A 57,074-nucleotide genomic window follows, 5' to 3' on the forward strand; every position below is an offset into this window, starting at 1 on the left:
CGCTGGATATCGGCGCGGAAACGGGCCGCCAGTTCGGGCACCGCGGCAAAGCCCTGTGCGCCGCCGGTGTAATTGGGCGGCGGGGCGTTGATCAGGATCAGCTGCAAGCCGTTGGCGACACAGGCGCGCAGCGTCTCTTTGGCGGCCAGATCATAGGGGAAAAGCACCTCTACGGCGGTAAACCCCGCCTTTGCGGCGGCGGCAAAACGGTCAAGATAGGGCAGCTCGGGCCACAACAGAGTAAGGTTCGCGGCTGGCTTCATGAAGGATCATCCGGTTCGGGCCGCTATCGTCGCGCTGTGGCAGGCAGGATCAATCGGGCAGTTCGTCCGAGGGGATAATACCAAAGAAGCTGCCGCCCGACCATACGCCGAACCAGCCTTCGTGATGCACGCCAAGCTCGACCAGTCGGTAAAAGCTTTTGCGGTCGATCAGCGCCTCCAGGTTGCGGCGGACACGGACGTAGGGCGCGGGTTCACCATCTTCTGGGTCGCGCTCAACTCGGATAGGCAGTTCGGGGCCTGCGACGGCGATGTCTTCCAGGTTTGTCTGGAAGGTCAGCTTCTGGTCGGTGCCACTGCCTTCGGCCTCGAAATCGATGGCGACAAAGGGGGCGTCCTCGACCTTGATGCCGACCTTTTCAACCGGCGTCACAAGGAAATAATCATCTTCTTCGCGGATCAGAATCGATGCGAACAGCTTTACCAGCCCGATGCGTCCGATGGGGGTGCCTTGGTAGAACCACGTGCCGTCGCGTTTGATCTCCATGTCCAGATCGCCGCAAAACGGGGGGTTCCACTTTTCAACCGGCGGCAATCCGCGTGTTTTGGCGGCGGAAACAGACGCGGCAAGGCTTTCTGCTGTCGGGGTCACGGTTTTTTGTCCACTCATTGCTTTTGCCATTTCCTGTTCACACGATACACTTACATCTAACTGATATAACCCCGAGGACGCAAAAGTCATGACCCAAGCCCGCGATATGGTAGCAGAAATCGAGACGCTTGGCGAAAAGCTGGCCGAGGCGAAGGCGTCGATCAACCGGCGTTTCATCGGGCAGCAACGGGTCGTTGATCTGACGCTGACAGCGCTGCTCTGCGGGGGCCACGGGCTGCTGATCGGTCTGCCGGGTCTGGGCAAGACGCGGCTGGTCGAAACGCTGAGCACGGTAATGGGGCTGGATGGCAATCGGGTCCAGTTCACGCCCGATTTGATGCCTGCCGATATTCTGGGGTCAGAGGTGCTGGACACCGCCGCCGATGGCACCCGCGCGTTCCGCTTTGTCGAGGGGCCGATCTTTTGCCAGTTGCTGATGGCGGACGAGATCAACCGCGCCTCGCCGCGCACCCAGTCGGCTTTGCTGCAGGCGATGCAGGAAAAGACCGTGACCGTCGCCGGACAGGACCGCGCCTTGGGGCATCCGTTTCACGTACTCGCCACCCAGAACCCCATTGAGCAGGAAGGCACCTACCCGCTGCCCGAGGCCCAGCTTGACCGCTTTTTGGTGCAGATCGACGTGGCCTACCCCGACCGGGAGACAGAGCGGGATATTCTGCTGGCCACCACAGGGGATGCCGATGCGCAGGCCACAGCCGTCTTTACCACGGCAGAGCTGCTGGCCGCGCAAACGCTGCTGCGGCAGATGCCTGTGGGTGAATCGGTGGTCGAGCTGATCCTTGATCTGGTCCGCGCCTTCCGCCCTGACGGGCCTGATGCCAGCCCGCAAGTGCGCGATACCGTGGCGTGGGGCCCCGGCCCACGCGCCGCGCAAGCGTTGATGCTGACGGTGCGGGCGCGCGCTTTGTTGCAGGGGCGTCTGGCACCGTCCGCGGAGGATGTCATCGATATGGCCCGTCCTGTGTTGCTGCACCGTATGGCGCTGAACTTCGCGGCGCGCGCTCGTGGCGACAGCCTATCCGCGCTGATTGACACAACCGCTGCCAGCCTGATCGGGAAAAAGGCCGCGGCGTGAACAGCCCCGACACCCTTCGCATCCGATCAGAGGAGCAAGCCGCGCGTTTGCCCGCGCTGCTGGCCCGTGCAGAGCATCTGGCCGGTGCAGTCCTGCTGGGGGCCCATGGGCGTCGACGCGCAGGGGTGGGGGATGATTTCTGGCAATACCGTCCGGCACAGGCCGGGGATAGCCGTCGCAGCATCGATCACCGGCGTTCGGCAATGGGGGACCATGAGTTCGTGCGCGAACGCGAATGGCAGATCGCGCAGTCGGTCATGCTTTGGGTCGATCAGGGGGCGTCCATGCGCTTTGCCTCGACGGCTGCGTTGGAACAGAAGGGCGACCGCGCGCGGCTGATCGGGTTGGCGCTGGCGATCCTGCTGCAACGGGGCGGTGAACGGGTCGGGCTGACCGGCAGCGCCCTGCCCCCGCGATCCGGCAGGCCGCAGTTCCTGCGCCTTGCCGAAGCCCTGTGTCAGGACGACGCCGCCGACTACGCCCCGCCGGAACATCGCGCCATGATCCCCCATGCACGGGCTGTGTTCATCTCTGACTTCATGGGTGATCTTGCGGGGGTGACCACCGCGCTGACCAAAGCGGCGGACCGCGGGGTGCGCGGCGTGTTATATCATGTGCTGGACCCCTCGGAGGAGGCCTTCCCCTTCACCGGCCGCACCATCTTTGAAAGCGTCGGCGGCACGCTGCGCCACGAGACCTTGAAAGCGAACGACCTGAAAGACCGCTATCTGGAACGGCTCGCCGCGCGCAAGGCAGAGCTGCGGCATCTTTGTGCCCTGACCGGCTGGCAGTACGGGCTGCACCACACCGACAGCACCGCACAATCGGCGCTTTTGTGGCTCTATGCGGCGCTGGATACGCGCAGCGGGGGGGCAGCATGACCGTTCTAGGGGGCATCGGCTTTACCGCGCCGTGGATGCTGTTGGCGCTTCTGGCGCTGCCGATCCTGTGGCTGATCCTGCGCGCGGTGCCACCTGCGCCGATCCGACGCCGCTTTCCCGGCGTGGCGCTGCTGCTTGGGCTGAGCGATGATGAAAGCGTGTCGGACCGCACGCCGTGGTGGTTGCTGCTGCTGCGCATGCTGGCGGTGGCCGCGTTGATCATCGGGCTGGCCGGACCGATCCTGAACCCGCAAGAGGAACAGACCCAAGGTACCGGCCCGCTGCTGATCGTGCTCGACGGGTCGTGGGCGGGAGCCACACGTTGGCCGCAGCAAACCGAAGCGCTAGAGGCGCAGTTGACCCGTGCGGCACGCGCTGGACGCACTGTCGGTTTTCTGACCCTTACCCGACCAGAAGCACCCGCCTTTCAATCCGCTGACGCATGGCGCAGCCGCCTGGCCGGGTTTGATCCCGCCCCTTGGCAGCCCGCCCCCGCCGACATTGACCGCGCGATAGAGATCGCGGACACGCTTGGCGGTTTCGATACCCTGTGGTTCAGCGACGGGCTAGCCTATGCCGGGCGCGACGCGATGCTTGATGCGCTTCAGGGCAAGGGCAGCGTCGAGGTCTATCAGACTGGTGCAGACGTACTGGCACTGGCCCCCGCGACCTATGAGGACGGGGCGATTACCCTGACCGCCAAGCGCGCCCTCGCTGGTGCCGAGCGGTCGGTGACCATCACTGCGCAGGGCCGTGATCCCGCGGGCAATATCCGCGTCCTCGCCAGCGTTCCGGCCACATTCGAAGCAGAATCAACGCAGGCCAGCGCGGCCCTGTCCCTGCCCGCAGAGCTGCGCGCGCGGATCACGCGTTTCGACATCGCGGGCCAACGCTCCGCCGGGGCGACGACGCTGGTGGATGATGCGTTGCGGCGGCGCGAGGTTGGGCTGATCGCCGGACGCGAAAGCCGCGAAGGGCTGGAGCTGCTGTCCCCCCTGCACTACATCGAACAGGCATTGGCCCCCGCCGCCGATCTGATTGAGGGGGGGATTGGCGATGTGCTGCCCGCAAACCCAGATGTGATCGTGCTGGCCGATATCGCGACCCTATCGGAGGCAGAGCAGGCCCCCTTGATCGACTGGATCGAAGCCGGTGGCATGTTGGTGCGTTTCGCCGGTCCACGCATCGCTGCCAGCGACATCAGCCGAGATACCGAAGACCCGCTGATGCCTGTGCGCCTGCGTGCCGGTGGCCGCAGTGTCGGCGGCGCAATGAGCTGGGGCGCCCCGAAAACGCTGGACAGCTTCCGCGAATCCTCTCCGTTTTACGGGTTGGAGATACCGCAGGATGTGACCGTCTCGGCCCAGGTCGTCGCGCAGCCCGACCCGACACTGGCAGAGCGTGTGATCGCGTCGCTAAGCGATGGCACCCCGCTGGTCACCCGCAAGCAGGTGGGACAGGGGCAGATCGTATTGTTTCACGTGACAGCCACGGCCGAGTGGTCGACGTTGCCACTGTCGGGGCTGTTTGTGCAGATGATGGAACGGTTAGCGATTTCTTCATCTTCCGCCGGTATCGAGGCTTCGGACCTACAAGGCACGACGTGGACGCCCGTGCGCGTGATGGACGGGTTTGGCACATTATCTGACGCGGGTACGCTGCCCGGTGTGGACGGGGCTGATCTGATGGCCGCGCCTGCGGGCCCAGACCTGCAACCGGGGGTCTATGCCTCTGGCGATCGGCGCATTGCGCGCAATGTGGTGGTTGCAGATACCACATTGACCCCCGCGGCATGGCCAGCGGATGTGCCAGTACGTGGGCTTGATGTGGCCGATGAACAGCCGCTTGCTGGTTGGCTGTTGTCCCTGTCGATCCTACTGTTGCTCGCTGATGTCATCGCGTCGCTGTCCCTGTCCGGGCGGCTGCTCAGGCACAGCAATGCCGCAGGGCTGATCCTTGCGGCGCTGATCTATGCACCGACGCAGGCCGACGCGCAGGCGGACGACAGCTTTGCCCTGAATGCCACGGCGGAGATGACGCTGGCCTATGTGATCACCAGCAACGCGTCGGTTGACGAGATGTCGGATGCCGGATTGCGCGGGTTGTCGGATACGCTTTATTTCCGCACCTCGGTCGAACCTGCCAACCCCATCGGTGTGGATCTGGAGCGGGATGAGCTTGCCTTCTTCCCTATGCTTTACTGGCCCATCACCCCCGATCAGCCCCGCCCTTCGGATACGGCCTATCGCAAGCTGAACGACTATCTGCGCTCCGGCGGGATGATCCTGTTCGACACACGTGATGCGAATATCGCGGGCTTCGGGGCCGCCAGTCCCAATGGGCGCAAGCTACAAGACCTCGCCGCGCCGCTGGACATTCCCCCGCTTGAACCCTTGCCAGCGGATCACGTGCTGACCCGCACGTTCTATCTGCTGCAGGACTTCCCCGGACGGCACAGCGGACGCGATCTGTGGGTAGAGGCATCGCCCCCCGATGCCGAACAGGTAGAGGGGATGCCGTTCCGCAATCTGAATGACGGGGTGAGCCCGGTTGTCATCGGTGGCAATGACTGGGCTGCGGCCTGGGCGGTGTCGTCGAACGGCGCGCCGATGGTGCCCATCGGGCGCGGTTTCGCTGGGGAACGTCAGCGCGAGCTGGCCTACCGCTTCGGCGTCAATCTGGTCATGCATGTGCTGACCGGCAACTATAAATCCGATCAGGTGCATGTGCCTGCGCTGCTGGACAGGTTGGGCCAATGACATCAACCATCATCTTCGACCCGCTGATCCCGCTGCCGATGTTATGGGGCGTTGCCGCACTGGCGCTGGTGGCCGTTGCCTTGGCGGTGCTGCGTGGGTTGCAAGGCTGGGCGCTGCGGGGGGCGGCGATGCTCGTCGTTCTGGCGGCGCTTTCTGGCCCCTCCGTGCAGCAGGAAGACCGCGCGCCGCTCACCGATATCGTCGTGATGCTGGAAGACGAAAGCGCCAGCCAATCCCTCGCAGACCGGCCCGCACAAACCGCCGCCGCTGCAGAGACGTTGGCGGCTCAGATCACCGCGCGCGAGAATACGGAACTGCGCCGCGTGACCGTGCCCGATGGGGAGGGCGATAGCGGCACGCAGCTGATGACCGCCCTGTCAGAGGTGCTTGCCGAAGAGCCGCGCGCCCGGATCGCAGGCATCCTTGCGCTCAGCGACGGGCGCATTCACGACGCCGACCTGCCAGTCGATCTGCCCGCACCGATGCATCTGTTGATGACCGGAAAGCAAAGCGATTGGGATCGCCGCCTGTCCGTCCGCAACGCCCCTGCCTTTGCCATCATCGGCGAACCCGTGACCCTGACCCTGCGCATCGACGACCTTGGGGCCGCCCCGGAAAAAGACGCGCTGGCCCCGCTTGAAATCTCGGTCGATGGGGAGCCGCCGCAGACCTTCCGCGTCCCCGTGGGGCAAGATCTGGAACTTCCCGTCACCCTGCCCCACGGCGGGCGCAATGTGATCCGGTTCTCGCTGCCCGAGGCCGAAGGAGAGCTGACCGACCGCAACAATGCCGCGCTGATCCAGATCAACGGGGTGCGCGACCGCCTGCGGGTGCTTCTCGTCAGCGGGGAGCCGCATCAGGGCGGGCGTACGTGGCGCAATTTGCTGAAATCCGACAGCTCTGTCGATCTGGTGCATTTCACAATCCTGCGACCGCCGGAAAAACAGGATGGCGTGCCGGTGGACGAACTTTCGCTGATCGCCTTTCCCACCCGCGAGTTGTTCATGGAAAAGATCGAGGATTTCGATCTGATCATCTTTGACCGCTACAAACGCCGCGGCATCCTGCCGTCGCTATATCTTGAAAACGTCGCGAATTATGTGCGCGGCGGGGGTGCTGTGCTGGTCGCTGCCGGGGCGGATTTCGCGAGCGCCGACAGCATCTACCGCTCCCCCCTCGGAGAGGTCTTGCCCGCCACGCCGACCGCGCGGGTGATCGAACAGCCCTACCGCCCGCTGGTGTCCGAGCTGGGGCACCGCCATCCGGTGACCAGCGGCTTGCCCGAACAGGAAACATGGGGACGCTGGCTGCGGCAGATCGACGTGGCCGACCCCTTGGGCCATGTGGTGATGACCGGCGAAGATGACCGGCCGCTGCTGATCCTGAACCGTGTGGAAGAAGGGCGCGTTGCGCTCATGGCGTCTGATCATGCGTGGCTGTGGAACCGTGGCTATGAAGGTGGCGGCCCGCAACTAGAGCTGTTGCGACGGTTGGCCCACTGGATGATGAAAGAACCCGAGCTTGAGGAAGAGGCCCTGACCGCCACAGCCGAAGGCCAGACCATGCGCATCACCCGTCGCACGCTGGGGGACGACATCCCGCCTGTCACCCTGACCAACCCCGATGGCAGCACGGCAGAGATCACGCTTTCGCCAGCAGCGCCGGGTGTGTTCGAAGGGGTTTACGAAGGCCCCGAGATTGGTCTTTACCGGCTGGAAAATGGCGACCAAAGCGCGGTGATCGGTTTGGGCCCCGCCGCCCCGCGGGAATTTGTGGAAACGATTGCCAGCGACGAAACCCTCGCCCCCGTGCTTGCACCCCTGCGCGGTGGTGTCGCGCGGATCGAAGACGGCCTGCCCCGCCTCCGCGACATACGTGTCGGGCGCCCTGCAGCCGGACGTGGATGGATCGGGCTGACCCCTCGCAACGCCTATGAAACACGTGACGTGCGACAGATGCCGATCCTGCCCGCGTGGCTCGTCCTGTTGCTGGGCAGTGCCCTGATCCTTGCAGCATGGCTGCGCGAAGGGCGGCGTTAACCTTAAAAACAACGCCACCGCCCGATAAATCACGCACCGCTTAAGCAGTTGTTCACCCCAAGCCCCCCATGATCCCCCCGATAGGAGGGATTCGGAGCTTTGGATGAAACCAGCTGACCAGCTTGCCCATGAACAACGCCGCCGCGCAGAGGTGGAAGCGCTGCTTGAACAAACCCAGGCAGAGCTTTGTGCCGCTTACCGCAAGCTGGATGACCACGCGCAAAATGTCTCTGTCGAGATTTCTGAAACACGGGCGGAGGTTGAAAACATCCGCGGCGAAAACAAACGGGTGATGTCCGATCTATGTGCCGCGCGGGAACAGATCGAACTAACCCAACGCCGGCTGTGGCATTCGGTCGAAACCATCCACGACGGCTTTGCCTTTTTCAACAAAGACAATGAAATGATCATGGCCAATCGGTCTTATCTGGCCGTGTTCGACGGTATTGATGCCATCTGTCCGGGTGTCAGCTATTCTACCATCCTTCGCGTGCTCACCGATGAAGGGATCGTAAACATCGGGCGCCGCACGCCAGAGGAATGGCGCGCCAAGATGCTTCTGCGATCGCAGCAAAAGGCCCCGGCACCCATCATCATAAAGCTCTGGAATGGCGCATATATCAAGATTGTCGATCAAAGGGGAAAAGGCGGCGATATCGTATCACTCGCCCGCGACATTACCGAAACCGTGGAATACCAACGCAAGCTTGTCGATGCCCGCGCCACGGCCGAGGCAGCCAACAGCGCGAAATCCCTTTTCCTTGCCAAGATGAGCCACGAGATCCGCACACCGATGAACGGGATCGTAGGCATGACGGAGGTGCTTGGCGATACCGCGCTGACCCAAGACCAACGCCTATATGTCGACACCATAAAGACCTCTGGCGAAGCGTTGCTGGTCATCATCAACGACGTTCTTGATTTCTCGCGCATCGAGGCAAACCGACTGAGCATCCACCCCGCCCCCTTTGATCTGGAACGTGTCTTCCAAGAGGTACTGCTGCTTTTACAGCCCCTTGCGGTGCAAAAGGGGCTGGACCTCGCGCTGGATTACGACCTGTTCCTGCCGCGCAAGCTGGTCGGCGATGCAGGGCGCATTAGGCAAGTGCTTACCAACCTGGTGGGAAATGCTGTTAAGTTTACGCAAAACGGGCATATCCTGATCCGCGCCACGGGGCTGCCCGACGCGGGCTCTGGCAACGTACTGATCAAAATCTCTATCGAGGATACGGGCATCGGCATCGCGCCGGACATGATTGAACATATCATGGGGGAATTCACCCAAGCCAGCAGTGACCCCAGCCCCAATGCAGAGGGGACGGGACTGGGGCTCGCCATCTGCCAACGTCTGGTACAACTGATGGGGGGCGAGATTTGGGTCACGTCAGAGCATGGGGTTGGGTCGTGCTTCGGCTTCGAACTGCCCCTGAAGGCCCAAGAAGACAGTGCCGCGCCGCCGCTTAAGCCACCCCCATTCCTGCGCCATGTCCTGATTGTCGAAAGGGAAACGATCTGCCGATCGATCTTGCAGCGCAATCTGGAACATATCGGTGTGCGCGTGACTTCCTGTGGCACCGGTGAAGCAGGGCTGGCCGCACTGGACAGTAGCGTCGATCTGCTGCTTGTAGACGACACGTTGCCCGATATGGACGGGATCGAATTTGCCCGCGCGGTGCGCGTCACCGCCCCCGCGACCCAGGTAATCCTGTACAGTCAGACACCCGACAAAATCCGCGATAGTATGGATGATACGAGCGTGCGCCGGATCATGAAGAACCCGATCAGCGTCACCGAGCTACTGGCCGAGGTGTCAACGATGCAGCCGGTGCCTGTTGGTACCCGTCCGATGCGGGTCTTGGCGGCCGAGGACAATAAGACCAATCGTCTGGTACTTCGAAAGATGCTGCAACGGCTGAACATCGACCTGCAACTTGCCACTAACGGGCAAGAGGCAGTTGCGCTGTTTGAAACCTTCCGGCCCGATCTGGTGTTCATGGACATTTCTATGCCCAAGATGAATGGAAAAGACGCCGCCGCCGCCATTCGCGCGCTGGAAGGCGGGGCAAGCAGTTGCCCGATTGTCGCGCTGACAGCGCATGCCATTCAGGACGAAAAGGAAAGAATACTCGCCGCCGGGCTGGATCATTTCCTCACCAAACCCTTGCGCAAGGCGGAGCTTGTGGCGCTCCTTAACCGTTACTGCCCCAACGCGGCTTTCCCGCTGGAGGGTCAGCTGGTGGGATAGGGCCTTACAAATACAGGTTTTTCCGGCGTCGACAGCTCTTTCTGCCATGCGTACCCGCCGATATCGAAATCCTTGATCGCCTCGGCGTCGGTAAGCCGGTTCTGCACCACGAAACGCGCCATCGCGCCGCGGGCTTTCTTTGCGTAAAAGCTTACAATCTTGGGCCCTTTGCCGTCCGATTTATCTTCCATGAACTGTGGTGTCACAACCGTCGGCACCAACGCCTTAAGGTCGACCGCGCCGAAGTATTCCTGACTGGCACAATTCATCAACGCCTTGCTGTTCGTCTGTTCCGCCTGTTCGTTCAACGCTTCGGACAGACGCGCGCCCCAATAGTCGTACAGCGATTTGCCCTGCGGCGTTTTCAATCGGCTGCCCATCTCAAGCCGGTAGGCCTGAATGGCATCCAAGGGACGCAGCACACCATAAAGTCCCGACAGAATGCGCAGGTGATCTTGGGCATAGTCCAGTTCATCAGGGTCCAGGCTGGTCGCTTCCAGCCCCTGATAGGTGTCACCAGCAAAGGCAAAGGCAGCGGGGCGCACAACATCGGGGGACGGATTTTCCTCGAACGCGGCGAAACGGTCGCGGTTCAGCTTGGCCAGTTTCTCGCTCAGGTGCATCAATGATTGCAGATCACCAACGCTCAGCCCGCGGGCCACCTTGACCAAGGCGACTGCATCTTCCTGCAGGTCGGGCGTCGTCATAGCGATGTCGCGCGGGGTCCAGTCCATTTTCTTGGCGGGAGAGATAACGGTCAGCATGGATTTTCCTTTTTTGGTCGCAGCAAGAGCTAGCCCGCTTGTTGCAATACGTCCAGAAATGCGGGGCCAAACCTTTCGGTGCGTTTCTCGCCCAAAATGCGTTCGATGGCATCAAGGTTCGGCGCGTGCAGCTGCGCCACTTTTGCCAGCAGCGAGGTCGAGCAGCTCAACGGTTTTTCGCCGCCATCCGCCCCACGAGACAAGGTGGTTTGCACTTCGCGGAGTTGATCGAACACCGATCCTGCCGCGCGCCCCGCCAGCTTGCGCCGCGTCGGGTGCATCTCGGCGGCGGCCCCGTTGATCACCTCTAGAAACGCATCGCCAAAATTCTCGAGCTTTTTGGCCCCCACCCCGCCGATACGGGCCATAGCGTCCAGTGTATCCGGGCGTTGCTCGGCCATCTCGATCAGGGTGCGGTCGTTAAAGATGATATAGGCGGGCACTTTGGCGGCTTCTGCAAGCCCGCGTCGTTTCGCCTTGAGCGCAGAGAGCAGCGGCGCATCCTCGTCGCTGACCATCGCCTTGACCGCAGGACGGCGCTGCGATGCGGCGGCGCGGATACTGTCCCGACGCAGAGAGATCGACGCCTCACCGCGCAGAATTGGCAATGCGGCATCGGTCATGCGCAGCGCACCGTGACGTGCGGCATCGGGGCGCACCAGATCGTGCCCCATCATTTGCCGGAACACCGCCTGCCATTCGCGTTTGTCATATTCCTTGCCCACGCCATAGGTCGGTAAATCGCTGTGCCCGCGTTCACGGATTTTATCGGTTTCATTGCCCAACAGGATATCGATCAGATGACCTGCGCCAAACCATTCCTCGGTGCGCAGCATCGCCGACAGCGCCTTGCGCACGGCGGTGGTCCCGTCAAACACATCGACAGGTGTATCGCAAAGGTCGCAATTGCCACAGGTGACATCGGTTTCATCAAAGTATTTCAACAGGTTCGCACGGCGACACGCCAATGCTTCGGCCAGCCCCAGCAGCGCGTTCAGCCGTGCATGATCAGCGGCGCGCCGTTCGGGCGGGGCGAGCCCTTCGTCGATCTGGCTGCGGCGCAAACGGATATCATCAGGGCCGAACAACGTCAGCGTCTCGGCCGGCGCACCATCGCGACCCGCCCGCCCGATTTCTTGATAGTAGGCTTCGATGGATTTCGGCAGATCGGCGTGGGCCACCCAGCGGATATCCGGCTTGTCGATGCCCATGCCAAAGGCCACTGTCGCCACCACAATCAGCCCGTCTTCCTGCTGGAAACGGCGTTCGGCGGTGCGGCGGTCGTCCGCCTCCATCCCGCCATGATAATGCAGTGCCAGATGTCCGTCGTCGCGCAACGCTTTGGCCAGCCCTTCGGTCTTGGCCCGCGTTCCGCAATAGACGATGCCCGACTGCCCCCTACGCCCTGACGCAAAGTTCAGTATCTGCGCGCGCGGCCCGTTTTTGGCCGCAAAAGCCAGATGGATATTGGGCCGGTCGAACCCGCGCAGGAAGGCGCGCGGGGGGACACCGTCGAATAGTTTCTGAACGATCTCGGCTTGGGTTTCCGTGTCCGCCGTTGCGGTGAACGCGGCCAGCGGAACGTCAAGCGTACGACGCAATTCGCCGATGCGCAGGTAATCGGGGCGGAAATCATGGCCCCACTGACTGACGCAATGCGCCTCGTCCACGGCGATCAGCGATACGCCAACCCGTTTGAGCATGCCCGTAACCGACCCCGCAGCGAGCCGTTCGGGGGCCATATAGAGCAGCTTGAGCGTTCCGGCCTCAAGCCCTTCCCACACGGCATCGGTTTCCTCTGGCGTGTTTCCAGAGGTCAGCGCCCCCGCCCCGACGCCAAGCTCTTGCAGCGCGCGGACCTGATCGCGCATCAGGGCAATCAACGGCGATATCACCACCGTCACCCCGTCGCGCAAAAGTGCAGGCATTTGGAAACAAAGAGATTTACCACCACCCGTGGGCATGATGGCCAATGTGTTTTCGCCGGCGGTAACGGCCTCTACGATCTCTTGCTGGCCGGGGCGGAACCCGTCAAATCCAAAGACATCACGAAGTAGCGTGGCAGCGCCTGACATGAAAAACCCAACTGTATCTAACCTGCAGTTTGCAGAATCTCATAGTCGCGGGCGGGGAACAATCCCTGCCCGTGCGTCCAGCGGGGTCTTTGCCCCAGCAGCCACCCGATCAGTAGAACAGCGCGGCGTTGTTGATCAGCAGGATACGCAGAACGGCAACGGCGATCAGAACGACCAGCGGTGCCAGATCAAGCCCGCCCATTTGCGGCAGAAAGCTGCGGACCCGCCCATAAACAGGCTCCAACAAGCGATTCAGCCCATCCCAAACTTGCGCCACCAAAGGTTGACGAAGATTTAAAACCTGAAAATTAATCAGCCAGCTCATGATGACATGCGCGATGATGATGAACCAAACGATGTTCAGCAGAAGCATCAGGATCTGAAACAGGGATGTCATAAGGGGGCCTTTCGTTGCACAGCGCGAAAGTAGGTGCGCTGACATCAAAGAACAAGAGCGGCAGCGCCTTGGCACCGCCGCTCTTGGTAAAATCGCATCACATCACGCTTGCATCGCGTTGATGACGACAGAAAAATCCAGACTATCGACCTGAAGCATGGACCAATCGGCGAAATGCCGGGTCTCGATCGGCTTTTCATCGAGGATTTTGAAGCCGCTGTGACGACTGTCTTTCTGGATGTTTTCGATCAACTGGCGGATGGCGGCTTCTTCGCCCTCAAGCACCTGACAAAAGTTGCGTCCGTTGTAGGCCAAGGCACCGGTGACACCGTGTTTTTCATTCTCGCGCACAGCGACGGTAAATATGTCGGCAACATCCGCCTTAGAGACCGAAGGAACTGCGGTGCTGAAGTACAAAAGCCGGATCATCGACATACGGAGCCTCGTAAAATTATCCAAAACATTCTTAACGTTGGCACCCTGTGTAGGCAAAAAGGATTTGAAAAGCGACCCTTTTGAGATGTCTTATGACATACTGATGGGCAGTTCACGCTAGCGTTGCGCCCAACACCGCTCTTGCGCCGCGTAGGGCTGCTGCACTACCGTCCCTCAAAACAGGAGAAAGCAGTCATGGCAGCCACGTCAGCGCGCAAGAAAATCTGGGGCTGGTACTTCTTTGACTGGGCCAGCCAACCCTATAACACGCTTCTTCTGACGTTTATTTTCGGCCCCTATTTCGCGCAAACAGCAACGGCAAATCTGGTGGATAGCGGCATGGCGCTGGATGCCGCCAAGGCGCAGGCACAGGCCTATTGGGGCTACGGGCTGACGGTTGCGGGGATCATGATCGCGATACTGGCCCCGACCCTTGGGGCGGTGGCTGATTCATCGGGTAAACGGATGCCGTGGATCTGGCTGTTTTCGGGGCTTTATGTGGTGGGATCAGCCGCGCTGTGGTGGACCGCGCCGCAAGATTTCTCGGTCCTGTGGGCGCTCTTCTTCTTTGGCATTGGCCTGATCGGGATGGAATTCGCGACAATTTTCACCAACTCCTATCTGCCAGAGCTGCATCCCGACCCGGGAGAGCGCGGGCGGCTGTCGGGGTCAGGCTGGGCCTTTGGCTATGTCGGCGGTGTTGTGGCGCTGATCGTGATGATCGCGTTGTTTCAGGCGGGCAGCAATGGGCGCACGATGGCGGGGCTGAGCCCGCTTTTGGGGCTGGACCCCGCGACCAAAGCCGATACGCGCATCGTCGGGCCGCTGACCGCGATCTGGTACGCGGTCTTCATGATCCCCTTCTTTCTGTATGTGCGCGATACGCCGGTGACCGGCGCGGCGCGGTACCGCGTGGGGCAAGGGCTTTCTGATCTTTGGGTCACGCTGAAGAACCTGCCGCGCCACCCGTCGCTGCTGGCCTATTTGGGGTCATCCATGTTTTACCGCGATGCGCTTAACGGAATGTACACATTCGGCGGGATATACGCGCTTGGCGTATTGAACTGGAGCATTATTGATATCGGCGTCTTCGGGATACTTGCCGCGATCTCAGGCGCGGTGTTCTGCTGGGTGGGCGGGCGTGTGGATCGTGCGATCGGGCCGATGCCTGTGATCGTAACATGCTGTCTGATCCTGATTGCAACGGCCGTGCTGATCATCTCGCTGACGCCCAACTCGATTATGGGCATCACGCTGGCCGAAGGATCCTCCGCGCCCGACATCGCCTTTTACATCGCTGGTGCGTTGATCGGGGCGGCGGGCGGGGCGCTACAGGCATCGTCGCGCAATATGCTGACCCGTCAGGGCAACCCCGACCGCATGACAGAGGCGTTTGGCCTTTACGCGCTGTCAGGCAAAGCGACCTCGTTTCTGGCCCCTGCCCTGATCGCCATCGCAAGCGACGTATCCGGCAGCCAACGGATCGGGATCGCCCCTGTCGTAGGGCTGTTCATCATCGGCCTGGTTCTGTTAGTCTGGGTGAAACCGAACGGAGATTTCGCGAAATGATCCTGACACGAATCCTCACATGTACCGCGCTGGCCCTCACGCTGGCGGCTTGCGGCGGGTCACCGTCCAAGCCGAATGCGGAAGCGTCCAAAATCCTGCCGACCATCGGGTCGTCGGGGGGCGCGCGCAGCAACATTCAGGCCAAGAAGCTTTTTGGCGCGAAAGCCGACGGGTCACGGCAGTCTTCCGCCGCTTACGGCAGCTATTCAAAGGGCTGTGTCGCGGGGGCACAACAACTGGCGGAAACGGGGCCGACCTGGCAAGCGATGCGCCTGTCGCGCAACCGCAACTGGGGCCACCCAGAGATGATCGATTACATCAAAACGCTCAGCGCGAAGGCCGCGCAGCAACCCGGATGGGAAGGGCTGTATGTCGGCGATATCAGCCAGCCCCGTGGCGGCCCGATGCTGACAGGGCACGCCAGCCACCAGATGGGTCTGGACGCCGATTTCTGGATGCTTCCGCCCAAGTCGCTGTCTCTCAGCCGGGCAGAGCGTGAAAGTATTTCCTCTATCTCCATGCGTCGGGCCAGCGGTGCCTATGTGAACAGCAGCTGGACCCCGCAGCACCATCAGGTGCTCAAGGCCGCGGCATCTGACCCCCGCGTGGCGCGCATCTTTGTTTTCCCCGGGGCCAAGGTGCAGATGTGTGCAGATGAAAAGGGCGACCGCAGCTGGCTGCGCAAAATCCGTCCTTGGTACGGGCACCACTATCATTTCCACGTTCGGCTAAGCTGCCCCAAAGGGGCGACCGGCTGCGTCAACCAGGATCCGCCCCCTGCGGGCGACGGCTGCGCCGATGCGCGTCAGTGGCAGGCGAATATCCTGAACCCGCCCCCCCCAAACCCCAATGCGCCCAAGCGCAAGCCAAAGCGCGAACTGCTGCTTGCTGACCTGCCAGCGCAATGCCAATCCGTGCTGGATTCGAACTAAGTTTGCTACAGATCCTTTTTGCCCTCGGCTTTGCCTCCGCTGCTTTTGCGGCGGGTGCAAATGGCCCTATCGCGCAGCATCAGCAGTTGACGTGGGAGCATGACGCCCCCTGGTTCGGTGGCCTGTCCGGTGTAGAAATGCGCGCGGATGGCAAACAACTGACCGCGATCAGTGACCGCGGGCGGATCATCGTGGCCGTCCTGTCGCGCGACGCGCTTGGCACGCTGACGGGGATGGAGATCATCCATTCCGTCGCGCTGCGCGATAAGAACGGCGCGGTGATGGACAAACCCGAGGCCGACGCCGAAGGTCTGGCGATTGCGCCGGATGGCAGCATCTTTATCAGCTACGAAGGCGATCATCGCATCGCGCGTACCAACCTTGCCGACGGCACCCCGTTGCTATTCATCGCCCCGCCCGAGGGCGCAGTGCTGCGCGACAACGCCGGATTTGAAGCTTTGGCCGTTGATGCAACGGGCGCGCTTTATGCCTTGCCCGAGGATAACCGTGGCGATCAGATCCCGCTGTACAAATACCAAGACGGCACGTGGCGCATCGCGGCCTACCTCGAAAATGACAGCCCCTTTGTCCCCGTGGGTGCGGATTTCGACGACGAAGGGCGGTTGTATCTGCTCGAGCGTACGGTCACCCCGCTGGGGTTTCGCACGCGCCTGCGGCGGATCGAACTCTCTGGGGATCAGGCCAGCGCGGTGACGCTGCTGCAAACCCTGCCCGCGCGATACGACAACCTAGAGGCGCTGACCGTTTGGCGCGACGCCATCGGGCGCACGCGGGTGATGATGATATCAGACGATAATTTCCTCTCCGTGCAGGAAACCCAGGTGATCGAGCTGACGATAACGCAATAGCTTGCGCGGGTGCCCCGCCTTCCCTACAACGCATGACGTCTGCGATCCCCGCAGGCCAAGTCGCCGCACCCTTGCAAAAAACGGTTTCAAATATGACTCGCACCTACCTTCCCGGCATTCTTGCCATGGCTGCCATCGTTGTGGCCTCCAACATTCTTGTTCAGTTCCTCTTTGGCCAATGGCTGACCTGGGGCGCGTTCACCTATCCGCTGGCGTTTCTGGTCACCGACGTGATGAACCGCGTCTACGGCAAGGATGCCGCGCGCCGTGTCGTGCTGGTAGGCTTTGTCGTCGGGCTGGTCTGTTCGCTGATCGGGACACAGATCATGGGCGAATTCGGGCCGCTGGTGACCCTACGCATCGCGATCGGGTCCGGTGTGGCATTCCTCGTGGCGCAATTGGTCGATGTTGCGATCTTCTCTGCGCTGCGCGATGGCACGTGGTGGCGTGCGCCTTTGGCTAGCACGCTGGTCAGCAGCACGCTTGATACGTTGCTATTTTTCTCGATCTCATTTTCCGGTGTCCTGTCGTTCCTGCATCCTGCAACCGATGTGTCCTGGGCGGCCGAAATGTTGCCATTGCTCGGCAGCGGCCCGCTCGCGCCGCTTTGGGTATCGCTGGCCGTTGCAGACTGGTCTGTGAAACTCGGGATTGCGCTGATTGCCCTGATCCCCTTCCGCATCATCACTGCACAACTTTTGACCCGCAGTTGATAGGCACCCTTTTGTGAACCGGGACGGCTGCAGAAAACGTTTTGCGTTTTCAGATTACTGTGCCAGTCTTCAAGTGAGTTCAACAAATGTAAAGGAGGTGATCCAGTGTCAAGAACGGTATTGGAGCGAGGTGTCGGAACAGCTTGGGAGGTATCCCGTTAGGGCAGCCCCTGACGGTTGAAACAACCCGGGTGGATCGCCGATCTAACCGATCCCACCTCCTTAAACCCTTCGATTGGGCCGCTCCGCACCGGGGCGGCCCTTTTCGTATCTGGGCGTTCCCCTTTCCCTTGGGTCTGCGCGATGCGATAGTCGCCATGAAGGAGAGTTTGATGCTGCGGATCACGGACGAGATTGCCATTCAGGACTGGGAGCTGACGGAAAGCTTCATGCGCGCCTCCGGGCCCGGCGGTCAGAATGTGAACAAGGTCTCAAGCGCCGTGGAACTGCGGTTCGAGGCCGCGACCTCCCCTTCTATTCCGACGCCGGTCAAAAACCGTCTGCGCAGACTGGCGGGCCGTCGTTGGACGACCGAGGGCGCGTTGGTGCTGCAATGCGACGAAACCCGAAGTCAGGTCCGCAACCGCGAGATTATCCGCGAGCGCCTGAAGGAACTGATCACCGCCGCGTTGAAGCCGCCCAAAAAGCGTATCCCGACACGCCCCACGCTCGGTTCGAAGAAACGCCGGCTGAAGGCGAAAAAGACGCGGGGCGAGGTGAAGGCGCTGCGCGGGCGGGTAGATCCGCCGGAATAGCCTGCCGCGGGGCCTGCCCTGCGCCCCCGTTCCATCACTTCTATCGCAGCACCGCTATCTCGCCGTTTTTTGCCGGTATGCGCCCCCTATCGGCAAATCGCCGCCAGAGCGCCGAATCCGCGCCGGAACGGATCGCCGCGGCCCGGTGTTCCCCTCGCAGACATACAAGCGATGTCTGGTAGTAAATCTAAGGAGAACTCAGATGAAACTTACGACCACAACACTGATCGCGACCCTGATGGCCACCGGCGTTTCCACCGCAGCGATGGCGCAAACCTCTGTTGATGGTGCCGTTGGCGGCGCAGCAGACGTAGGCTCGGGCATCAGCGCTGACGTTGGCGCATCCGGTTCACTATCCACCGATTCCACACTGAAACAAGCCAAGGGTGCCGTGACCGACACCGGCGACACGGCGCAGGAAAACTATGGTCAGTTGATCCAGGAATTGCGCGCCGGTGCCGAAACCGACACGCAGACCCAAGCAGAAATTGATGCGTTCGATGCCGACGCCAAGCTGGACGTCGTAACCGTGTCGGAGCTGAAAGCCTCCAAACAGGGGACCACAACCGCGCTGGACGACGCGCTGGACGCACAAGCCGAGGCCGTTGATGATATGCGCGCCTCTGTTGACGCCAATGCCGACCTGAGCGCAGAGCTGGAAGCCGAAGGCTTCACCTCGGAAGAGGTCGTGGCCGTGCGCGGTAACGGTATGGGCGGTCTGACCCTGATCGTCGACGACCGCGGCTAAGCGATTTGCAGTTATGCCCCGCACCCCACGCAGGCGGCATAAAGCAGAGGGGCCGGTGGGAAACCACTGGCCCCTTTTGCCGTCGGATCAGACGATAACTTTCTGAGCCGCTTGATCGCCGACGCCAAAGACACGTTTGTAACGGTCAATCTCTGACTGCGGGCCCATTGCTTTGTTAGGGTTATCCGACAGCTTCACCGTCGGGCTGCCGTTTGCCTTGACCGCTTTGCACACCAACGAAAACGGGGCGAGCGCGTCGTCAGGCACCAGCCCGCGGAAATCATTTGTCAGCAAGGTGCCCCACCCAAAGGAGGCTTTGACCTTGCCCGCGAACTGTTGATGCAATTCCTTGATCTTGGCGACATCCAGACCGTCGCTGAAAATAACCCGCTTTTCACTGGGGTCTTCACCGCGGGACTTCCACCAGTCGATCGCGGTCTGTGCCGCCACCGCCGGATCACCACTGTCGACGCGGATACCGGTCCAGCCCGCCAGCCAGTCGGGCGCGTTATCCAGAAAGCCTTTCGTGCCATAAGTATCAGGCAGAATGATACGCAGGTTGCCTTCGTGTTCATCGTGCCAGTCTTGCAGAACGTCATAGGGCGCTTGCGCAAGTGCGGCGTCGTCCTTGGCCAATGCGGCATAGACCATCGGCAGTTCATGCGCGTTGGTGCCGATCGCCTCTACCTCTCGGCTCATGGCGATTTTGCAGTTTGACGTGCCGGTAAAGGCGTCGCCCAAGCCTTCCTGCATGGCCTGCACACACCAATCCTGCCACAGGAACGAATGGCGGCGACGGGTGCCGAAATCGGCGATGGACAGATCAGGAGTTTCCCGCAGGGCTTCGATCTTTTCCCAGACACGGGTCATGCCGCGCGCATAGAGCACCTGCAGTTCGAACCGGCCCATACGGTCCAACACGGCGCGGCTGCGCAGCTCCATCAGGACGGCGAGGGCGGGGATCTCCCACAGCATGACTTCGGGCCACGACCCTTCGAATGTCAGCTCGTATTGGTCGCCCTTCCGCTCAAGATGATAGGGCGGCAGGCGCAGGCCCTCGAACCACTCCATGAAGTCGGGTCGGAACATCTGGCGCTTGCCGTAGAACGTATTCCCACGCAGCCAAGTGCTTTCCCCGCGGCTGAGTGACAGCGACCGGATGTGATCTAGCTGTTCGCGCAGCTCGCCTTCGTCAATGAGATCGGCCAGCGGGATATGTTTGGAACGGTTGATCAGGCTGAATGTGACCTGTGTTTCCGGCTTGTTGCGAAAAACCGACTGGCACATCAACAGCTTATAGAAATCCGTATCAATCAGGGACCGCACGATAGGGTCGATCTTCCACTTGTGGTTCCAGACGCGGCTTGCAATGTCGACCATGTTCAAAGCTCCCTTAGGCGGTGTGTTTGTGGCCCATCCATCTTGTACGGGCAAGGGAATTGCCGCTGACACAGTGCAAAACCTGTGGTAATCCACCGGCTTAACCCCCTAAGGAGCGCTGCTAGATGCTGGAATGGCCCAATCTCTTGCGAGAGTTGATTACCTTGTTTGTCGTGATCGACCCTATTGGCAGCCTTCCCGTCTTTCTTTTCGCGACAGCCAACGTCCCGCAACACCTGCACAAAAGCTTTGCGCTGCGGGCCGTACTGGTGGCCGGTCTGGTCTTGCTTGGGTTCCTCGTGGGCGGGCAATATCTGCTTGAGAACCTTGGGCTGCGGCTAGGGTCGTTTCAGGTCGCGGGCGGGATTATCCTGTTCCTCTTCGCGCTCAGCATGATTTTCGGCGACCCGAAACCGACACAGGAAATCGAGGCAGCAGAGCGGGATCATCTCGCCGGTGCGGTCTTTCCGCTCGCCATGCCGTCTATCGCCTCTCCGGGGGCGATGCTGGCGATTGTGATCCTGACGGACAACCACACCAACCAGATCTCGGACCAGCTGGTCACGGCGGGCCTGCTGGTGGTCGTGCTGCTGTTCACGCTTGTGCTTCTGTTGCTCGCAGGGCGGATCGGTCACCTGATGGGGACCACGGGCGCCAGCGTGATCAGCCGCGTCATGGGGATCATTCTGGCGACCGTCGCGGTGGATGCCACGCTTGGCGGGCTGGATGCGCTGGATATCCTCAACATCGCCCCCGTCGAAGACGCCCCGCTTAGCGCAGAGTAACCCCCGCCGTCGTCATCGCCTCGCGCGCGGCAGAAAGCGACCCGTCCAGGTCAATTGCACGACACAGGTCCAAACGGACCTCGACATCAAAGCCCAGCTTCGCCGCGTCCACGGCGGAAAAGTTAACGCAGAAATCAAGCGCCAGCCCTACCATCGTCAGCTTGGTTATGCCGCGTGTCCGCAAATACCCTTCAAGCCCGGTAGGCGTCTTCTGGTCATTTTCGAAGAAGGCAGAATAGCTGTCTATGGCGGGGTTGTACCCTTTGCGAATGATCATATCGGCACGGGTTTGATCCAGCCGCGGGTGGAACGCGGCCCCGTTGCTGCCTTGGACACAATGATCCGGCCACAGCACCTGCGCGCCATAGGGCATCTGCGTCACCTCGAACGGCACCATATCCGCATGGGACGACGCAAAGGAGGAATGCCCCGCCGGATGCCAGTCCTGCGTCAGAACCACCGCATCCGCCTGCCCCATCAGCGCGTTGATCCCGTCGACGATGGCGTCGCCGTCTGTCACCGCAAGGGCTCCGCCGGGGCAGAAATCATTTTGCACATCAATCACGATCAGGGCGTGGGTCATATCGGGTTCCTCATGGGCCAGCTTGTGCCAAGGGACATAGCACGGCGGGTGCGGCACGGCACCCCCTTGCCTGAACCGCCGCATGGGCGTATCTCAGCGCGCATGTATACCATTGCCGCCCTCTATCATTTCAGCCGTTTTGACGCGCCTGACGCCCTGCGCCCGCCGTTGATTGCGCTTTGTGCGCAACATGACGTCAAAGGCACGCTGCTTGTCGCCGCCGAAGGCATCAACGGCACCATCGCCGGCCCCCGTGCGGGGATCGACGCGGTCATCGCGCATATCCGTGCCCTGCCCGGCTGCACCGATCTTGAGTGGAAGGAAAGCACCGCCACGACGCCGCCCTTCGGCAAGATGAAGGTCCGCCTGAAGCGCGAGATCGTGACCATGGGTCAGCCCGATGTCGATCCGCTGGCCAAGGTCGGGCATTACGTCGATCCCGCCGACTGGAACGATCTGATCGGCCGCGACGATGTTGCCGTGATCGACACGCGCAATGACTATGAGGTCGCGATCGGCACATTCGACGGGGCCATCGACCCGGAAACCCAGAGCTTTGGCGAATTCCCCGCCTGGTGGGAGGCGAATAAGGACCGGTTCCACAACAAGAAAATCGCGATGTTCTGCACCGGCGGTATCCGGTGTGAGAAATCGACGAACTACCTGATCGGCCAAGGGGTGGAGGACGTGTTCCACCTTAAGGGGGGCATCCTCAAGTACCTTGAAGAGGTCCCCGAAGAGCAAAGCAGCTGGAAAGGCGATTGCTTTGTCTTTGATAACCGCGTCAGCGTTGGTCACGGGTTGAAAGAAGGGCCGCATATGCTGTGCCACGGCTGCCGTCGCCCGATCCTGCCCGAAGATACCGCAAAGCCCGGATACGAGGCCGGCGTTAGCTGCCCGCAGTGCGTCAATGAAACCTCTGACGCGGATAAGGCGCGGTTCCGTGAGCGCCAGCGGCAGATGACGCTAGCCAAAGCACGTGGCGAAACCCACCGCAGCTGATCACGCTGTCGGCCCGCCCTGTTCCAAGCGCGGGCCTGTGGTGCAGGTTAAGCCCCGAACCCTTCGCGCCCGATAGAGACATAGGCCGAGAAACCGGCGCGTTTGGCATCTTTGGGGCTATAGATATTCCGAAGATCTGCCATCGCAGGGGTCGCCATGCGCTTGGCCATCCGCTTGAGGTCCAGCGCGCGGAATTCATTCCACTCCGTCAGAATGACCAGCGCATCCGCATTTTGCGCGGCCTTATAGGCATCCTCCAGCCACGACACGCCCGGCAGCAAGGCTTCGCCCTCGCGTTTGCCCTGCGGATCAACCACACGCACCTTGGCCCCGTTGCCCACCAGCGATGGCACAATCGTCAAGCTGGGAGAGTCGCGCATATCGTCGGTGTTGGGCTTGAACGTTACCCCCAACACAGCGATGGTCTTGCCGTTTACCGACCCGCCACAGATGTCGACCACCTTGTCGATCATCCGGCGTTTGACCTCGTCGTTCACCTTGATCACGGTTTCGGTCAACTGCATAGGCACCGAATGATCCTGCCCCATCCGCGCCAAGGCCTGCGTGTCTTTCGGGAAGCAGCTACCGCCGTAGCCCGGGCCCGCGTGCAGGAACTTGGACCCGATCCGGTTATCCAGCCCCATGCCTTTCGACACCATTTTCACATCTGCGCCAGTGCGTTCACACAGGGCCGCGATTTCATTGATAAAGGTAATCTTGGTCGCCAAAAACGCGTTGGCGGCGTATTTGATCATCTCTGCGCTTTCCAGATCCGTCGACATGATCGAAAACTCGCGCAGCGAGAGCGGGCGGTAGATGTCCTTCATCACCTGTTCGGCGCGTTCATTCTGCGTTCCTACAACCACGCGGTCGGGGCGCATAAAGTCGTCAATCGCGGCCCCTTCACGCAGGAATTCCGGGTTCGAGGCAACGTCGAATTCGGCCTTGGGATTGGCTTTGGCGACGACCTGTTTAACCTGACGGTTGGTGCCCACGGGCACAGTCGATTTGGTGACGATCACCGCATACCCCGTCAGGACAGAGGCGATCTCTTCTGCGGCGGCCATGACATAGGTCAGATCCGCATGGCCATCCCCGCGGCGGGTCGGTGTCCCAACCGCGATAAACACGGCATCCGCACCATCCACTGCACTGGCAAGGTCACCGGTGAAAGACAGACGCCCCGCTGCAACGTTCTTGGCCATCAAGTCATCAAGTCCGGGTTCGTAGATCGGGACGATGCCCTTTTCCAACTTCTCGATTTTAGACGGGTCTTTGTCGACACAGACAACTTCATGTCCGAAATCCGAGAAACAAACACCCGAGACCAAACCGACATAGCCGGTGCCAATCATCGCAATCTTCATGAAACTTTATCCTAAATCAATTTGACAGTCAGCAAGCCAAGCCAGCCGGTGCACCCACATCTAGTGATCTGACAGCGCAAAACCAAGATAGGCAAATGGCATCAGAAGCCGACGCAAGCGCCCCAGTTCGAACTTTCGCAGCGGTTTTTGCATGACCTGAGGGTAGGGCCGGTCGATGGGTTTGCCCATCACCAGATCCGCGACCAGCCCGCCCGAATAGCTGCCCATTGCAACACCATTCCCATGATAACAAAGACTTGCATAGACAGCACCGGGGTCAGGGAGCTTGCCGACAAAGGGCATTTGCGCGCGCGACAGACATACCATACCTGACCATTGGTAGGGTGTCTCAACGTCTTTCCATGCCGGGAAAAACTTTTCGAAATCGCGGCGCACACGGGCAATGGCGCGCGCCTCTGCCGCTTTGCCCGTCACCAAACCGCCGCGCATGCCGAACAACATCCGGCGGTCCGGCATCAGCCTGAAATAATGTAGCAAATTGCGCGTATCTGCGGACATATAATCGCTCTTCCAACCTGCGGCATCAAGCTCTGGCTCGGTCAGGGGGCGGGTCACAAGGACCGTCGACTGCGTGGGCATATAGCGCGCAGACAGCCCCGGCACCAAATCTTCCGACGAATACCCGTTCGTGGCGACAATCACTTTTTGTGCACGCACCCTGCCGTTGGGCGTTCGAACGTCGTGACCCTGCGCCGCCTGCCGCACCTCAAGCGCAGGCGTATCATGGTAAATCACCGCACCCGCCTTTTCCGCCGCTGCAGCAAGGCCGGTCACGTATTTCCGCGGGTTCAGCGCAAAGCCCGCCGGAATATGCAGCGCACCGTGGAACGGCCCCGAAAGCCCATGCGCCGTGAAATCCGCGGGATCAATAAGCCGCGCCTCCAGCCCGTAGTTTTCTCGCACCTCGCGGGCGCGCGTGCGAAAATCGTCCATATCCTTGGGCCGATGCGCCAGCTCGATCTCCCCGTCAGAGTAGCGGTCAACGTCGATCCCATGCCGCGTGATCAACGCGTCAACAAAGTTGATCGCCGCCAGCTCAGCCGCGCGAAAGCGCAACCGATCCTCGCGCCCTGAAAGCTTGTCCAGCGCGGCATCGCTGAGCCGCCCGCCCCCAAGGCAGCAAAAGCCCCCGTTGCGGCCCGACGCGCCCCAGCCGACGTATCGGTTTTCCAGCACGACCGCAGAATATCTAGCCTCCGCAAGGCGCAACGCGGCAGAGAGCCCGGTAAAGCCGCCCCCTACAATCGCCACGTCACAGGATACGTCACCTTCCAACGCAGACCTGTCGGTAGCGGCGCAGGTTTGATCCCACCAACAATTTTCCCTAGGCGCATCTGTATAGGCGAAATCGTTAAATATTCGTTTCATGCCGCCGCTCTTTCATGCCACGGCGCGTTCCGCCGCCTGCACATCGCGTTGCGCCTTGATCGCCTTGCGCTTCGATATCAGTGACGCCGTGATAACCCCGAAAGTCACGATACCGATCATGATGGTGGATAATGCGTTAATCTCGGGCGAGACGCCAAGACGCACCGCGCTCCAGATCTTGATCGGCAGGGTTGTGGAGGACGGGCCCGTGGTAAACGAAGCGATAACAAGGTCGTCCAGCGAGAGCGTGAACGCCAACAGCCACCCCGAGATGACAGCCGGCGCAATGATCGGCAAAGTCACCAAACGGAAGGCGTCGAAAGGCGAACACCCAAGGTCCAGCGCCGCTTCCTCCAGCGACCGATCAAAAGTCACCAGCCGCGATGACACGACCACTGAGACATAGCACATCGAAAAGGTCGTGTGTGCCAGCACGATGGTCAGCGTCCCCCGGTCCAGCCCGATCCCGATAAACAGAAGCAACAGCGACAGGCCGGTAATCACCTCCGGCATGACCAGCGGCGCGTAGATCATACCCGAGAAGAGCGTACGCCCAGCAAACCGCCCCCCGCGCACAAGAATGTATGCCGCCATCGTCCCCAACACCGTTGCCAGCGTAGAGGATGCCACCGCGACCTTCAGCGTTACCATAGCAGCATTCAGAAATGCCTCATTCTGAAGCAGCTCGCCATACCATTTGGTCGAGAAGCCGGCCCACACTGTCACCAGTTTCGAACTGTTAAAACTGTAGATGACCAGCAGGATCATCGGCAGATAAAGAAAAGCGAACCCGAGGGTGAGCGACGTAATATTGAACCAGCTTGCGCGTCTCATGACTCCACCTCGGCCTGACGTTGCTGGTTGCGTTGGAACAGAACGATTGGAACGATCAGTATCAGCAGCAGGATCACCGCCACCGCGCTCGCGACGGGCCAGTCGCGGTTGTTAAAGAACTCCTCGAACAAGACCTTGCCGATCATCAACGTCCCTGAACCCCCCAACAAAGACGGGATAACGAATTCGCCCAGCGCGGGGATAAAGACCAGGAAACACCCTGCAATGATCCCGTTGCGAGACAAAGGTATCGTGACCAGCCAGAATGCCTTTAACCGTGAACATCCCAGATCTTCGGCGGCCTCGATCAAGGATTCGTCCAACCGATCCAGCGCGGCATAGATCGGTAGAATCATGAATGGCAGATAAGTGTAAACAATTCCTATATAGACCGCGGTCGTCGTGTTCATGATCGTCAAAGGCGTATCGATGATGCCCAACCACAGCAGGAATTGATTCAAAAGCCCCTCATTACTCAGAATACCGACCCATGCGTAAACGCGGATCAGGAAGCTGGTCCAAAAGGGCAAGATCACCAGCATCATGAGGGTTGGACGCCATTCCTCGGGCGCGCGGGCCATGCCGTAGGCGATGGGGTAGCCCACCAAAACCGCTAAAACTGTAGATATTAACGCAATCTTCAAACTGCTTAGGTAAGCCTTCCAGTAGAGATCGTCCGACGCAAGAAAGGTAAAGTTTTCCAGATCGAATGCCGCGAACATCGCCCAGATCCCGTCCTTTGCCGTCGGGGAGTATGGAGGAATCGACAAAGCCAGATCAGAGAGAGAAATTTTAAAAACAATGATGAAAGGAATGAGAAACAGCGCGAGCAACCAGGCATAGGGCACCGCGATAAGGAAAAAGCGACGCATATTCATCGCTCCAACAGGACGCCGGCGGTGGCGCTCCATGAAATCCAGACCTTATCCTCCCACGTGATCGTGCGGCGCGACAGCCGACGCGTGTTTGCGGTCTGCGCCTTGATCACTTGACCACCGGCCAGCTGGACATGGTAGGTGCTGAGATTGCCAAGATATGCGATGTCCAGAACGGTGCCCTGAACTGCGTTCTTCATTTCTGTCGGCTTCTCGGTAGAAATGGCGATCTTCTCCGGTCGGATCGCAAGATGAGCTTCCTGCCCATCGCTAAAGGGGCGTTCTGATGCCGCAAGCAAGGGGGCCTCATTCGCGACCCAATCAAGGTGGTACATATTCTCGCCTGCGGGCTTCACCGTGCCAGAGATAATGTTCACGTCACCGATGAAGTCTGCGACGTAGACGGAATTAGGTGCTTCGTAGATACCTCCTGGCGTCGCGACCTGGATGATCTGCCCCTCGTCCATCACAGCCACGCGGCTTGCGACGGTCATCGCTTCCTCTTGGTCGTGGGTAACGATCACAAAGGTGGTCCCCGTGCTTTCCTGGATATCCATCAGTTCAAACTGGGTGTCCTGACGCAGCTTTTTGTCCAGCGCGCCAAGCGGTTCGTCCAGTAGCAAAAGCTTCGGCGCTTTGGCGAGGGACCGCGCAAGCGCGACCCGTTGACGTTGCCCCCCCGAGATTTGGTGGGGTTTGCGTTTGGCAAATTTGGTAAGGCGCGTCAGTTTGAGCATCTCTTCAACGCGTGCGGCGATATCTGCCTTGGACATATCCCCTCGTTTCAACCCAAAGGCGATATTCTCCCAGACAGACAGATGTGGGAACAGGGCATAGGACTGGAACATCATGTTAACCGCCCGCTTGTTCGGCGGGATGCCCGCGATATTCTTACCCGCCAATTCGATCTTGCCCGCGCTTGGGTTTTCAAACCCGGCAAGCATGCGCATCATCGTTGTTTTACCGCAGCCCGAAGGCCCCAGCAGTGCAAAGAACTCGCTTTCATAAATACTCAAAGACAGATCATCGATCGCAACGAAATCGCCAAAACGCTTTGTCACATTCTCGAAGCGGATAAGCGGCTTTTCGTTCGGGTCATCCCACGGGGCGAAAACGGGTTGGCTCACTTTGATCTATCCTTTGCACAGCGTTTACCCCTCCGGGTGGAAGGGTCCGGTAGATCGGGTCAAAACCGGTAAGGCTTTGACCCGATGCGATTTTAGATACCAGATTTGATCTTCGTCCACATACGCGTGATGACACGCTGTACCTTGGGTGAATATGAAGAAATGGTATACAGGTTTTCCAGCGTGGCTTCGTCTGGGTAAATCGCTGTGTCCCCGATCACGTCTTCGGCAAGGAACTCTTGGCTCGCCTTGTTGCCGTTCGCATAGTAAACGTAGTTCGACGCGGCGGCCATATTCTCTGGTTTCATCATGAAATTCAAGAACTTATGCGCCCCATCCGGGTTTGGCGCATCCGCTGGAATAGCCATATTGTCGAACCACATCAGCGCCCCTTCCTTTGGCGCGTAGTAGGCGATTTCGACACCGTTATCCGCCTCGGCGGCGCGGTCACGCGATTGCAGGATGTCACCCGACCAACCGAAGGCAACGCAGATATCACCGTTGGCCAGTGCGTTAATATACTCCGAGCTGTGGAATTTTTGAACGTGGGGGGCAACCGCCGTCAGAACAGGCTCTGCCTTCGCGATCACGTCGGGGTCCTGGGATTGAGGATCTTCGCCCAGAAACTTCAGCGCCGCGGGGATCATTTCTGTCGGAGCGTCAAGGAAATGCACGCCACATTCGGCCAGCTTTTCCATATTCTCGGGCTTGAATACGAGGTCAAGCGAATCAACAGGGGCATCTTCGCCCAGCACTTCCTTAACCTTGGTCATGTTCACGCCAAGCCCGGTGGTGCCCCACATATAGTTAACGGCATATTCGTTACCGGGGTCGTATTTCGATACGCGGTCCTCGATCACATCCCACATGTTGGTGATGTTCGGCAGCTTGTCTTTGTCGAGCTTCTGGAAAACCCCCGCCGTGATCTGGCGTTCAAGGAAGGTACCGGTCGGGACAACCACGTCATAGCCGGACCCGCCTGCAAGCATCTTGGTTTCAAGCACTTCGTTACTGTCAAAAACGTCATAGATCAGATCAATGCCGGTTTCTTTTTCAAATTTCTGCAACAGGTCTTCGTCGATGTAGTCGGACCAGTTATAGACCCGCACCTCTTCACCCAAGGCGCTGGTGGCGATCAATGCCGTTGCTGCGATTGAACTGAGCAAGCTATATTTCATTGTCATCTCCCGTTGTGTAGGCTCAGTTGATCCGAACCTTTCGTCAATTTGATCAAGTTTTGCGTCATGCGACAAGATCATTTATAATTTTACGCAGGTGCATGCCGTGGTTCAAAATGTGGTTGAGTACAATTTAGGCAAATTTGATGAACGTAAACTCCGCTGACCTTGCGTCGCAAAAGCCTTTGGAAAGCCCGGCCAAGGTGCCGGCCCATCAGCATGTCTATGAACGCGTGCGCAAGCTGATCCTGTTCGGCGATCTTGCCCCCGGTCAGGCGGTCACCATTCAAGGCCTTGCAGAAACCCTTGATGCGGGCATGACCCCGGTGCGCGAAGCGCTGCGCCGTTTGATCGCCGAAGGCGCGCTGGTGCATCAGGGCAATCGCCGCGTATCGGTCCCTGTGCTGGGCCTCGAAGGGGTTAACGAGCTGGAATTCATGCGAAAAACCCTTGAAGCAGAGCTTGCTCAACGTGCCACAAGCCGCATGTCAGAGACTGTTTTAAGCGAACTTACACAGGTGGACGACGCGCTGAACCACGCGATTGATCGTGGGGATATCGGCGAATACCTGACCCAGAACTACCGCTTTCACACCATCGTCAACACCTGTGCCGAGGCCCCTATTCTGGCCGCGACCGTCGACCGTTTATGGCTGATGTTCGGCCCGTCGCTGCGCGTGGTCTGCGGTCGGTTTGGCACGTCGAACCTGCCAGATAAACATGCCGACTTGCTGGCGGCTTTTCGCGAAGGCGATGCGGCAAAGGCTGCGCAGGCCATGGCAGAGGATGTTTCTCAGGGCATGGTCCAGATTCGCGCCTCTCTTTGATTAAAATCTGATCGGCTGATAGCCGTTTATCGTCACCACAGCAGAGCGATTCGATTGACTCTGCATAATTTGATCATATTCTGAGCCCAATCTTCCCTCCCCATTCCCAGAGGTGTTCTTTATGGCCCATATTACCAACCACATGCCCACCGCCGAGCTGCAAGCACTTGACGCCGCGCATCACATGCACCCGTTCACCACCAATGACGAACTTGCCGAGAAGGGCGCGCGGATTATCACCCGTGCCAAGGGCGTCTACCTGACCGACAGCGAGGGGAACGAGATCCTTGACGGGATGGCGGGTCTTTGGTGCGTCAACATCGGTTATGGCCGTCAGGAAATGGCCGACGTCGCCGCGCGCCAGATGCTCGAGCTGAACTACTACAACACTTTCTTCATGACCTCGCACGTGCCCGCCATCGCCCTTGCAAAAGAGATCGCGTCACTGGCCCCCGGCGATCTGAACCATGTGTTCTTTGCCGGGTCGGGGTCCGAAGCGAATGACACCAACATCCGGATGGTGCGCACCTATTGGGCCATGAAAGGGAAGCCAGAGAAATCCCACATCATCAGCCGCAAGAATGCCTATCACGGGTCGTCGATGGGGTCCGGCTCTCTTGGTGGCATGAGCTATATGCACGAACAGGGCGGCATGCCGATCCCCGGTATTCACCACATCAACCAGCCCGACTGGTGGGTGGAAGGCGGCGACCTCACGCCCGAGGCCTTCGGCCTTGCCCGCGCGCAAGAGCTTGAGGCCAAGATTCTTGAGCTTGGGGCAGATAATGTCGCGGCGTTCATCGGTGAACCCATTCAGGGCGCGGGCGGGGTTATCGTGCCGCCAAGCACCTACTGGCCCGAAATCCAGCGTATTTGTGACAAGTACAATGTATTGATCATCGCGGACGAGGTGATCTGTGGTTTTGGCCGCACAGGCAGCTGGTTCGGCTCCGAGACGATGGGGATCAAGCCGCATATCATGACCATCGCCAAGGGCCTAAGCTCTGGCTACCAGCCGATTGGCGGGTCCATCGTTTGTGACGAGATCGCGCAGACCATCGGGTCTGGGGAGTTCAATCACGGCTATACCTATTCGGGGCACCCCGTCTGCTCGGCTGTGGCACTGGAAAACCTGCGGATTATGCAGGACGAAAACATTCTGGATCACGTGAACAATGTTGCCGCCCCCGCCCTGAAGGAAGGGCTGGCCAAACTGGCAGAGCATCCTTTGGTCGGCACCGTCAACGTCGCGGGTCTTATGGCGTCGCTGCCGCTGTCCCCGCGCAAGGAAACGCGGTCAAAGTTCGCAGGCGATGCAGGAACCGTCGGTTATATGTGTCGTGAACGCTGCTTTGCGAATAATCTGGTGATGCGCCACGTCGGCGACCGGATGATCATCTCGCCACCGCTGGTGATCACCCCCGAAGAGATCAAAGTATTCATGACGCGCGCCACCAAAGCGCTGGATGAAACCTATACCGCGGTCAAAGAAGGCGGCCTGCTCAAGGCAGCCGAAGACCACGCGCAAGACGCTGAATCGCCGCTCGGCTAAGGCGTGACATACATTCGGGACGAGGCGCAAAGGTCGCCCGTCCCGCCGCTGGAAGCCCTGCAAGGACTTGTCTGTTTGCGACATCGGCAGAGGCTGACCAGCGCTCAAAATCGCCGGGTTCGGGGCGAGCCGCTGAGGCTTAACCTATGGCAGATATTAACGAATTCCCCTTATTTCAAGCAGGCTGCACAGTAATTCCGCAGGCAAAATAACTGTTTCTTGTCAAATAACCGTCGATCTTCCCGCAATTGACGCTTTCTGCCCAAAAGTGTCGTTAATTGGTTGCAAAGCGGAAACCAGCCAGTTTTAACTTCCTGTCAACAAGGGCGCTTGAACGTCACAATAAACGGGGAGCCAGCTTTGGCAGATACTTCAGCAACGAATGCGTTCGTAGAATTTGAACGCGTGCAGAAAAGCTATGACGGCGAAAATCTCGTCGTAAAAGACCTCAACCTGTCGATGCCGAAAGGCGAGTTTCTGACAATGCTCGGGCCATCGGGGTCCGGCAAGACCACCTGCCTGATGATGCTGGCGGGTTTCGAAACGGCCACGCATGGCGACATCCGGCTTGATGGTAAATCGATCAACAACATCCCGCCGCACAAACGCGGCATTGGCATGGTGTTCCAGAACTACGCGCTTTTCCCGCATATGACCGTTGCCGAAAACCTCGCCTTCCCGCTCGAGGTGCGCAAGATCGGCAAGTCCGAGCGTGAAGAGAAAGTAAAGATCGCGCTGGACCGTGTTCAGATGGGCGACTTCGGCGGCCGCCGTCCGGCACAGCTTTCCGGCGGTCAGCAGCAACGTGTTGCCTTGGCCCGTGCTTTGGTCTTCGAACCTGAACTGGTGTTGATGGACGAACCGCTGGGGGCGTTGGACAAACAGCTGCGCGAAACATTGCAGTTTGAAATCACGCATCTGGCGCATGAACTGGGCATCACCGTGGTCTACGTGACCCACGACCAGACCGAAGCGCTGACGATGTCCGACCGCGTGGCCGTGTTTGAAAACGGGCGCATCCAACAGTTGGCCCCGCCCGATCTGCTGTATGAAGAGCCCGAAAACAGCTTTGTTGCGCAGTTCATCGGCGAGAATAACACTCTTGAAGGCGTTGTGACCGAGATCAAGGGCGGCACTTGCCTTGTGCAGCTGGACGGCGGCGGCCTGATCGAGGCAAAGCCGATCAACGTGACCCGCGCCGGCGAACGCACCCGCGTATCGATCCGCCCCGAACGCGTCGAATTCAACAAGGACCGGATGCAGGAAGGGGCACATACCCTGAAAGCCGAAGTGCTTGAATTCGTCTATATGGGCGACATCTTCCGCACCCGCCTGCGGGTTGCCGGGACCGACAACTTTATCATCAAGACACGAAACGCACCCGATCAGGTACGTTTGAAGCCAGGCCAGCAGATCGAGATTGGCTGGTTGGCAGAGGATTGCCGCGCCCTCGACGCATAAGCGTCAGGACGCGGCCGGCCGTCCAACGTTCGACGGCGTCGCACGAGGCTGTGGTTAAGCCCGATATCACACCCTCAAGACCCTAACGGGCATATAATGGGAGACTATCTAATGAAGTTTACGACAACGCTACTCGCATCCTCCGCGATCATTGGCGCTGGCACATTGGCATTCGCCGATGCGCATGCGGACATGGCCAAAGAGATGACGCTTGTTTCCTGGGGTGGCGCTTACCAAGCCAGCCAAGACAAAGCGTATCTGCAGCCCTATCTGGAAATGCACCCTGAACTCTCTGCTGTTTGGGATGAAAGCTCCAACGAAGCCGTGGCAAAACTGCGCGCGATGAACGAAGCCGGCAACGTGACCTGGGATCTGGTCGACGTGGTTGCCGCTGACGCCATCCGCCTGTGCGACGAAGGTCTGGCGATGGAAATCGACGCGGACGAAATGCTGGCAGAAGCCCCCGACGGGACATCCGCTGAAGACGACTTTGGCGACCTGCTGGTCAGCGACTGCTTTATCCCGCAAATCGTGTATTCGACCACATTCGGGTATCGCACAGACATGGTTGGCGACACGCCTCCAACCAAAATCTGCGACGTCTTCGACACCGAAGCCTACCCAGGCAAGCGCGCGCTTGAAAAGCGCCCCATCAACAACATGGAATGGGCGCTGCTCTGTGACGGCGTTGCAAAGGACGAAGTCTATGACGTTCTGGCAACTCCAGAAGGTCAGGAACAGGCTCTGGCCAAGCTCGACACCATCAAGGACGACGTGATCTGGTGGTCCGCCGGTGCCGACACGCCACAGCTGCTGGCCGATGGTGAAGTCGTCATGGGTTCCACCTACAACGGCCGTCTGTTCAGCGTTATCGAAGAGCAAGACCAGCCCGTTGCAATGCTGTGGGACGCACAGGTGTTCGACCTTGACGGTTGGATCATCCCAGCAGGTCTGCCTGACGACCGTCTGGCGCGCGTCAAAGACTTCGTGAAATTCGCGACAGACACCCAGCGTCTGGCGGATCAATCGCAGTACATCAGCTACGGCCCTGCCCGTTTGTCCTCCGCTCCTATGGTTGGCAAGCACGCAGAACTGGGAATCGACATGGCACCACACATGCCAACCGACCCGGCCAACGCAAAGAACACGTTCCTCTACAACTACGAGTTCTGGGCTGACTACCGCGACGACATCGACGCGAAGTTCCAGGCATGGTTGGCGCAATAATCGCCTGAACCATTCGGAGGAGGCCGCTTTGGCCTCCTCCACCCCTTATTTGTTTTTCCATTTTCCCGACCTTCCAGCGACCTAACCCCATGGGGCCGATATGAGCGATACCGCCGACGCGACGAACGACACACCTGAACAGACCGGCCCGATGCTGGCCGCGGACGGCACACCGCTGAAACGCAGCCTGAACCGTGCGCTCCGTCGTCAGAAGCTCAGCGCGCTTTTGCTGATCGCCCCTCTGCTGATCTTTATCCTGATCACCTTTATCGCGCCGATCGCCGATATGCTGTTCCGCTCTGTCGAGAACCAGATCGTCAGCGACACGCTGCCCCGTACCACGCAAACCCTTTCCGACTGGGACAGCGAAAGCGGTGAAACCCCCGGTGCCCCCGTCTACAAGGCGCTCTACGAAGACCTGTTCATCGCACAGGAACGCAAATTGCACACCCGTCTGGGCTCAAGGCTCAACTACGAGCTGACCGGTGCATCGTCCCTGTTCCGCAAATCCGGCCGCGGCGTGGATGACATTGGTGAAGTGTTTCAGGACCAGTTCGAGGATCTGAACGACTTCTGGAAGAAGGGCGAAAACTGGAACGCTCTGCTTGGCTCCGACGCATGGCTGGCAGAGATTTCCGACTGGAAAAAATCCTCCGGCGACGACCAACCCGCGTTTGAAATGCGCGAAGGCATGGCAGAGCTTCTGCCCGAGACCGCCGAATACTACGAAATTTTCGCCGACTTCGTTCAGAACGACGACGAAGACAACCTCTACAAGGAAGACCCATGGGCGCTGATCTACTCGGCCCTTTATGACGACCTGACAGGCCCCACGGCATCGCAAATCGCCAGCTATTCAGGCCCGGCATCAGCCGAACTGACCGAGGCTGCCGCAGCCGCCCCTACATTCGACGCAGTCGATTACAAAACAGCCTTCACCGAGATTGACGACGATTGGGGCAAAACCCCGATCTGGAGCACCATCCGCGCCTACAGTCCCGCGCTGACCAACGGCTATTTCCTGAATGCCGTCGACATGCAGAAAACGGCTGACGGTCCCGAATTCCGCCCCGACAACGAACGCATCTACGGCACGCTGTTCCTACGCACGCTGTTCATGTCGGTCTGCATCACCCTCAGCTGTATCCTGCTGGGCTATCCGGTGGCGTGGATCCTCGCCAATCTGCCCGCGCGTACCGCGAACCTGCTGATGATCCTCGTGCTGTTGCCCTTCTGGACCTCGCTTCTGGTGCGGACATCGGCGTGGAAGGTCATGCTGCAACAACAGGGTGTGATCAACGATACACTGGTGTGGCTGGGCCTGGTGGCCGATGACAGCCGTCTTGCGCTGATCAACAACCAAACCGGCACGATCATCGCGATGACGCACATCCTGCTGCCCTTCATGATCCTGCCGCTCTATTCCGTGATGCAAACAGTACCGCCCAGCTATCTACGTGCGGCAAAGTCGCTGGGGGCCACGAACTGGACAGCCTTCTGGCGCGTGTATTTCCCACAATCGGTGCCCGGCATCGGCGCGGGGTCGATCCTCGTGTTCATCCTATCGATCGGCTATTACATCACGCCGGAAATCGTCGGCGGCACCACGGGGACATTCATCTCCAACCGGATTGCCTATCACATCTCCAGCTCGCTCAACTGGGGCCTCGCGGCCGCGCTCGGGGCGATCCTGCTGGCCGTGGTGCTTGGGCTTTACTGGGCCTACGACAAGATCGTCGGCATCGACAACGTGAAACTGGGAGGCTGATATCATGGTCGCACTCACACCTATCTCCCGCAAACCCGTCGGTTTCTATGTACCGGTTGTCGCCGCAGCAGGCGCCTTTGCCGGGCTCTTTGTCGGCACCGCCCAAGGCAGCGGACTGCTGGGCATCCTGATCGGAGCCCTCTCCATGGGGGCGCTGGCCTTTGTGCTGACGCAGTTGATCAAGAACGAAACCATCGCCCGCTGGACCTCTGTCATTCTGCTGGCGGTGATCGGCTTTATTCTGGGCGGCGTGCCCATGCTCGTACTGGGGACGATCTTCGGCTGGTTCTTCGGCTGGTTCAGCTTCTGGCTCTACGAGGGGCGCTACCGCGCCAAGGTCGCGCCCTATCTAACCCCGGGTCAGGTGCTTTGGCACTTTGCCTTCCGCATCATTTGCGGCGCGATCCTTGTGTTCCTGATCACACCGATCCTCGTGGTCATGCCACTTAGCTTCAACGCCGAGAACTTCTTTACCTTCACCCCTGAAATGCTGCGTTTCGATCCCGAAGGGTATTCGCTGCGCCACTACAAAGACTTCTTCAGCAGCTCCGCATGGCAAGGTGCCGTCTGGAACTCGATCAAGATCGCCCCGGCCGCGACCCTTCTGTCGGTCAGCTTCGGTACCCTCGCGGCGATTGGCCTGAGCCAGCAGCACGTGCCGTTCCGGCGCGCGATCATGGCAATCCTGATCTCGCCCATGATCGTCCCACTGATCATCTCGGCGGCGGGCATGTACTTCTTCTACAGCCGCGTCGGCCTGCAGGGCACATATGTCGGCGTTGTTCTGGCCCACGCGGCCTTGGGCATCCCCTTCGTCATCATCACCGTCACCGCGACACTGGTGGGCTTTGACCGCTCTCTCACCCGCGCGGCGGCGAATATGGGGGCCAATCCGGTCACGACCTTCTTCCGCGTGCAAATGCCGTTGATCCTGCCGGGCGTGATCTCGGGCGGTTTGTTCGCCTTCATCACCTCGTTTGATGAAGTCGTCGTGGTGCTCTTTGTCGGGTCTGCGGGTCAAAAAACGCTCCCGTGGCAGATGTTCACAGGCCTGCGCGAACAGATCAGCCCCACGATCCTTGCCGTTGCGACGATCCTCGTGGTCATCTCGATCTGCCTGCTGACCGTGGTCGAACTGCTGCGCCGCCGCTCCGAACGGCTGCGCGGGATGTCACCCGGCTAAGCCGCTTCCAAATGGTTTAAAATCCTCGCCGAAGGCACGCGCCGGACCGAAAGGTCCGGCGCGTTTCATTTACGCCAGATTATTCCGCCGCGGCTGCGCGCAGCGCCTCCAACAATCGGGGGGAGGCATAGCCGTCAGGCACAAGCCCCTGCGACAATTGGAAATCGCGCACCGCATTGATGGTCAGCGGGCCGATCTTGGCGTCGATCTGGACCGTATCAAACCCCTGCGCCGTCAACTGCGTCTGAAGCTCGATCCGTTCGTCATAGGTCAGCGCGCGGTCTTGCACCGGCCAGCTGGCCTCGATCGGCCCGCCCCCGGCGATACGGTCCGCCAGATGCCCCACACCGATCACATAGGCATCGGCCGAATTATAGCGTTCGATCACCGCGAAATTGGCATAAATTAGAAACGCCGCGCCCTCTGCCCCACCGGGCAAAAGCAGGGACGCAGGGCCGTGATCCCCCAGCGATCCTGTCACAGGGCGCACCCCAAGCGCACGCCATTCCGCTGCCGTTTTCAGGATATCCCGCCCCGCCAGAAGATAGTCGAACCCCTCGGGCAGCCGTACCTCGACACCCCAAGGCTGCCCTTGAACCCATCCGAAATGCTTGAGATACGCCGCAGTAGAGGCAAGCGCGTCACGTGGATCATCGCTCCAGATATCGCGTTTGCCATCGCCGGTGAAATCCTCGGCATATTGCTGGAAGGACGAGGGCATGAACTGCGTGTGACCCATCGCACCAGCCCAACTGCCCTGCATCCTCGCGGGCGTGGTATCGCCCGCCTGCAAGATCCGCAGCGCGTCCAGCAGCTCCCCTTCAAAGAACGCCCGCCGCCGTCCGTCATAGGCCAATGTCGCCAGCGAGCTGAGCACCGGATCGCTGCCCCTAAAGGTGCCATAGGCGCTTTCCAGCCCCCAGATCGCGGTGACGATCTCTTTCTCGACGCCATAGCGCGTTTCGATCTGGGATAGCGCGTCGGCCTGCTCGGCCAGCGCCTTCTTCCCGTTGGTGACCCGTAGATCAGAGGTCGCGGTCTCCAGATAGGCCCAGATTGTTTTGGTGAATTCGGATTGGTTGCGGTCGCGGCGGATGACCTGCGGGTCATAACGCACGGTCTGCATCGCGCGGTCAAAGACCGCACCGTCTATCCCTGCGGCCAAGGCACGCGCACGGAAGGCGGTCACCCAGTCCTGCAATCCTGCCGCGTTGCCCGGCTTTTGCACAGCCGCGGGCGGGCGCGCAGTACCCTCGGCCCCCGCAGCGATCACACCTGTGGCACCCGTCACCGAGAGTGTCACCCCGCCAACCAATACGCCAATTTTCAGCAGTTCCATTCCCGCGCCCCTCCCAGCATCACGCCGCAAGCCTAGCGTCAAACGCCGCGCCCAGAAAGGCGGAGTTGCCCGCTGTGCGTGTTACTGCCTGCCTGTTCCTGCCTCGTGTTCCCGTTCTGGGGTCAGCGTCGTGTGCGTTTGACCTTGCGTTTCACCTTATCCGCCTTGCGCTTGGCTTTGACACCCTTGCGCTTGGGGTTGGTGCGGCCCGCAGGGCCACCGCGTCCGCGCCGCGCCCCTTGGCCGCCCTTGGGCAGGGCGTCACCCTCAAGCGTCAGCAGCTCCAGCGCGATGCCCCCGGTGACCGGGACCGCCTCTGACAGGCGCACGGTGACACGCTGCCCGACAGAGATGATCATGCCCGTATCCGACCCCATCAGCGTGCCGGCCTCTTGGTCGAAATGGAAATACTCGCGCCCCAGCGACCGCATGGGCAGCAGCCCGTCGGCCCCGGTTTCGTCCAGCTTCACAAAGGCTCCAAATCGCGCCACGCCGCTGATCCGGCCCGAGAATTCATTGCCCACACGTTCCGACAGATAGGACGCGAGATAGCGATCGGTGGTGTCACGCTCTGCCATCATCGACCGGCGTTCCGTGTCCGAGATATGCGCGCCGGTCTGTTCGATATCCTCGATATCATGCTGGCTTAGCCCGTCGTTGCCCCAGCCATGTGCAGTGATCAACGCGCGGTGCACGATCAGATCCGCGTAGCGCCGGATCGGAGAGGTGAAATGCGCGTAGGACCGCAGCGCCAGACCAAAGTGCCCGATATGCGCGGGCCCGTAATAGGCTTGCGTCATCGACCGCAGGGTCGACAGGTTGATCAGCTCTGCATCATCCGTACCCGCCGCATCGTTCAGTAGCTTATTCAGATGGCGCGTATGCAGCACCTGTCCCTTGGCCAGCGTATAGCCCGCCGCCTGCGCGGTTTCGCGCAAGGCGTCCAGCTTGGCGGGAGAGGGTTCTTCGTGGATGCGATACAGCAGCGGCGTTTTCTTGGACAGCAGAGTCTCGGCGGCGGCGACATTGGCCAGCACCATGAACTCTTCGATCAAGCGGTGCGCATCCAGCCGGTCCTTGAAATTCACCGACTTCACGGTGCCGTCCTTGTCCAGCTCGATCCGCCGCTCGGGCAGGTCAAGGTCCAGCGGCTGACGCTCGGCGCGGGCAGCTTTCAAGGCAGCATAGGCGGCGTAGACCGGTTTTAGCACAGCATCCAGCAACGGGCCGGTGCGGTCATTGGGGGCACCGTCAATCGCGTCCTGCACCTCTTCGTAGTGCAGCGAAGCGGGAGAGCGCATCAGCCCGCGATGGAAGCTATGGCCGATCTTGTTGCCCGCCGCATCCAGCACCATGCGCACAGCGATACAGGCCCGCGGCACGCCTTCGTGCAACGAACACAGATCCCCCGACAGGCGGTCGGGCAGCATCGGCACAACGCGGTCGGGGAAATAGGTGGAATTGCCCCGTTTGCGCGCCTCGCGGTCCAGCGCAGAGCCGGGGGTGACATAGGCCGCCACATCGGCAATCGCGACCCAGACGACATGGCCGCCCTCGTTCTTGGGGTCTTCGTCAGCATGGGCATAGCACGCGTCATCATGGTCCCGCGCGTCCGACGGGTCGATGGTGATCAGGGGCAGGTCGCGCAGATCCTCGCGCCCTTTCAGGCCCACGGGTTTCGCGGCATCGGCCTGCGCCATCACGTCGTCAGGAAAGTCGTCGGGGATACCATGCTGGTGGATCGCGATCAGGGACACAGCCTTGGGTGCCGACGGGTCCCCCAGACGTTCAACGATACGCGCCCGTGGCGATCCCATGCGCGCCTTTGGTCCGGCCTGCTCCGCCTCGACCAGCTCGCCATCCTTGGCCCCGTGGGTCGCGTCTCCGGGCACCCACCATTCCTTGTCGGACCCTTTGTCGATGGGCACAATGCGCCCGCCCTCTGTGGTCTTGCGGAAGATGCCCAAGACCCGCTGCGGGTTCGCGCCAATGCGGCGGATCAGCCGCGCCTCGTAGTGGTGGTCTTGCGCCTGTACCAGCGTCAACCGCGCCAGAATACGGTCGCCGGCACCCAAGGCCGGGTCAGAGGCACGGGGGATCACCAGCACCACGGGCTCCACGCCTTCGCCCTGCCACTCCATCGGTTTGGCAAACAGATCGCCATCCTTGTCCGGCCCCGTGACCTGCAACACAGACACCGGCGGCAAGCGGTCAGGGTCCTGATAGCTGCGCTTGCGCTTTTCCAGATGGCCTTCGGCCTCCAGCTCTTTCAGCACGCGTTTCAGATCGATCCGGGCCGCCCCCTTGATGCCGAACGCCTTGGCGATGTCACGCTTGGCGGTCAGAGTGGGGTTTTCGGCGATCCAGTCTAGGATCTCGGGCTTTGAAGGTATTTTGCTCATGCTTCACGAGGTAGCACGCGCACCCCGCTTCGTCATGGGCAAATCGTCGATTGTATCCACGTCCCGCAATGTGGCGACCTGTGCGATGCGGTGATCGGCCAGCGTGGCGACGGTATCGGCCAGCGCATGCTCCGTGGACCAGCGGACGTTTTCAAACAGGCGCGGCGGCACGGGGCGGGCGCGTTTCAGCCCGACCAGCCAATAGCCCCCGTCCGGTGCAGGCCCGAACACCGCGTCATGCGACCCGAGCGCGCGAAACGCATCGGCCACCCGCGCCGCGGTCACACCCGGAATATCCGCCCCGATGACGCAGACCGGCCCCGCGGGCGCAGCACGCAGCATACGACCCATACGATCCCCCAGATCACCGCGCCCCTGCGGCCAGCGCGGCAGATGCGCGGGCCAGACACGGCTGGACAGCCCCGCCCGATCCGGCGCGACCGCCAGCACCACCTGCCAGCGCGGGTCTTGCACACGGCGGATCAACGCGCGGGTCTGATGCCGGAACCACCACGCGGCAGCGGTCATGCCCAAATCACGGCCAAGCCGCGTCTTGACCCGCCCCGGCAGCGGCTCTTTCACCATGATGACCAGTGTGCGGTTCAAAGCGACAGCACCATCTCGCGATGATCAATGCCGGCGTCGTCAAAGACCGGCCCCTGCGCCACGAACCCCAGCTTTTCGTAGAACCCCAAAGCATGCAACTGCGCGCCGAGCTTCACGAAGCGCACGGCAGGATCCTTGCGCGCCTCGTCTACCGCCGCGCGGATCAACGCCGCGCCAAGCCCCGTACCGCGGTGGGATTTGATCACACATACGCGCCCGATCTTGGCTGTGTCTCCTTTGATATGCATCCGCGCCGACCCGATCGGCAGCTCTTCCTCGGTGGCAAGGAAATGCGTCGCGTCGTCATCGCGGTCGTCCATTTCATCGGCTTCCGACACGTTCTGCTCTTCGATAAAGACGATCCGGCGCAGCAGGTGACAGCTGGCGAGGTCTTCGGTCACGGCGATATGGGCGGTCATGCGAAATAGTCCTTCAGGATGCGGGTATAGATGGATTTGAGCTGGTGGATCTGCGCCACCTCGACGTTTTCGTCGACCTCGTGCATGGACTGACCAACCAGCCCGAATTCAACCACAGGGCAATGGTGCTTCATGAACCGCGCATCCGACGTCCCGCCAGAGGTGGACAGTTCAGGCGTCACCCCCGTCTCTGCCTGCACCGCTTTGGACACCAGATCAGACAGCTCACCCGGTGGCGTGATAAAGCTCTCGCCCGAAATCTTGACCTTTAGCTCGACCTGCACGCCAAAACTGTCGCGGATCGCGGCGGCCTGTTCCTCCAGCCAAGTGGTCAGGCTAGCGCCCGAATGCTTGTCGTTAAAACGGATGTTCACCGTCGCGCGGGTTTCAGCCGGGATCACATTGGTCGCAGGGTTGCCGGTATCGACGGTGACAATCGCCAGCGTGGAGGGATCGAAATGGTCCGTCCCCTCGTCCAGCTGATGCGAGGCAAGCTGATCCATCAGCCGCATCATCGCAGGCATCGGATTATTGGCGCGGTGAGGATAGGCCGCATGGCCCTGTTTGCCGATCACGCGAAAATGCGCGTTCAGCGATCCGCGTCGCCCGATCTTGATCATCTCGCCCATTTTGTTCGGACATGTCGGCTCCCCTACCAGACAAACATCCATCCGTTCGCCCGCCTCTTGCATGTAATCCAGCAAGGCGCGGGTGCCGTCGATGCCTTCGGCTTCCTCGTCACCGGTGATTGCCAGCACGATGGACCCATCCGGGGGCGTATCGCGGACAAAGTCGATGGCCGCGGCGGTAAAGGCTGCCACACCGGATTTCATATCGGTTGTGCCGCGCCCGTACATGATGCCGTCTTTGATCTCTGCGCCGAAGGGCGGCATAGTCCAATCGGCCTCGTTCCCGATGGGCACGACATCGGTGTGACCGTTAAAGCCAAAGCTGCGGGTGTTACCCTTGTTGCCCCAACGCGCAAAGAGGTTCTTGATCCCGCCACGGTCCGCCCAGGCACAATCAAACCCCGCCTCGGTCAGCAGATCGAACAGCACCTCTTGCGCGCCCCCATCTGCGGGGGTGACCGACGGGCAACGCACCAGTTTGGCGGTCAGGTCTACGGGATCGATGCTGGACATATGAGGGCTCCTTCGGCGTGTGTCGCGGTGTCGTCCTACATTTGTGGGGAAAATGCACCAAAGCCAAGGGGCAGCGCGGAAATACACAAAGCGGTGAGCCACATAGCCCACGCCAGCGCTGCAAAGCCGCGCAGGAACCTTAGTCGAAGAAAGGCGTCATCTGCGCAATAATGACAGAGTTTTCATCCAGCGCCCGCGCCATCAAGGCCCGTTCGTCTTCGTCAATCTCGTGGCCTTCGGCCTCGCGGTCGGCAATCGTGCCATATCCGGTCACGTCCAGCGGGTTGGTATCGGCCTGTTTCAGGATGGCGACCGTCTCGCGCACGGCTTCCGCTTCGTCGATACCCGAGGCAAAGCACATCAGCGCAGCGCCCGTCGCCTTGTCCGGCAGGCCGTCGCCCTCTTTTCGGCCGATCTCGACCAGCAGCGTATAGACCTGCTGGCGCGACGGTTTCTTGGGTTTCTTCTGGTCAGACATAAAAAGGGCCACCGCATTAAGATGCGGCAGCCCTATCGTGTTCTGTGTCGTCTGAAAAGGGTCAGCTACGTCCGCGTACCAAACGTGTGACCCAAATCAACAGGCAGGCCCCGATGACGCCGACGACCAGTTGACCAATCCAGCCACCCAAGGTCGCACCGACGATTGTCATCAGCAGGAAGTTGGCAACGATCGCGCCAATGATCCCCAGAATAATGTTCATGATCAGCCCCATATCGGACTTCATGATCTTTTCCGCGATCCAACCGGCCAGACCACCGACGATTATTGCTGCGAACCAACCCAGACCTGTCATTTCAAATTCTCCATAAATCTTGTTTCATAGAGTGAACTCACAGGTCTGTGAAAAGGTTCCCTTAGTCGCGCAGCAGCTCGTTGATTGAGGTTTTGGAGCGGGTCTTTTCGTCGACGCGCTTCACGATCACGGCGCAATAAAGGTGCACACCGTTCTTCGACGGCATGGACCCCGCCACAACGACCGACCCCGCCGGCACTTCGCCATAGAAGACTTCGCCGGTTTCACGGTCGAGGATCTTGGTCGACTGGCCGATGTAGACCCCCATCCCCAGAACGGAGCCTTCGCGGACGATACAGCCTTCGACCACCTCGGAACGCGCACCGATAAAGCAGTTGTCTTCGATGATTGTCGGGCCGGCCTGCATGGGCTCGAGCACGCCACCGATGCCAACGCCACCCGACAGGTGGACGTTCTTGCCGATCTGCGCGCAGGACCCGACGGTCGCCCATGTGTCAACCATTGTGCCGCTGTCGACATAGGCACCAATGTTCACAAAGGACGGCATCAGCACGACGCCCGGCGCGATATAGGCCGATTTGCGCACGACACAATTGGGCACGGCGCGAAAGCCTGCCTCTTTCCAGTCGGCATCGTTCCATCCTTTGAACTTGCTATCGACCTTATCCCACCAGCCGCTGCCCTGCGGGCCGCCGTCTTGCTGTTCCATATCCTTGATGCGGAAGCCCAGCAGGACCGCTTTCTTAGCCCATTGGTTCACATGCCAGTCGCCGTTCTCCATCTTTTCGGCAACGCGCAGCTTGCCGCTGTCCAGCGCGGCCAGCGTGTCTTCGATCGCGTCACGTGTTTCACCGGTGGTGGCCGAAGTGATCGTGTCACGGGCGTCCCAGGCGGCTTCGATGGCGGTTTCAAGTTGGGCGTTCGACATGGGTGTAGCTCCGGCGAATGAGGGTCAAATGTTGCGCTTGGCTATACAGTCGTCGGGGCTGTGGTGCAATGACGTCGGATGGCGTGGTCATTTGCGGCAAAGGCAGGCATGTTGCAGCAAAGGGCACCCGTCGCCCGCACAGACCGGAGAGTATGATGACCGAATCCAAACGCCACCCCTTGCGCATGGCCGGCGACGACCGCGCTACCGCGCAGGATGTACCCGACACGCCGCAAACGCGCGCCCCGGCATACCGGCTGGCCTTTACCGATGACGACTTCATGTGCCGTCAGGAGTTGCGCCCCGTCCGGCTGCAACTGGAATTGCTCAAGCCCGAGATGGAGCTGGACGCCCATGGTGTGAAATCCACCATCGTTCTGTTCGGCGGCGCGCGTATTCCCGCCCCTGCCCATAAAGACAAGGCCCGCACCAAGACACTGGCCGATCTGTCCCATTTCTATGACGAGGCCCGCGAATTCGCGCGGCTGATGACGCTGAAATCGATGGAGAGTGACGGGCAAGACAACGTGATCGTCACTGGCGGTGGCCCCGGCGTGATGGAGGCAGGCAACCGTGGTGCCGTCGACGCCGGCGGGCAATCTATCGGGCTGAACATCGTTCTACCCTTCGAACAGGCCCCGAATGAATATGTCACACCGGAGCTGTGCTTTAACTTTCACTACTTCGCGATCCGCAAGATGCATTTCCTGATGCGCGCGCGGGCGATCTGTGTCTTCCCCGGCGGCTTTGGCACGCTGGACGAAATGTTCGAAACGCTGACCCTGATCCAGACAGGCCGGATGAGCCGTGTGCCGTTCCTGCTGTTCGGCCGTGCCTTCTGGGAAAAGATCATCAACTGGGATGCGCTGGCAGACGCGGGCACGATCTCTGATCAGGATCTGGACCTGTTCCAATTCGTTGAAACCGCCGACGAGGCGATGAAGCTGATCGAGAACTGGGATACAGCCCCCGCCCGAGAGGAAGTCCCCGGGCGTTCAAAATAAAGACCCCGGTCAGATCAGGCGCAAAGATCGGCCGGAAGCACACAGACTTCAACGTGATGCGGCAGCGTTTCCAGAACGGACCCGTGGTCCGTGTCACGTACCCCATAGCCATACCCGGCCAGTCGATGTTTCCATTCGCGGTAGGACAAGGCGCTTTCGCGTTCGCGGGTCACAAGCGCCAGTACATCGGCAGTGATAAAGGCGTCGTTCTTGATAATAACAGTCATCGCAGTATCGCTCCTGATTGTGTTGTCGATGGAAACAATATTCTGGGCGATCATGACTTAATTTCTGCTTAAATGTGGCAGGCCCAAGGTCATTTCAGGGTGACCCCGCCACAATCAAACGCCTTGAAATGCAAACAGCCGCCCCAATCGGGACGGCTGCATCGTGGATTTCACGTTGAATTAAGGGCAGTTACATCCCCGCGTCAGCCTCGATCTGCTTGCGGGACTTGCGTTCACGCTCTGTCGCCGATTTCAACTGACCGCAGGCCGCCATGATATCTTCACCCCGCGGTTTACGCACGGGCGAGGCGTAGCCTGCCTGATACACGATCTCGGAGAACGCGCGGATGCGGTTGTTCGACGACCGCTTATACGGCGCGCCGGGCCATTCGTTGAACGGGATCAGGTTGATCTTGGCGGGGATACCGCGGATCAATTCAATCAGACGATGCGCATCTGCGTCTGAATCGTTCACTCCATCCAGCATGACATATTCAAACGTGATCCGTTCAGAGTTGCTGACCTTGGGGTAGGCCCGCAGCGCCTCGATCAGCTCGGCGATGTTCCAGCGTTTGTTGATCGGCACCAGCTTGTTGCGCACCTCGTCCGTGGTGGCGTGGAAAGATACAGCCAGTTGGCAGCCAATCTCTTCGGCGGTGCGCGCGATCTCCGGCACAACACCGGAGGTCGACAAGGTGATCCGGCGGCGCGACAGCTGGATCCCCTCGGGGTCCATCGCGATCTTCATCGCGTCGCGCACGTTTTCAAAGTTATACAGCGGTTCGCCCATGCCCATCAGCACGATGTTGGACAACAGCCGCGGCGCATCGGTCAGCGTACCGGGCACGGGCCATTCGCCCAGATCATCCCGCGCCACCATCACCTGCCCGATAATCTCGGCCGCGGTCAGGTTGCGCACCAGCTTTTGCGTGCCAGTGTGACAGAAGGAACAGGTCAACGTGCAGCCGACCTGAGAGCTGACGCACAAGGTGCCGCGCCCCTCTTCGGGGATATACACCACCTCGACCTCATGGCCGCCCGCGATGCGCACCAGATATTTGCGCGTGCCGTCTTCGGACACCTGTTTGGTCACGACCTCGGGCACCTCGATCACGAACTTCTCGGCCAGTTCGGCACGGAAGGCTTTCGACAGGTTGGTCATATCGGCAAAATCGCGGGTGCCCCATTGATAGATCCACTGCCAGATCTGCCCCACACGCATCTTCGCCTGTTTCTCCGGCGTGCCTTCCGCAATCAACGCGGCGCGCATGGCATCACGGGTCAACCCGACAAGGTTCACCGGCCCCTCCGCCTGCTTACGCGGAATGGTCATGACATCTTGAGTAATCGGCGCGGTCGCAGACATGGGGATTCTCCGGTGTGCAGGGGTTTGAGCGCTCTATATAGGGATTTTTCCCTAAATCAAAAGGAAACGCCGCATTGCTGGGCCGGGCTGAGTGCATAGCTTCGCCCGTCATGGCCGCTTTATCGACCAAACCCTTGGTATGAAAAAGCCCCGCCAATGGCAGGGCTTTGCGATCAGTTCAGGCGGAAAAACCTAGCCGCCGCAGCGTTTGGCCGCATCTTCAACCGCAGCCGTGAACCCCAGAAGCGAGAACGTGTCCTCGGTCTGCGTCCCACGCCCGGAACGGCCCGTCAGCTTTGCATCCGCGCCACGTTTCATCGCGGCGATGATCTTGTTGTCGTCCTCGGTGGTCGCAGGCCAGGCCCATTCGCCTTCGGTGAACAGCTCGAACGTGGTGCCGCCGATGTTCATGTTGACCGTCGACCCCGAAGCAAAGGGATAGCCGCCGGTAAAGGCCACCTGCCCCTTGGCCCCCGCGCTTGGACGGTAAAAGACCATCAGCAGGGTCTGGCCGCGGTTCACCGCCACAACGCGACCATCGCGGGAGTTCACGGATTCTTTTGGCGTGGACACGCCCCAGCATTCGGTCGGGTTGTCTTCGACGAATACGCTCCAGTCCGTCTCTGCTGCCACGCGGTTCGTGCTTTGCGCTTGCGCGAAAACGCTGCCTGCGCTCAGACCCGCCAGCGCCGCCGCAAAACCAATCGTCCTAAAGTTCATCATCTACCTGGGCCTCCAGCCGCCATTAACCTCAACATCACAACAATTCCCCAATGGCAGCCCTTCGGGAGGCGCTCTTGATCAAAGGAACTGTATTTCTCTCGTCAACAAGCATAATAACGGCAAACAGGCGACACACGAAACCCTGATTGGCAGGAATTCGCCAACGAAAAGGATAATTCATGACCCAAGCAGCCCCCTTCGCTGAAATCTGGCGTGGTCCGTTTCTGGAAAGCGTGCATTCGGGTCATGCGGTGGTCTGTGACAGCAGCGGTCAGATCCTGCAGGCTTGGGGCGATCCCGACACGGTGATCCTGCCGCGCTCCTCTGCCAAGATGATCCAAGCGCTGCCCCTGATCCAGTCCGGTGCCGCCGATGCCTACGGCCTTGGGCCCCAACATCTGGCGCTGGCCTGCGCGTCCCATCAGGCGGCGGATTTGCATGTGGGCATCATCTCTGACTGGCTCAAGACGTTGGGGCTGGACGACAGCGACTTTCGCTGCGGCACGGCAGTTCCCGGTGACGAGGCCGCGCGCAATGCACTGGTGTGTTCTGACACCCAGCCTTGCCAGATCCACCATGAATGTTCCGGCAAACACGCGGGCTTCTTGTCGGTCAACGCCCATATGGGCGGCGGCGCGGATTACGAAAAGCCGGACCACCCCGTGCAACGCGCCTGTCTCGAGGCGTTCGAGCGTGTGACCGGCACCACCTCGCCCGGCTTCGGGATCGACGGCTGCTCTGTCCCGAATTTTGCAACTACGCTACACGGTATGGCCCGCGCCATGGCGCATTTCGCCGCTGCTCCTGATGGGTCGGCCGAGGCGCGGCTGCATCAGGCCATGCGCCTGCACCCCGACCTTGTCGCCGGCGAGACCCGCGCCTGCACCAATCTGATGCGCGCGATGAACGGCAAGGTCGCGCTCAAAACCGGGGCCGAGGGGTTCTTCATCGCGATCCTGCCGGATCAGAACATCGGCGTGGCTCTCAAGGCGGCCTGTGGCACCAAGCGCGCGGCCGAATGCGCGATCACCTCGATCCTGGTCAAACTCGGCGCGCTCGACCCGAACCACCCCGAAGCGTTGAAATACCGCAATGCCCCGATAGAAAACCGGCGCGGCATCATCACGGGCACGCTCAAACCTGCCGCTGGCTTTGCGTAACATCGCTTCCAAATGGTTAAAAATCCCGGGGTATGGGGCAGCGCCCCATGCAGTTTGCGCGCCTAGATGACGAATTCGTCCTTGGCGTACCCCTGCACATAAAGCAGCGCCGTCAGGTCGCCAAAGTTGATCCGCACGTCACATTCCGCCGCCACGGCGGGCTTGGCGTGCAGCGCCACGCCCATGCCCGCGCGCGCCAGCATGCCCAGATCGTTTGCCCCGTCGCCCACGGCGATCACGTCGTTCTCTGACAGCCCCAGGCGCGCGGTGATCTGTTCCAGCGCATCGACCTTGGCCTGTTTGCCCAGGATCGGCACACCGACGTCGCCGGTCAGCACGCCATCCGATGCGAGCAGCGTATTCGCGCGGTTCTCGTCAAAGCCAAGCGCCTCTGCCACCGCGGCGGTGAACGCCGTGAAACCGCCCGACACAAGCGCCGCATAGGCACCATTTGCCTTCATTGTCGCGATCAGGGTCTTGCCGCCGGGCATATGGGTGATCCGTTCGGCCAGCACGCGGGTGATCACCGCCTCGTCCAACCCCTTCAACAGACCAACCCGTTCGCGCAGGGCGGCGTTGAAATCAAGCTCTCCGTTCATGGCGCGGGCGGTGATATCTTTGACGCGGTCCCCGACCCCGGCCTCATCTGCCAGCTCGTCGATACACTCCTGCTGGATCATGGTGCTGTCCATGTCCGCCAGCAGCATCTTCTTGCGGCGGCCTTCCGACGGGGTGATCACCAGATCGACCCCCATCCCCTGACATTCGGCCCAGACATCCCAGCGATTGCCCGGCATCCGCTTCATGTCAAAGCCCGCCGCCTCGTCCGGAGCAAGCCAGACCGCATCCCCGCCGCCCCATGCGTTGCGCACGGCATCGACCAGCGACGCCTCAAGCTGCGGGCGTTGAGGAGAGGTTAGAAGGGTCACACTATGCATGGGTCAGGTCCGTTCGGGTCAAATCAGTCTGGGGCGCATCTTGCGCATTGTTTTAACGGGGTTTCCACCCCTGTTCCAGCGCTCCTGCGGGGGAAGGTTGCGCGCCTTGCCCAAGCGGCCCGAACAGACCTCCTTGCGCGTTATCCTGTCCGCCCTTATGTTACAAAATATGCAAACTGAAAAATGTCAGGTAACATTTAAGTTGCGTCGAATCGCGACTATCCCTACGCTCGTCAACCAAGGGAGACTTTCATGGACGCTTTTATTTGTGACGCGCAGCGCACACCCATCGGCCGCTTTGGCGGCGCATTGTCATCGATCCGCGCCGATGATCTGGCAGCGGCACCGATTGCCGCACTGATGGCCCGCAATCCTGATCTGGATTGGTCCAAAATCGATGACGTGATCTTTGGCTGTGCCAACCAGGCCGGCGAAGACAACCGTAACGTGGCCCGTATGGCGGCCCTGCTGGCCGGCCTGCCGGTCGATGTGCCCGGTGCAACGATCAACCGTCTATGCGCCTCTGGCATGGATGCGGTCGGCGTCGCGGCCCGTGCGATCAAGGCCGGCGACATGGATCTGGCGATTGCCGGCGGTGTCGAAAGCATGACTCGCGCACCTTTCGTGATGCCCAAGGCGGAAACCGCCTTCTCGCGCAACAACGCTGTCTATGATACCACCATTGGCTGGCGCTTTGTGAACCCCAAGATGAAGGCGCAATACGGCGTCGAATCCATGCCCGAAACCGGCGATAACGTGGCTACGGATTATGATATCAGCCGCGAAGATCAGGACGCCTTTGCCAAGCGCAGTCAGGACCGCTGGGAAGCGGCGGACAAGGCCGGTGTTTTCGCCGACGAGATCACCCCCGTGTCGATCCCGCAGCGCAAGGGCGACCCGATTGTCTTTGACCGCGACGAACACCCGCGCCCCGGCACCACGATTGACGCGCTGACCAAGCTGCGCCCGATCAACGGCCCCGACCTGACCGTGACCGCGGGCAATGCCTCTGGCGTCAACGACGGCGCGGCGGCGATGCTGATGGCCTCTGAGGCGGCGGCGTCGCAGCACGGGCTGACCCCGATTGCACGCGTTGTCGGTATCTCTGCCGCCGGTGTCGAACCGCGCGTCATGGGCATCGGCCCTGTTCCTGCCAGCCAGAAAGTTCTGGCCCGCGCAGGTCTGACCATCGACCAGATGGATGTGATCGAACTGAACGAAGCGTTCGCGTCGCAAGGGATCGCCACATTGCGCGCGCTTGGCGTGGCGGATGATGCGCCTCATGTGAATGCTAACGGCGGCGCGATTGCCATCGGTCACCCGCTGGGGATGTCCGGTGCCCGTCTGGTCATGACCGCAGCCCTGCAGTTGAAACGCACAGGCGGCCGCTATGCGCTGTGCACCATGTGTGTCGGCGTCGGCCAAGGCGTCGCCATCATCCTCGAACGCGCTTAACGCAATTATCCCCCTGAAAGGATCTGAACGATGTATGCACAGATGATCAAATCCACCGGCCAAGGTGTCAAATCTCTCGAAGAGATGGATCCGCAGGAACGCGCCTTTCAGGAACGGATAAATGCGGGCGGCAAGATCGAACCGAAAGACTGGATGCCGGAGGGGTATCGCAAGAACCTGATCCGGCAGATCGGCCAGCACGCGCATTCGGAAATCGTGGGCCAGTTGCCAGAAGGCAACTGGATCACCCGCGCCCCGACGTTGGAGCGTAAGGCGATCCTGCTCGCCAAGGTGCAGGACGAGGCGGGCCACGGTCTGTATCTCTATTGTGCCGCCGAAACACTGGGGGTCAGCCGTGACCAGCTGACCCGCGACCTTCTGTCGGGCAAAATGAAATACAGCTCTATCTTCAATTATCCGACCCTGACATGGGCCGATATGGGGGCTGTCGGCTGGCTCGTGGATGGGGCCGCGATCATGAACCAGGTGCCGTTGCAACGCACATCCTACGGCCCCTATGCCCGCGCGATGGTGCGTATCTGCAAAGAGGAATCGTTCCACCAGCGCCAGGGCTACGACATCATGATGAAGATGGCGAAGGGCACAGACGCGCAGCGCAAAATGGCACAGGACGCGCTGAACCGCTTCTGGGGGCCTGCGCTGATGATGTTTGGCCCGTCGGACGAAAATTCCGTCCATTCGGCGCAATCGATGGCGTGGAAGATCAAGATGAACTCCAACGACGAGCTGCGTCAGAAGTTTGTCGATGAATGTGTCCCGCAGGCCGAATATCTGGGCCTCAGCGTTCCCGACCCCGATCTGAAGTGGAACGAGGAACGCGGGCATTACGACTTTACCCAGCCCGATTGGGACGAATTCTTTGACGTGCTCAAGGGCAATGGCCCCTGCAATACCGAACGGCTCGCCGCGCGCAACAAGGCGTGGGACGACGGCGCGTGGGTGCGGGACGGTTTGATGGCACATGCGGCGAAGAAACGCGCCGCGAAACTGGCAGCGGAGTAAGCAAGATGAGCAGCCCAGAAGCAAAACCCTACCCCGGCACCCAAGCGGTCGACCACGGCAAGGCGCGCGCCGATGAATGGCCCCTGTTCGAGATTTTCATTCGCGGTCAGCACGGGCTGAGCCATCGCCACGTCGGGTCGCTTCACGCCGCTGACGCCGAAATGGCGATCAAGAATGCCCGCGATGTTTATACGCGCCGCAACGAAGGCGTGAGCATCTGGGTCGTCGAGGCCGCTCATATCGCCGCCTCCTCGCCCGAGGAAAAAGGCCCGCTGTACGAGCCCGCCAACGACAAAGTCTACCGCTACCCCACCTTCTTTGACATTCCAGACGAAGTGGGGGCGATGTGAGCACGGCGAATATAGACCCCAACAAAGGCGATTTGTTCGAATTTCTATGCCGGATGGGGGATAACACCCTTGTTCTGGGACACCGCGTCTCGGAATGGTGCGGCCACGCCCCCGTGCTGGAAGAAGACATCGCGCTGGCGAATACCGCGCTGGACCTGATCGGCCAGACCACGCTTTGGCTGGATCTGGCGGGTAAGGTCGAAGACGCGGGTCGCGATGCGGATCGGCTTGCCTTTCACCGTGACGTCTGGGATTTCCGCAATCTGTTGTTGGTCGAACAGCCCAACGGCGATTTCGGCCAGACGATCATGCGCCAGTTCCTGTTTGACGCATGGCACCTGTCGCAGCTGACCGCCCTGATGGAAAGCAGCGATGCACAGATCGCCGCTATCGCGGAAAAGTCGAGCAAAGAGGTGACCTACCATCTGGAGCGCGCGACAGACACGGTGATCGGCCTTGGCGACGGCACCGAGGAAAGCCACCGCCGCATGCAGAACGCGCTGGACCTGTTGTGGCCCTATGTCGGGGAAATGTTCGTCGCGGACGCCGTGGACGAGGCTATGGTCGCAGCAGGCATCGCGCCCGATCCTGCGTCCCTGCGCGCCGCCTATGATACCTTGGTGAACGATGTCTTCACCGCCGCCACGCTAACACGGCCCGAAAGCGATTTCGGGCATCGCGGCGGCAAATCCGGTAAACGCCATTCGGAACATCTGGGGCATATGCTGACGCAGATGCAATGGCTGCAACGCGCCTACCCGGATGCGACATGGTAGTCGAAAAGCCTTCGTTAGAGACTGTTTGGGGCTGGCTCCACGCCGTGCCGGACCCCGAGATTCCGGTAATCTCGCTGACCGATCTGGGGATCATCCGCGATGTGCAATGGCAGGGTGACACGCTAGAGGTCACGGTGACGCCGACCTACTCCGGCTGCCCTGCCACGACGATCATCAACCTTGATATCGAAGCGGCATTGCGCGGGCACGGGATCGAAAAACTGGCTCTAAAGCGGCAACTTTCGCCTGCCTGGACCTCTGACTGGATGACCGACGCGGGCCGCGCCAAGCTGGAAAGCTACGGCATTGCCCCGCCCCAACCCGCAGGTGGCCCCGAACGCTGCCCCCGTTGCCAATCGACGCATCTGGAAAAGATCAGCCAGTTCGGATCGACCCCCTGCAAGGCGCAATGGCGCTGCACCGACTGTCTGGAACCCTTCGATTATTTTAAGTGTATCTGACCCATGAGCCAATTCCTCCCCTTGTTAGTGACTGATATTCACCGCACCATCCGCGACGCGGTGGTCTTGACCCTGCAACCCGAAGACCCAAAGGCGTTTGCCTTCAAGCAGGGTCAGTATCTGACCTTCAAACAGGATTTCGACGGGACCGAGCTGCGCCGCAACTATTCCATTTGCGCCGGTCTGGACGACGGCGTGCTGCAAGTGGGGATCAAGCGGGTCGATGGCGGTGCCTTCTCTACCTTTGCGAACGAGGTGTTGAAGGTCGGGGATACGCTGCATGCCATGCCCCCCCAAGGCACGTTTTCCGCCGGGTTAGAGCCTGATCGCGCGCGGAATTACCTTGGCTTTGCCGGCGGGTCTGGGATCACGCCCGTGCTGTCGATCCTCAAGACGGTGCTGAAACGCGAGCCCAAATCGACCTTTACGCTGGTCTATGCCAACCGCGCTGTGAACACGATCATGTTCCGCGAAGAGCTGGAGGATCTCAAGAACCGCTATATGGGCCGGTTGAGCGTCATTCACATGCTGGAAAGCGGGCAGGACATCGACCTGTTCACCGGCCGTGTAGACCAGAATAAATGCGCCGAGCTGTTCAAGACCTGGATCGACGTGTCGGACATGGACATGGCCTTTATTTGCGGGCCAGAGCCGATGATGCTGGCCATCGCGGATGCCCTGAAAACCCACGGGTTAGAGCCTGATCAAATCAAGTTCGAACTGTTCAGCGAAAGCCAACAGGGCCGTCTGGCGAAACAGGAAATGGCCAAGCGCAGCGAAGGTCAGGCGCAAACGCAGGTGACCGTGAAAATAGACGGCGCGCAGCACAGCTTTACCATGGCGAAGGGGCAGTCGGTGCTGGATGCCGCGCTAGAGAATAACCTTGATGCGCCCTTTGCCTGCAAGGCGGGGGTCTGTTCGACCTGCATGTGCAAGGTCACCGAAGGCGAGGTCGAGATGCTGTCGAACCACGCGCTGGAGGACTACGAAGTTGAACGCGGATACCGGCTGAGCTGCCAAAGCTATCCGCTGAGCGACACGCTTTTCATTGACTACGACCATCACTAAGGGGCCCAATATGCGCGATATCCAAAGCTTTGCCGCCGGACAATGGATCAACCCCGGTGCCGGTGCACGCAACATCGCAAGTGCGATCACCGGCGATGTGATCGCCCAAGCCGGCAATGACGCGCTGCAGGTTCAGACGATGCTGGCCTATGCCCGTGACATCGGCGGCCCTGCCCTACGCAAGCTGACCTTTCACGACCGAGCCCGGATGCTCAAGGCCGTCGCGCTCTACCTCAACGACCATAAACAGAGCCTATACGAGCTGTCGTTCGACACAGGCGGCACGCAGGCTGACCACATGATCGATGTGGATGGCGGGATCGGCACGATGCAGGTCTACGCCGCCAAGGGTCGCCGCGAAATGCCGGATGATCAGGTCTATCTTGACGGTCCCGTCGAACAGCTGGGCCGCGCGGGTCAGTTCATGGGCCGCCACATCTGCACGCCGTTGCAGGGCGTTGCGGTGCATATCAACGCTTTCAACTTCCCCGTTTGGGGCATGTTGGAAAAGCTCGCCCCGACGCTGTTGGCCGGGGTGCCTGCCATCGTCAAACCCGCCACCGCCACCTGTCAGGTGACCGAGGCCTGTTTCCGCCTGATGATCCAATCCGGTATTCTGCCAGACGGCGCGATCCAATTGGTGACGGGGGGCTTGGGCGATATGCTGGACCACCTCGATTGTCAGGATGTCGTCAGCTTTACCGGCTCTGCCGAAACCGCGCTGAAACTGCGCAGCACCCCTGTGTTGGTCGAACGCTCCGTCCGGTTCGCGTCTGAACAGGATAGTCTCAATGCCTCTGTGTTAGGGTCTGATGCGGGCCCCGGCACGCCCGAGTTTGATCTGTTTGTGAAAGAGGTCCAGCGCGAGATGACGGCCAAGGCGGGGCAGAAATGTACCGCCATCCGCCGGATCATGGTACCGCAACCCCATGTGGATGCGCTGATCGCCGCGCTGTCGGACCGGCTGGCCAAAGTCACCATTGGCGATCCCCGTCTTGAAGGCACGAAAATGGGCGCGCTTGTTTCGCAATCGCAGCGCCGCGACGTACTGGAGAAAGCCGCCCTGATCGGGTCAGAGGCGACGCGTGTCTTTGGCGACCCCGACGCCTTTGCTGTCGAGGGTGCGGATGCGCAGAAAGGCGCCTTTGTCCCGCCGATGCTGTTCCACTGCGCCGATCCCGATGCCGCCACGCATGTGCACGACACCGAGGCTTTTGGCCCTGTGTCCACCATCATGCCTTACC

The 57,074-nt window shown here is 60.4% G+C and carries 54 protein-coding genes (2 of these 54 only partly in view); 28 read left to right on the top strand and 26 right to left on the bottom strand.

Annotation, left to right across the window (positions count from 1 at the left end):
• Window positions 1-263, bottom strand: partial view of a hydroxypyruvate isomerase family protein gene (locus AADW22_RS01075; protein ID WP_407474074.1) — the beginning only. Its footprint begins 493 nt before the window's first position; the window shows 263 of its 756 coding nt (coding positions 1-263); it begins with the start codon at window positions 261-263; its stop codon lies beyond the left edge, outside the window.
• 49 nt (window positions 264-312) lie between these two features.
• The gene (locus tag AADW22_RS01080; protein WP_407474075.1) at window positions 313-891 is read right to left on the bottom strand and encodes a DUF1285 domain-containing protein; all 579 of its coding nucleotides are present in this window, start codon (window positions 889-891) and stop codon (window positions 313-315) included.
• Between the two features lie 70 nt (window positions 892-961).
• Between AADW22_RS01080 and AADW22_RS01085 the strand changes: the two genes are divergently transcribed.
• From AADW22_RS01085 to AADW22_RS01105, 5 genes are all read left to right on the top strand, one after another.
• Entirely contained in the window at window positions 962-1,969 is a 1,008-nt protein-coding gene (locus tag AADW22_RS01085) for an AAA family ATPase (protein ID WP_407474076.1), read from the top strand.
• A complete protein-coding gene (locus AADW22_RS01090) occupies window positions 1,966-2,850 on the top strand; it encodes a DUF58 domain-containing protein (protein ID WP_407474077.1) in 885 nt (294 codons plus the stop codon). The genes AADW22_RS01085 and AADW22_RS01090 overlap by 4 nt, the downstream gene beginning before the upstream one ends.
• Window positions 2,847-5,609 carry a DUF4159 domain-containing protein gene (locus AADW22_RS01095; protein WP_407474078.1) on the top strand — a complete coding sequence of 921 codons (2,763 nt, stop codon included), beginning with the start codon at window positions 2,847-2,849 and terminating at the stop codon, window positions 5,607-5,609. Before AADW22_RS01090 ends, AADW22_RS01095 begins: the two co-directional genes overlap by 4 nt.
• Entirely contained in the window at window positions 5,606-7,648 is a 2,043-nt protein-coding gene (locus AADW22_RS01100) for a hypothetical protein (RefSeq protein WP_407474079.1), read from the top strand. The genes AADW22_RS01095 and AADW22_RS01100 overlap by 4 nt, the downstream gene beginning before the upstream one ends.
• A gap of 103 nt (window positions 7,649-7,751) precedes the next feature.
• Entirely contained in the window at window positions 7,752-9,893 is a 2,142-nt protein-coding gene (locus AADW22_RS01105; protein ID WP_407474080.1) for a response regulator, read from the top strand.
• Here the strand turns inward: AADW22_RS01105 and yaaA are convergent.
• From yaaA to AADW22_RS01125, 4 genes are all read right to left on the bottom strand, one after another.
• Complete coding sequence (gene yaaA / locus AADW22_RS01110) at window positions 9,878-10,657, bottom strand: peroxide stress protein YaaA (RefSeq protein WP_407474081.1); 780 nt, start codon at window positions 10,655-10,657, stop codon at window positions 9,878-9,880. The genes AADW22_RS01105 and yaaA overlap by 16 nt on opposite strands.
• A 29-nt stretch (window positions 10,658-10,686) precedes the next feature.
• Complete coding sequence (gene recQ, locus AADW22_RS01115; RefSeq protein WP_168592338.1) at window positions 10,687-12,732, bottom strand: DNA helicase RecQ; 2,046 nt, start codon at window positions 12,730-12,732, stop codon at window positions 10,687-10,689.
• 109 nt (window positions 12,733-12,841) lie between these two features.
• Complete coding sequence (locus AADW22_RS01120; RefSeq protein ID WP_005850500.1) at window positions 12,842-13,129, bottom strand: YggT family protein; 288 nt, start codon at window positions 13,127-13,129, stop codon at window positions 12,842-12,844.
• A 102-nt stretch (window positions 13,130-13,231) separates the two neighbouring features.
• Window positions 13,232-13,558 carry a BLUF domain-containing protein gene (locus AADW22_RS01125; RefSeq protein ID WP_235183734.1) on the bottom strand — a complete coding sequence of 109 codons (327 nt, stop codon included), beginning with the start codon at window positions 13,556-13,558 and terminating at the stop codon, window positions 13,232-13,234.
• A 201-nt stretch (window positions 13,559-13,759) separates the two neighbouring features.
• Here AADW22_RS01125 and AADW22_RS01130 point away from each other — a divergent pair, with 201 nt between their 5' ends.
• From AADW22_RS01130 to AADW22_RS01155, 6 genes are all read left to right on the top strand, one after another.
• Entirely contained in the window at window positions 13,760-15,133 is a 1,374-nt protein-coding gene (locus AADW22_RS01130) for an MFS transporter (RefSeq protein WP_132997581.1), read from the top strand.
• The gene (mepA, locus tag AADW22_RS01135) at window positions 15,130-16,065 is read left to right on the top strand and encodes a penicillin-insensitive murein endopeptidase (RefSeq protein WP_005850503.1); all 936 of its coding nucleotides are present in this window, start codon (window positions 15,130-15,132) and stop codon (window positions 16,063-16,065) included. Before AADW22_RS01130 ends, mepA begins: the two co-directional genes overlap by 4 nt.
• 2 nt (window positions 16,066-16,067) lie before the next feature.
• Entirely contained in the window at window positions 16,068-16,934 is an 867-nt protein-coding gene (locus AADW22_RS01140) for an esterase-like activity of phytase family protein (protein WP_407474082.1), read from the top strand.
• 92 nt (window positions 16,935-17,026) lie between these two features.
• Window positions 17,027-17,647 carry a queuosine precursor transporter gene (locus AADW22_RS01145; RefSeq protein WP_037942876.1) on the top strand — a complete coding sequence of 207 codons (621 nt, stop codon included), beginning with the start codon at window positions 17,027-17,029 and terminating at the stop codon, window positions 17,645-17,647.
• Between the two features lie 332 nt (window positions 17,648-17,979).
• A complete protein-coding gene (gene arfB / locus AADW22_RS01150) occupies window positions 17,980-18,402 on the top strand; it encodes an alternative ribosome rescue aminoacyl-tRNA hydrolase ArfB (protein ID WP_005850506.1) in 423 nt (140 codons plus the stop codon).
• A gap of 202 nt (window positions 18,403-18,604) precedes the next feature.
• The gene (locus AADW22_RS01155) at window positions 18,605-19,150 is read left to right on the top strand and encodes a hypothetical protein (RefSeq protein WP_037942593.1); all 546 of its coding nucleotides are present in this window, start codon (window positions 18,605-18,607) and stop codon (window positions 19,148-19,150) included.
• Between the two features lie 87 nt (window positions 19,151-19,237).
• Here the strand turns inward: AADW22_RS01155 and pncB are convergent, their stop codons facing one another.
• Complete coding sequence (gene pncB / locus AADW22_RS01160; protein ID WP_407474083.1) at window positions 19,238-20,530, bottom strand: nicotinate phosphoribosyltransferase; 1,293 nt, start codon at window positions 20,528-20,530, stop codon at window positions 19,238-19,240.
• A gap of 125 nt (window positions 20,531-20,655) precedes the next feature.
• On the opposite strand from pncB, the gene AADW22_RS01165 reads away from it, so the two are divergent.
• Window positions 20,656-21,315: a MarC family protein gene (locus AADW22_RS01165; protein WP_005850509.1), complete on the top strand. Its 660-nt coding sequence runs from the start codon at window positions 20,656-20,658 to the stop codon at window positions 21,313-21,315.
• Here AADW22_RS01165 and pncA read toward each other — a convergent pair.
• On the bottom strand, window positions 21,302-21,898 hold the full coding sequence (pncA, locus tag AADW22_RS01170) for a bifunctional nicotinamidase/pyrazinamidase (RefSeq protein WP_180829228.1): 597 nt from the start codon (window positions 21,896-21,898) through the stop codon (window positions 21,302-21,304). The genes AADW22_RS01165 and pncA overlap by 14 nt on opposite strands.
• A 102-nt stretch (window positions 21,899-22,000) precedes the next feature.
• Between pncA and AADW22_RS01175 the strand changes: the two genes are divergently transcribed.
• Window positions 22,001-22,900, top strand: a complete 900-nt coding sequence (locus AADW22_RS01175) for a rhodanese-related sulfurtransferase (RefSeq protein ID WP_317937388.1) — start codon at window positions 22,001-22,003, stop codon at window positions 22,898-22,900.
• A 47-nt stretch (window positions 22,901-22,947) separates the two neighbouring features.
• Here the strand turns inward: AADW22_RS01175 and AADW22_RS01180 are convergent, their stop codons facing one another.
• From AADW22_RS01180 to AADW22_RS01205, 6 genes are all read right to left on the bottom strand, one after another.
• Window positions 22,948-24,267, bottom strand: a complete 1,320-nt coding sequence (locus AADW22_RS01180) for a UDP-glucose/GDP-mannose dehydrogenase family protein (RefSeq protein WP_009825590.1) — start codon at window positions 24,265-24,267, stop codon at window positions 22,948-22,950.
• 60 nt (window positions 24,268-24,327) lie between these two features.
• Window positions 24,328-25,656, bottom strand: coding sequence for an NAD(P)/FAD-dependent oxidoreductase (locus AADW22_RS01185; protein ID WP_407474084.1), 1,329 nt, complete (start codon window positions 25,654-25,656; stop codon window positions 24,328-24,330).
• A gap of 12 nt (window positions 25,657-25,668) precedes the next feature.
• Complete coding sequence (locus tag AADW22_RS01190; protein WP_009825592.1) at window positions 25,669-26,490, bottom strand: ABC transporter permease; 822 nt, start codon at window positions 26,488-26,490, stop codon at window positions 25,669-25,671.
• Window positions 26,487-27,362 (bottom strand): ABC transporter permease subunit, encoded by an 876-nt coding sequence (locus AADW22_RS01195; protein ID WP_407474565.1) that lies wholly within the window; start codon window positions 27,360-27,362, stop codon window positions 26,487-26,489. The genes AADW22_RS01190 and AADW22_RS01195 overlap by 4 nt, the downstream gene beginning before the upstream one ends.
• A 2-nt stretch (window positions 27,363-27,364) precedes the next feature.
• Window positions 27,365-28,492 (bottom strand): ABC transporter ATP-binding protein, encoded by a 1,128-nt coding sequence (locus AADW22_RS01200; RefSeq protein WP_064217298.1) that lies wholly within the window; start codon window positions 28,490-28,492, stop codon window positions 27,365-27,367.
• 92 nt (window positions 28,493-28,584) lie between these two features.
• On the bottom strand, window positions 28,585-29,670 hold the full coding sequence (locus AADW22_RS01205; protein ID WP_407474085.1) for a polyamine ABC transporter substrate-binding protein: 1,086 nt from the start codon (window positions 29,668-29,670) through the stop codon (window positions 28,585-28,587).
• A 146-nt stretch (window positions 29,671-29,816) separates the two neighbouring features.
• Here AADW22_RS01205 and AADW22_RS01210 point away from each other — a divergent pair, with 146 nt between their 5' ends.
• From AADW22_RS01210 to AADW22_RS01235, 6 genes are all read left to right on the top strand, one after another.
• A complete protein-coding gene (locus AADW22_RS01210; protein ID WP_348001291.1) occupies window positions 29,817-30,497 on the top strand; it encodes a GntR family transcriptional regulator in 681 nt (226 codons plus the stop codon).
• A gap of 121 nt (window positions 30,498-30,618) precedes the next feature.
• The gene (locus AADW22_RS01215) at window positions 30,619-32,049 is read left to right on the top strand and encodes an aspartate aminotransferase family protein (RefSeq protein ID WP_037954007.1); all 1,431 of its coding nucleotides are present in this window, start codon (window positions 30,619-30,621) and stop codon (window positions 32,047-32,049) included.
• Window positions 32,050-32,409: 360 nt separating this feature from the next.
• Complete coding sequence (locus AADW22_RS01220) at window positions 32,410-33,510, top strand: ABC transporter ATP-binding protein (RefSeq protein WP_005850522.1); 1,101 nt, start codon at window positions 32,410-32,412, stop codon at window positions 33,508-33,510.
• 111 nt (window positions 33,511-33,621) lie between these two features.
• Entirely contained in the window at window positions 33,622-34,737 is a 1,116-nt protein-coding gene (locus tag AADW22_RS01225) for an extracellular solute-binding protein (protein WP_009825599.1), read from the top strand.
• A 100-nt stretch (window positions 34,738-34,837) separates the two neighbouring features.
• The gene (locus AADW22_RS01230) at window positions 34,838-36,505 is read left to right on the top strand and encodes an ABC transporter permease (RefSeq protein ID WP_005850527.1); all 1,668 of its coding nucleotides are present in this window, start codon (window positions 34,838-34,840) and stop codon (window positions 36,503-36,505) included.
• 4 nt (window positions 36,506-36,509) lie between these two features.
• Complete coding sequence (locus AADW22_RS01235; RefSeq protein WP_168592350.1) at window positions 36,510-37,688, top strand: ABC transporter permease; 1,179 nt, start codon at window positions 36,510-36,512, stop codon at window positions 37,686-37,688.
• 79 nt (window positions 37,689-37,767) lie between these two features.
• Here the strand turns inward: AADW22_RS01235 and AADW22_RS01240 are convergent, their stop codons facing one another.
• From AADW22_RS01240 to dapD, 8 genes are all read right to left on the bottom strand, one after another.
• Window positions 37,768-39,027, bottom strand: coding sequence for a lytic murein transglycosylase (locus AADW22_RS01240; protein WP_407474086.1), 1,260 nt, complete (start codon window positions 39,025-39,027; stop codon window positions 37,768-37,770).
• Between the two features lie 122 nt (window positions 39,028-39,149).
• On the bottom strand, window positions 39,150-41,429 hold the full coding sequence (gene rnr / locus AADW22_RS01245; RefSeq protein ID WP_407474087.1) for a ribonuclease R: 2,280 nt from the start codon (window positions 41,427-41,429) through the stop codon (window positions 39,150-39,152).
• 3 nt (window positions 41,430-41,432) lie between these two features.
• The gene (locus AADW22_RS01250) at window positions 41,433-42,035 is read right to left on the bottom strand and encodes a TIGR04282 family arsenosugar biosynthesis glycosyltransferase (protein WP_407474088.1); all 603 of its coding nucleotides are present in this window, start codon (window positions 42,033-42,035) and stop codon (window positions 41,433-41,435) included.
• Window positions 42,032-42,454, bottom strand: coding sequence for a GNAT family N-acetyltransferase (locus AADW22_RS01255; RefSeq protein ID WP_005850535.1), 423 nt, complete (start codon window positions 42,452-42,454; stop codon window positions 42,032-42,034). Before AADW22_RS01255 ends, AADW22_RS01250 begins: the two co-directional genes overlap by 4 nt.
• On the bottom strand, window positions 42,451-43,596 hold the full coding sequence (dapE, locus tag AADW22_RS01260) for a succinyl-diaminopimelate desuccinylase (RefSeq protein ID WP_037965521.1): 1,146 nt from the start codon (window positions 43,594-43,596) through the stop codon (window positions 42,451-42,453). The genes AADW22_RS01255 and dapE overlap by 4 nt, the downstream gene beginning before the upstream one ends.
• 139 nt (window positions 43,597-43,735) lie before the next feature.
• On the bottom strand, window positions 43,736-44,074 hold the full coding sequence (locus AADW22_RS01265) for a hypothetical protein (RefSeq protein WP_005850537.1): 339 nt from the start codon (window positions 44,072-44,074) through the stop codon (window positions 43,736-43,738).
• Between the two features lie 61 nt (window positions 44,075-44,135).
• Complete coding sequence (locus AADW22_RS01270) at window positions 44,136-44,390, bottom strand: GlsB/YeaQ/YmgE family stress response membrane protein (RefSeq protein ID WP_005850538.1); 255 nt, start codon at window positions 44,388-44,390, stop codon at window positions 44,136-44,138.
• A 61-nt stretch (window positions 44,391-44,451) separates the two neighbouring features.
• Window positions 44,452-45,279, bottom strand: a complete 828-nt coding sequence (dapD, locus tag AADW22_RS01275; protein WP_005850539.1) for a 2,3,4,5-tetrahydropyridine-2,6-dicarboxylate N-succinyltransferase — start codon at window positions 45,277-45,279, stop codon at window positions 44,452-44,454.
• 152 nt (window positions 45,280-45,431) lie between these two features.
• Here dapD and AADW22_RS01280 point away from each other — a divergent pair, with 152 nt between their 5' ends.
• Complete coding sequence (locus AADW22_RS01280) at window positions 45,432-46,283, top strand: TIGR00730 family Rossman fold protein (protein WP_407474089.1); 852 nt, start codon at window positions 45,432-45,434, stop codon at window positions 46,281-46,283.
• Between the two features lie 14 nt (window positions 46,284-46,297).
• Here AADW22_RS01280 and AADW22_RS01285 read toward each other — a convergent pair whose 3' ends face one another.
• The 3 genes from AADW22_RS01285 to AADW22_RS01295 form a co-directional block, all read right to left on the bottom strand.
• On the bottom strand, window positions 46,298-46,510 hold the full coding sequence (locus tag AADW22_RS01285) for a hypothetical protein (RefSeq protein WP_005850541.1): 213 nt from the start codon (window positions 46,508-46,510) through the stop codon (window positions 46,298-46,300).
• Between the two features lie 190 nt (window positions 46,511-46,700).
• Window positions 46,701-47,876, bottom strand: coding sequence for a 23S rRNA (adenine(2503)-C(2))-methyltransferase RlmN (gene rlmN, locus AADW22_RS01290; protein ID WP_037942562.1), 1,176 nt, complete (start codon window positions 47,874-47,876; stop codon window positions 46,701-46,703).
• Window positions 47,877-48,068: 192 nt separating this feature from the next.
• Window positions 48,069-48,599 carry an invasion associated locus B family protein gene (locus AADW22_RS01295; protein ID WP_005850544.1) on the bottom strand — a complete coding sequence of 177 codons (531 nt, stop codon included), beginning with the start codon at window positions 48,597-48,599 and terminating at the stop codon, window positions 48,069-48,071.
• A 179-nt stretch (window positions 48,600-48,778) separates the two neighbouring features.
• Here AADW22_RS01295 and AADW22_RS01300 point away from each other — a divergent pair, with 179 nt between their 5' ends.
• On the top strand, window positions 48,779-49,759 hold the full coding sequence (locus tag AADW22_RS01300) for an asparaginase (RefSeq protein ID WP_407474090.1): 981 nt from the start codon (window positions 48,779-48,781) through the stop codon (window positions 49,757-49,759).
• A 62-nt stretch (window positions 49,760-49,821) separates the two neighbouring features.
• Here the strand turns inward: AADW22_RS01300 and serB are convergent, their stop codons facing one another.
• Window positions 49,822-50,697: a phosphoserine phosphatase SerB gene (gene serB, locus AADW22_RS01305; RefSeq protein WP_407474091.1), complete on the bottom strand. Its 876-nt coding sequence runs from the start codon at window positions 50,695-50,697 to the stop codon at window positions 49,822-49,824.
• Window positions 50,698-50,949: 252 nt separating this feature from the next.
• Between serB and pcaF the strand changes: the two genes are divergently transcribed.
• The 7 genes in view from pcaF to paaZ are tightly spaced (at most 53 nt apart) and all read left to right on the top strand, a layout consistent with a single transcriptional unit that may run on beyond the window.
• Complete coding sequence (pcaF, locus tag AADW22_RS01310; RefSeq protein ID WP_407474092.1) at window positions 50,950-52,152, top strand: 3-oxoadipyl-CoA thiolase; 1,203 nt, start codon at window positions 50,950-50,952, stop codon at window positions 52,150-52,152.
• Between the two features lie 30 nt (window positions 52,153-52,182).
• The gene (gene paaA / locus AADW22_RS01315) at window positions 52,183-53,175 is read left to right on the top strand and encodes a 1,2-phenylacetyl-CoA epoxidase subunit PaaA (protein ID WP_037942555.1); all 993 of its coding nucleotides are present in this window, start codon (window positions 52,183-52,185) and stop codon (window positions 53,173-53,175) included.
• A gap of 5 nt (window positions 53,176-53,180) precedes the next feature.
• Window positions 53,181-53,525 (top strand): 1,2-phenylacetyl-CoA epoxidase subunit PaaB, encoded by a 345-nt coding sequence (gene paaB / locus AADW22_RS01320; RefSeq protein WP_407474093.1) that lies wholly within the window; start codon window positions 53,181-53,183, stop codon window positions 53,523-53,525.
• A 53-nt stretch (window positions 53,526-53,578) separates the two neighbouring features.
• Entirely contained in the window at window positions 53,579-54,301 is a 723-nt protein-coding gene (gene paaC, locus AADW22_RS01325; protein WP_217621263.1) for a 1,2-phenylacetyl-CoA epoxidase subunit PaaC, read from the top strand.
• On the top strand, window positions 54,295-54,762 hold the full coding sequence (gene paaD / locus AADW22_RS01330) for a 1,2-phenylacetyl-CoA epoxidase subunit PaaD (RefSeq protein ID WP_132997597.1): 468 nt from the start codon (window positions 54,295-54,297) through the stop codon (window positions 54,760-54,762). The genes paaC and paaD overlap by 7 nt, the downstream gene beginning before the upstream one ends.
• A gap of 3 nt (window positions 54,763-54,765) precedes the next feature.
• Complete coding sequence (locus tag AADW22_RS01335; RefSeq protein WP_132997598.1) at window positions 54,766-55,830, top strand: 2Fe-2S iron-sulfur cluster-binding protein; 1,065 nt, start codon at window positions 54,766-54,768, stop codon at window positions 55,828-55,830.
• A 10-nt stretch (window positions 55,831-55,840) separates the two neighbouring features.
• Window positions 55,841-57,074, top strand: the 5' portion of a protein-coding gene (gene paaZ / locus AADW22_RS01340) for a phenylacetic acid degradation bifunctional protein PaaZ (protein WP_407474094.1). 791 nt of this gene lie beyond the right edge of the window; the window shows 1,234 of its 2,025 coding nt (coding positions 1-1,234); its start codon is at window positions 55,841-55,843; its stop codon lies beyond the right edge, outside the window.

The organism is Sulfitobacter sp. PM12 (genome assembly GCF_045586035.1).
Classification (GTDB): Bacteria; Pseudomonadota; Alphaproteobacteria; order Rhodobacterales; family Rhodobacteraceae; genus Sulfitobacter; species Sulfitobacter pontiacus.

What these genes read in the sequence shown, in the direction of transcription:
- AADW22_RS01080 (WP_407474075.1), bottom strand. Translation starts at nt 891, where the DNA reads ATGAGTGGACAAAAAACCGTGACCCCGACAGCAGAAAGCCTTGCCGCG.
- AADW22_RS01085 (WP_407474076.1), top strand. Translation starts at nt 962, where the DNA reads ATGACCCAAGCCCGCGATATGGTAGCAGAAATCGAGACGCTTGGCGAA.
- AADW22_RS01095 (WP_407474078.1), top strand. Translation starts at nt 2,847, where the DNA reads ATGACCGTTCTAGGGGGCATCGGCTTTACCGCGCCGTGGATGCTGTTG.
- AADW22_RS01100 (WP_407474079.1), top strand. Translation starts at nt 5,606, where the DNA reads ATGACATCAACCATCATCTTCGACCCGCTGATCCCGCTGCCGATGTTA.
- AADW22_RS01105 (WP_407474080.1), top strand. Translation starts at nt 7,752, where the DNA reads ATGAAACCAGCTGACCAGCTTGCCCATGAACAACGCCGCCGCGCAGAG.
- yaaA (WP_407474081.1), bottom strand. Translation starts at nt 10,657, where the DNA reads ATGCTGACCGTTATCTCTCCCGCCAAGAAAATGGACTGGACCCCGCGC.
- recQ (WP_168592338.1), bottom strand. Translation starts at nt 12,732, where the DNA reads ATGTCAGGCGCTGCCACGCTACTTCGTGATGTCTTTGGATTTGACGGG.
- AADW22_RS01120 (WP_005850500.1), bottom strand. Translation starts at nt 13,129, where the DNA reads ATGACATCCCTGTTTCAGATCCTGATGCTTCTGCTGAACATCGTTTGG.
- AADW22_RS01125 (WP_235183734.1), bottom strand. Translation starts at nt 13,558, where the DNA reads ATGATCCGGCTTTTGTACTTCAGCACCGCAGTTCCTTCGGTCTCTAAG.
- AADW22_RS01130 (WP_132997581.1), top strand. Translation starts at nt 13,760, where the DNA reads ATGGCAGCCACGTCAGCGCGCAAGAAAATCTGGGGCTGGTACTTCTTT.
- mepA (WP_005850503.1), top strand. Translation starts at nt 15,130, where the DNA reads ATGATCCTGACACGAATCCTCACATGTACCGCGCTGGCCCTCACGCTG.
- AADW22_RS01145 (WP_037942876.1), top strand. Translation starts at nt 17,027, where the DNA reads ATGACTCGCACCTACCTTCCCGGCATTCTTGCCATGGCTGCCATCGTT.
- arfB (WP_005850506.1), top strand. Translation starts at nt 17,980, where the DNA reads ATGCTGCGGATCACGGACGAGATTGCCATTCAGGACTGGGAGCTGACG.
- AADW22_RS01155 (WP_037942593.1), top strand. Translation starts at nt 18,605, where the DNA reads ATGAAACTTACGACCACAACACTGATCGCGACCCTGATGGCCACCGGC.
- pncB (WP_407474083.1), bottom strand. Translation starts at nt 20,530, where the DNA reads ATGGTCGACATTGCAAGCCGCGTCTGGAACCACAAGTGGAAGATCGAC.
- AADW22_RS01165 (WP_005850509.1), top strand. Translation starts at nt 20,656, where the DNA reads ATGCTGGAATGGCCCAATCTCTTGCGAGAGTTGATTACCTTGTTTGTC.
- pncA (WP_180829228.1), bottom strand. Translation starts at nt 21,898, where the DNA reads ATGACCCACGCCCTGATCGTGATTGATGTGCAAAATGATTTCTGCCCC.
- AADW22_RS01175 (WP_317937388.1), top strand. Translation starts at nt 22,001, where the DNA reads ATGTATACCATTGCCGCCCTCTATCATTTCAGCCGTTTTGACGCGCCT.
- AADW22_RS01180 (WP_009825590.1), bottom strand. Translation starts at nt 24,267, where the DNA reads ATGAAGATTGCGATGATTGGCACCGGCTATGTCGGTTTGGTCTCGGGT.
- AADW22_RS01185 (WP_407474084.1), bottom strand. Translation starts at nt 25,656, where the DNA reads ATGAAACGAATATTTAACGATTTCGCCTATACAGATGCGCCTAGGGAA.
- AADW22_RS01190 (WP_009825592.1), bottom strand. Translation starts at nt 26,490, where the DNA reads ATGAGACGCGCAAGCTGGTTCAATATTACGTCGCTCACCCTCGGGTTC.
- AADW22_RS01195 (WP_407474565.1), bottom strand. Translation starts at nt 27,362, where the DNA reads ATGCGTCGCTTTTTCCTTATCGCGGTGCCCTATGCCTGGTTGCTCGCG.
- AADW22_RS01205 (WP_407474085.1), bottom strand. Translation starts at nt 29,670, where the DNA reads ATGAAATATAGCTTGCTCAGTTCAATCGCAGCAACGGCATTGATCGCC.
- AADW22_RS01210 (WP_348001291.1), top strand. Translation starts at nt 29,817, where the DNA reads ATGAACGTAAACTCCGCTGACCTTGCGTCGCAAAAGCCTTTGGAAAGC.
- AADW22_RS01215 (WP_037954007.1), top strand. Translation starts at nt 30,619, where the DNA reads ATGGCCCATATTACCAACCACATGCCCACCGCCGAGCTGCAAGCACTT.
- AADW22_RS01225 (WP_009825599.1), top strand. Translation starts at nt 33,622, where the DNA reads ATGAAGTTTACGACAACGCTACTCGCATCCTCCGCGATCATTGGCGCT.
- AADW22_RS01230 (WP_005850527.1), top strand. Translation starts at nt 34,838, where the DNA reads ATGAGCGATACCGCCGACGCGACGAACGACACACCTGAACAGACCGGC.
- AADW22_RS01235 (WP_168592350.1), top strand. Translation starts at nt 36,510, where the DNA reads ATGGTCGCACTCACACCTATCTCCCGCAAACCCGTCGGTTTCTATGTA.
- AADW22_RS01240 (WP_407474086.1), bottom strand. Translation starts at nt 39,027, where the DNA reads ATGGAACTGCTGAAAATTGGCGTATTGGTTGGCGGGGTGACACTCTCG.
- rnr (WP_407474087.1), bottom strand. Translation starts at nt 41,429, where the DNA reads ATGAGCAAAATACCTTCAAAGCCCGAGATCCTAGACTGGATCGCCGAA.
- AADW22_RS01255 (WP_005850535.1), bottom strand. Translation starts at nt 42,454, where the DNA reads ATGACCGCCCATATCGCCGTGACCGAAGACCTCGCCAGCTGTCACCTG.
- dapE (WP_037965521.1), bottom strand. Translation starts at nt 43,596, where the DNA reads ATGTCCAGCATCGATCCCGTAGACCTGACCGCCAAACTGGTGCGTTGC.
- AADW22_RS01265 (WP_005850537.1), bottom strand. Translation starts at nt 44,074, where the DNA reads ATGTCTGACCAGAAGAAACCCAAGAAACCGTCGCGCCAGCAGGTCTAT.
- AADW22_RS01270 (WP_005850538.1), bottom strand. Translation starts at nt 44,390, where the DNA reads ATGACAGGTCTGGGTTGGTTCGCAGCAATAATCGTCGGTGGTCTGGCC.
- dapD (WP_005850539.1), bottom strand. Translation starts at nt 45,279, where the DNA reads ATGTCGAACGCCCAACTTGAAACCGCCATCGAAGCCGCCTGGGACGCC.
- AADW22_RS01280 (WP_407474089.1), top strand. Translation starts at nt 45,432, where the DNA reads ATGATGACCGAATCCAAACGCCACCCCTTGCGCATGGCCGGCGACGAC.
- AADW22_RS01285 (WP_005850541.1), bottom strand. Translation starts at nt 46,510, where the DNA reads ATGACTGTTATTATCAAGAACGACGCCTTTATCACTGCCGATGTACTG.
- rlmN (WP_037942562.1), bottom strand. Translation starts at nt 47,876, where the DNA reads ATGTCTGCGACCGCGCCGATTACTCAAGATGTCATGACCATTCCGCGT.
- AADW22_RS01295 (WP_005850544.1), bottom strand. Translation starts at nt 48,599, where the DNA reads ATGATGAACTTTAGGACGATTGGTTTTGCGGCGGCGCTGGCGGGTCTG.
- AADW22_RS01300 (WP_407474090.1), top strand. Translation starts at nt 48,779, where the DNA reads ATGACCCAAGCAGCCCCCTTCGCTGAAATCTGGCGTGGTCCGTTTCTG.
- serB (WP_407474091.1), bottom strand. Translation starts at nt 50,697, where the DNA reads ATGCATAGTGTGACCCTTCTAACCTCTCCTCAACGCCCGCAGCTTGAG.
- pcaF (WP_407474092.1), top strand. Translation starts at nt 50,950, where the DNA reads ATGGACGCTTTTATTTGTGACGCGCAGCGCACACCCATCGGCCGCTTT.
- paaA (WP_037942555.1), top strand. Translation starts at nt 52,183, where the DNA reads ATGTATGCACAGATGATCAAATCCACCGGCCAAGGTGTCAAATCTCTC.
- paaB (WP_407474093.1), top strand. Translation starts at nt 53,181, where the DNA reads ATGAGCAGCCCAGAAGCAAAACCCTACCCCGGCACCCAAGCGGTCGAC.
- paaC (WP_217621263.1), top strand. Translation starts at nt 53,579, where the DNA reads ATGGGGGATAACACCCTTGTTCTGGGACACCGCGTCTCGGAATGGTGC.
- paaD (WP_132997597.1), top strand. Translation starts at nt 54,295, where the DNA reads ATGGTAGTCGAAAAGCCTTCGTTAGAGACTGTTTGGGGCTGGCTCCAC.
- AADW22_RS01335 (WP_132997598.1), top strand. Translation starts at nt 54,766, where the DNA reads ATGAGCCAATTCCTCCCCTTGTTAGTGACTGATATTCACCGCACCATC.